44 protein-coding genes and 1 other RNA gene are annotated in these 53,315 nt (G+C 52.4%); 35 read left to right on the forward strand and 10 right to left on the reverse strand.

What is annotated here, in order from left to right; genetic code table 11:
* On the forward strand, nt 1–574 hold a 574-nt coding region (locus LZ24_RS13055), incomplete at its 5' end, for an aminotransferase class I/II-fold pyridoxal phosphate-dependent enzyme (RefSeq protein WP_144685837.1).
* A 69-nt stretch (nt 575–643) separates the two neighbouring features.
* On the opposite strand, the gene LZ24_RS13060 is transcribed toward LZ24_RS13055, so the two are convergent.
* From LZ24_RS13060 to LZ24_RS13070, 3 genes are read right to left on the reverse strand one after another with little or no spacing between them, the layout of a single operon-like run.
* The gene (locus tag LZ24_RS13060) at nt 644–1,894 is read right to left on the reverse strand and encodes an IMP cyclohydrolase (protein WP_144685839.1); all 1,251 of its coding nucleotides are present in this window, start codon (nt 1,892–1,894) and stop codon (nt 644–646) included.
* Between the two features lie 2 nt (nt 1,895–1,896).
* A complete protein-coding gene (locus tag LZ24_RS13065; protein ID WP_144685841.1) occupies nt 1,897–2,580 on the reverse strand; it encodes a hypothetical protein in 684 nt (227 codons plus the stop codon).
* A 32-nt stretch (nt 2,581–2,612) separates the two neighbouring features.
* Entirely contained in the window at nt 2,613–3,359 is a 747-nt protein-coding gene (locus LZ24_RS13070; RefSeq protein ID WP_186443138.1) for an MBL fold metallo-hydrolase, read from the reverse strand.
* A gap of 213 nt (nt 3,360–3,572) precedes the next feature.
* On the opposite strand from LZ24_RS13070, the gene mraZ reads away from it, so the two are divergent.
* The 18 genes from mraZ (at nt 3,573) to LZ24_RS13160 (ending at nt 25,053) form a co-directional block, all read left to right on the forward strand.
* Nucleotides 3,573–4,022: a division/cell wall cluster transcriptional repressor MraZ gene (gene mraZ, locus LZ24_RS13075; protein ID WP_144685845.1), complete on the forward strand. Its 450-nt coding sequence runs from the start codon at nt 3,573–3,575 to the stop codon at nt 4,020–4,022.
* Nucleotides 4,023–4,025: 3 nt separating this feature from the next.
* Nucleotides 4,026–4,964 (forward strand): 16S rRNA (cytosine(1402)-N(4))-methyltransferase RsmH, encoded by a 939-nt coding sequence (gene rsmH, locus LZ24_RS13080; RefSeq protein ID WP_144685847.1) that lies wholly within the window; start codon nt 4,026–4,028, stop codon nt 4,962–4,964.
* Between the two features lie 44 nt (nt 4,965–5,008).
* Nucleotides 5,009–5,266 carry an FtsB/FtsL family cell division protein gene (locus tag LZ24_RS13085; protein WP_186443139.1) on the forward strand — a complete coding sequence of 86 codons (258 nt, stop codon included), beginning with the start codon at nt 5,009–5,011 and terminating at the stop codon, nt 5,264–5,266.
* Nucleotides 5,250–7,022, forward strand: coding sequence for a peptidoglycan D,D-transpeptidase FtsI family protein (locus tag LZ24_RS13090; protein WP_144685851.1), 1,773 nt, complete (start codon nt 5,250–5,252; stop codon nt 7,020–7,022). The genes LZ24_RS13085 and LZ24_RS13090 overlap by 17 nt, the downstream gene beginning before the upstream one ends.
* Nucleotides 7,009–8,514 (forward strand): UDP-N-acetylmuramoyl-L-alanyl-D-glutamate--2,6-diaminopimelate ligase, encoded by a 1,506-nt coding sequence (locus LZ24_RS13095; protein WP_144685853.1) that lies wholly within the window; start codon nt 7,009–7,011, stop codon nt 8,512–8,514. Before LZ24_RS13090 ends, LZ24_RS13095 begins: the two co-directional genes overlap by 14 nt.
* The gene (locus LZ24_RS13100) at nt 8,507–9,928 is read left to right on the forward strand and encodes a UDP-N-acetylmuramoyl-tripeptide--D-alanyl-D-alanine ligase (RefSeq protein WP_186443140.1); all 1,422 of its coding nucleotides are present in this window, start codon (nt 8,507–8,509) and stop codon (nt 9,926–9,928) included. Before LZ24_RS13095 ends, LZ24_RS13100 begins: the two co-directional genes overlap by 8 nt.
* 6 nt (nt 9,929–9,934) lie before the next feature.
* The gene (gene mraY, locus LZ24_RS13105; RefSeq protein ID WP_144685856.1) at nt 9,935–11,014 is read left to right on the forward strand and encodes a phospho-N-acetylmuramoyl-pentapeptide-transferase; all 1,080 of its coding nucleotides are present in this window, start codon (nt 9,935–9,937) and stop codon (nt 11,012–11,014) included.
* A gap of 11 nt (nt 11,015–11,025) precedes the next feature.
* Complete coding sequence (murD, locus tag LZ24_RS13110; RefSeq protein WP_144685858.1) at nt 11,026–12,351, forward strand: UDP-N-acetylmuramoyl-L-alanine--D-glutamate ligase; 1,326 nt, start codon at nt 11,026–11,028, stop codon at nt 12,349–12,351.
* Nucleotides 12,348–13,466 (forward strand): putative lipid II flippase FtsW, encoded by a 1,119-nt coding sequence (gene ftsW, locus LZ24_RS13115; RefSeq protein ID WP_144685860.1) that lies wholly within the window; start codon nt 12,348–12,350, stop codon nt 13,464–13,466. Before murD ends, ftsW begins: the two co-directional genes overlap by 4 nt.
* Entirely contained in the window at nt 13,463–14,560 is a 1,098-nt protein-coding gene (gene murG, locus LZ24_RS13120) for an undecaprenyldiphospho-muramoylpentapeptide beta-N-acetylglucosaminyltransferase (protein ID WP_144685862.1), read from the forward strand. The genes ftsW and murG overlap by 4 nt, the downstream gene beginning before the upstream one ends.
* A 4-nt stretch (nt 14,561–14,564) precedes the next feature.
* Nucleotides 14,565–15,950 (forward strand): UDP-N-acetylmuramate--L-alanine ligase, encoded by a 1,386-nt coding sequence (murC, locus tag LZ24_RS13125; RefSeq protein ID WP_144685864.1) that lies wholly within the window; start codon nt 14,565–14,567, stop codon nt 15,948–15,950.
* Nucleotides 15,934–16,869: a UDP-N-acetylmuramate dehydrogenase gene (gene murB / locus LZ24_RS13130; protein ID WP_186443141.1), complete on the forward strand. Its 936-nt coding sequence runs from the start codon at nt 15,934–15,936 to the stop codon at nt 16,867–16,869. Before murC ends, murB begins: the two co-directional genes overlap by 17 nt.
* Entirely contained in the window at nt 16,850–17,704 is an 855-nt protein-coding gene (locus tag LZ24_RS13135; protein ID WP_246118596.1) for a cell division protein FtsQ/DivIB, read from the forward strand. Before murB ends, LZ24_RS13135 begins: the two co-directional genes overlap by 20 nt.
* 30 nt (nt 17,705–17,734) lie before the next feature.
* A complete protein-coding gene (gene ftsA, locus LZ24_RS13140; protein ID WP_144685870.1) occupies nt 17,735–18,961 on the forward strand; it encodes a cell division protein FtsA in 1,227 nt (408 codons plus the stop codon).
* A 94-nt stretch (nt 18,962–19,055) separates the two neighbouring features.
* A complete protein-coding gene (gene ftsZ, locus LZ24_RS13145) occupies nt 19,056–20,267 on the forward strand; it encodes a cell division protein FtsZ (RefSeq protein ID WP_144685872.1) in 1,212 nt (403 codons plus the stop codon).
* A gap of 126 nt (nt 20,268–20,393) precedes the next feature.
* On the forward strand, nt 20,394–22,121 hold the full coding sequence (locus tag LZ24_RS13150) for a radical SAM protein (protein ID WP_186443143.1): 1,728 nt from the start codon (nt 20,394–20,396) through the stop codon (nt 22,119–22,121).
* 103 nt (nt 22,122–22,224) lie between these two features.
* A complete protein-coding gene (locus LZ24_RS13155) occupies nt 22,225–23,022 on the forward strand; it encodes a substrate-binding periplasmic protein (RefSeq protein WP_186443144.1) in 798 nt (265 codons plus the stop codon).
* Between the two features lie 69 nt (nt 23,023–23,091).
* Nucleotides 23,092–25,053 carry a sensor domain-containing diguanylate cyclase gene (locus LZ24_RS13160; RefSeq protein ID WP_144685879.1) on the forward strand — a complete coding sequence of 654 codons (1,962 nt, stop codon included), beginning with the start codon at nt 23,092–23,094 and terminating at the stop codon, nt 25,051–25,053.
* Here the strand turns inward: LZ24_RS13160 and LZ24_RS13165 are convergent, their stop codons facing one another.
* Nucleotides 25,054–26,439, reverse strand: coding sequence for an NYN domain-containing protein (locus LZ24_RS13165; protein WP_144685881.1), 1,386 nt, complete (start codon nt 26,437–26,439; stop codon nt 25,054–25,056).
* Between the two features lie 206 nt (nt 26,440–26,645).
* On the opposite strand from LZ24_RS13165, the gene LZ24_RS13170 reads away from it, so the two are divergent.
* The 11 genes from LZ24_RS13170 to LZ24_RS13220 all read left to right on the forward strand — a co-directional run bounded on the left by LZ24_RS13170 (nt 26,646) and on the right by LZ24_RS13220 (nt 42,390).
* Nucleotides 26,646–26,843 carry a hypothetical protein gene (locus LZ24_RS13170; protein ID WP_144685882.1) on the forward strand — a complete coding sequence of 66 codons (198 nt, stop codon included), beginning with the start codon at nt 26,646–26,648 and terminating at the stop codon, nt 26,841–26,843.
* A gap of 58 nt (nt 26,844–26,901) precedes the next feature.
* Nucleotides 26,902–28,407: a surface lipoprotein assembly modifier gene (locus LZ24_RS13175; RefSeq protein ID WP_144685884.1), complete on the forward strand. Its 1,506-nt coding sequence runs from the start codon at nt 26,902–26,904 to the stop codon at nt 28,405–28,407.
* Nucleotides 28,408–28,448: 41 nt separating this feature from the next.
* Nucleotides 28,449–31,526, forward strand: a complete 3,078-nt coding sequence (locus tag LZ24_RS13180; RefSeq protein ID WP_144685886.1) for a FecR family protein — start codon at nt 28,449–28,451, stop codon at nt 31,524–31,526.
* Complete coding sequence (locus tag LZ24_RS13185) at nt 31,523–33,586, forward strand: CHASE2 domain-containing protein (protein WP_144685888.1); 2,064 nt, start codon at nt 31,523–31,525, stop codon at nt 33,584–33,586. The genes LZ24_RS13180 and LZ24_RS13185 overlap by 4 nt, the downstream gene beginning before the upstream one ends.
* Nucleotides 33,587–33,730: 144 nt before the next feature.
* Nucleotides 33,731–34,522, forward strand: a complete 792-nt coding sequence (locus LZ24_RS13190; protein WP_144685890.1) for a metal ABC transporter ATP-binding protein — start codon at nt 33,731–33,733, stop codon at nt 34,520–34,522.
* Nucleotides 34,494–35,363, forward strand: coding sequence for a metal ABC transporter permease (locus tag LZ24_RS13195; protein ID WP_144685892.1), 870 nt, complete (start codon nt 34,494–34,496; stop codon nt 35,361–35,363). Before LZ24_RS13190 ends, LZ24_RS13195 begins: the two co-directional genes overlap by 29 nt.
* A 72-nt stretch (nt 35,364–35,435) precedes the next feature.
* Entirely contained in the window at nt 35,436–37,355 is a 1,920-nt protein-coding gene (gene speA, locus LZ24_RS13200) for a biosynthetic arginine decarboxylase (RefSeq protein WP_144685895.1), read from the forward strand.
* 39 nt (nt 37,356–37,394) lie between these two features.
* Nucleotides 37,395–38,573 (forward strand): saccharopine dehydrogenase family protein, encoded by a 1,179-nt coding sequence (locus tag LZ24_RS13205; RefSeq protein WP_144685897.1) that lies wholly within the window; start codon nt 37,395–37,397, stop codon nt 38,571–38,573.
* Entirely contained in the window at nt 38,573–39,742 is a 1,170-nt protein-coding gene (gene nspC, locus LZ24_RS13210) for a carboxynorspermidine decarboxylase (protein WP_144685899.1), read from the forward strand. The genes LZ24_RS13205 and nspC overlap by 1 nt, the downstream gene beginning before the upstream one ends.
* 18 nt (nt 39,743–39,760) lie before the next feature.
* Nucleotides 39,761–40,639, forward strand: coding sequence for an agmatinase (gene speB, locus LZ24_RS13215; protein WP_144685901.1), 879 nt, complete (start codon nt 39,761–39,763; stop codon nt 40,637–40,639).
* Between the two features lie 683 nt (nt 40,640–41,322).
* The gene (locus tag LZ24_RS13220) at nt 41,323–42,390 is read left to right on the forward strand and encodes a sensor domain-containing diguanylate cyclase (RefSeq protein WP_144685903.1); all 1,068 of its coding nucleotides are present in this window, start codon (nt 41,323–41,325) and stop codon (nt 42,388–42,390) included.
* A 43-nt stretch (nt 42,391–42,433) separates the two neighbouring features.
* On the opposite strand, the gene ffs is transcribed toward LZ24_RS13220, so the two are convergent.
* Nucleotides 42,434–42,532, reverse strand: an RNA gene (ffs, locus tag LZ24_RS13225) — signal recognition particle sRNA small type.
* Nucleotides 42,533–42,634: 102 nt separating this feature from the next.
* Here ffs and tilS point away from each other — a divergent pair.
* From tilS to LZ24_RS13245, 4 genes are all read left to right on the forward strand, one after another.
* Entirely contained in the window at nt 42,635–44,047 is a 1,413-nt protein-coding gene (gene tilS, locus LZ24_RS13230) for a tRNA lysidine(34) synthetase TilS (RefSeq protein WP_144685905.1), read from the forward strand.
* A gap of 373 nt (nt 44,048–44,420) precedes the next feature.
* Nucleotides 44,421–46,445 (forward strand): ATP-dependent zinc metalloprotease FtsH, encoded by a 2,025-nt coding sequence (gene ftsH, locus LZ24_RS13235; RefSeq protein ID WP_144685908.1) that lies wholly within the window; start codon nt 44,421–44,423, stop codon nt 46,443–46,445.
* 95 nt (nt 46,446–46,540) lie between these two features.
* Complete coding sequence (gene folP / locus LZ24_RS13240) at nt 46,541–47,422, forward strand: dihydropteroate synthase (protein WP_222427635.1); 882 nt, start codon at nt 46,541–46,543, stop codon at nt 47,420–47,422.
* A 94-nt stretch (nt 47,423–47,516) separates the two neighbouring features.
* Nucleotides 47,517–48,290 (forward strand): type III pantothenate kinase, encoded by a 774-nt coding sequence (locus tag LZ24_RS13245; RefSeq protein ID WP_144685910.1) that lies wholly within the window; start codon nt 47,517–47,519, stop codon nt 48,288–48,290.
* A gap of 70 nt (nt 48,291–48,360) precedes the next feature.
* Here the strand turns inward: LZ24_RS13245 and LZ24_RS13250 are convergent, their stop codons facing one another.
* The 4 genes from LZ24_RS13250 to LZ24_RS13265 all read right to left on the reverse strand — a co-directional run bounded on the left by LZ24_RS13250 (nt 48,361) and on the right by LZ24_RS13265 (nt 51,731).
* Nucleotides 48,361–49,047 carry a zinc-ribbon domain-containing protein gene (locus tag LZ24_RS13250; protein ID WP_144685912.1) on the reverse strand — a complete coding sequence of 229 codons (687 nt, stop codon included), beginning with the start codon at nt 49,045–49,047 and terminating at the stop codon, nt 48,361–48,363.
* Nucleotides 49,047–50,222 (reverse strand): type IV pilus twitching motility protein PilT, encoded by a 1,176-nt coding sequence (locus tag LZ24_RS13255; protein WP_144685915.1) that lies wholly within the window; start codon nt 50,220–50,222, stop codon nt 49,047–49,049. The genes LZ24_RS13250 and LZ24_RS13255 overlap by 1 nt, the downstream gene beginning before the upstream one ends.
* 55 nt (nt 50,223–50,277) lie before the next feature.
* Nucleotides 50,278–51,360 carry a type IV pilus twitching motility protein PilT gene (locus LZ24_RS13260; protein ID WP_144685917.1) on the reverse strand — a complete coding sequence of 361 codons (1,083 nt, stop codon included), beginning with the start codon at nt 51,358–51,360 and terminating at the stop codon, nt 50,278–50,280.
* Nucleotides 51,361–51,428: 68 nt separating this feature from the next.
* On the reverse strand, nt 51,429–51,731 hold the full coding sequence (locus tag LZ24_RS13265; protein ID WP_144685919.1) for a YggT family protein: 303 nt from the start codon (nt 51,729–51,731) through the stop codon (nt 51,429–51,431).
* Between the two features lie 368 nt (nt 51,732–52,099).
* On the opposite strand from LZ24_RS13265, the gene proC reads away from it, so the two are divergent.
* Nucleotides 52,100–52,969 carry a pyrroline-5-carboxylate reductase gene (proC, locus tag LZ24_RS13270; protein ID WP_186443145.1) on the forward strand — a complete coding sequence of 290 codons (870 nt, stop codon included), beginning with the start codon at nt 52,100–52,102 and terminating at the stop codon, nt 52,967–52,969.
* Nucleotides 52,970–53,117: 148 nt separating this feature from the next.
* Here proC and LZ24_RS17645 read toward each other — a convergent pair.
* The coding region (locus LZ24_RS17645) for a hypothetical protein (RefSeq protein ID WP_222427636.1) at nt 53,118–53,315 on the reverse strand (198 nt) is incomplete at its 5' end.

Genomic DNA, 53,315 nt, shown 5'->3' on the forward strand with positions numbered 1-53,315 from the left:
CACCTTAAAAGAATCCCTTTTTGCCCATTTTGCGGATCTGCATGAAAACATTCTGGCCCTGAAACTGGATGGCGCCACCAAGGAAAATTATGTCTGGGGCCTAAGGGTCGGTTTCATGACCTATGGCACAAAGGTTTCAGGAGAAACGGCTCCCTTTTATGAAGCCCTGGAGAGAAAAACCGCAGGATGTATCCGCGGCACCATTTCCAATGCCTCCCATCTCGGCCAGCGTATTGTCCTCAAATCCATGCAGGACGAACGTTACAGCTCAGAGCATGCCCTGAAACATGAGATACTCAAAGCCAGAGCCATGAAGGTTAAGGAAGTCCTGAAGGATCCCGTATATGCAGATGCCTTCACGCCTTACCCTTTCAATGCGGGCTATTTCATGTGCGTTCGTTTAAAGGAGGTTGAAGCTGAAAAGCTGAGGATTCATCTGCTGGATACATACGGCGTGGGTCTCATTGCCTTGGGCAAATACGATATACGGGTAGCCTTCAGCTGCATTGAGGAAAACGAAGTCAAACCCCTCTTTGACACCCTGCTGAAGGGGATTATGGATCTCAAGGCCTAAAATAGGCCACAAGGGAAAAACCACAGGGGCTGCCCCAAAGCCTGCCCCTGTATTTTCCCTCAGTAAAATTTAATGCTTGAAGCTGCGCTGACCCGTAAAGACCATGGCAGCACCGTATTCGTTGCAGGCTTCAATGGACTGATAGTCATTCATGGAGCCACCGGGCTGAATCACCGCAGACACGCCCTCCTTCAGGCCCACATCAATGCCGTCCCTGAAGGGAAAAAAGGCATCACTCACCATGGAGGAACCGATGAGCCCCCCCTTTTCCGCAGTCACACGGGCATCAACCTCCGCCCTTTTGTCTTCATCCTCCAGAAGACTGTAGGCCCTGCCACAGGACTCAAAGCTATAGCGGTCCGCAAGCTTTTTATAGGCCTTGTCCCTTGCAATTTCCGCAACCCCAACCCTGTCCTGCTCACCCGTACCAATGCCCACGGTCACGCCATCCTTCACGTAGATGACAGAATTGGAGGTGACGCCGGACTCCACCAGCCAGCCAAAAAGAAGGTCTGCATATTCGGCCTGGGTAGGCTCCCGCTTCACACCATAGGTCTGCCCCTTGTAATCACAGACCGCAGGCAGGAGGTCCTCTTTTTTCAGGGTGGTCGGAACAAAACTCCACTGGGCCACCAGACCGCCGTCCATCAGACTTTTAAAATCCACCACAGGCTGCCCCACAAACTCCTGCAGCCTTGCCATGTTAGCAATGCGGATCACCCTGAGATTTTTTCTGGCTCCCAGAATATCCATCACCCCCTCCTCAAAATCCGGGGCCACCACCACTTCGGCATACTGGGCAGCAATGGCCTCTGCCGTGGCCTTGTCCACGGAACGGTTCAGGGCAATGCATCCGCCAAAGGCAGCGATTCGATCGGCCATATAGGCTTTGTGGTAGGCCCTTTCCAGACTGGCATCCTTTGCCACACCACAGGGATTGTTGTGCTTGACAATGACCACCGTCGGCGTATCGGTAAAATAACGGAGGATGTTCAGGGCATTGTCCGCATCGGTGAGATTGGTCTTTCCGGGATGTTTGCCGCTCTGGAGCAGCTCGATATCCGAAACAAGGTATTTTCCCGGCTGGAGGGTCCGGGTCTGCCCCAGAATAAGATTGCCGTTCACAAGGCGATAGAGGGCAGCCTCCTGGCCGGGATTCTCCCCGTAACGCAGCCCTTTCCGCACATCATCAATGGTCCATGCCACCTTTTCATAGTAAAGGGTCTGCCTGCTGGCGCCTTCCACAAAGCTGATTTCCATGGCAGAAGAAAAGGCATCATCCATTACGGTTCTATACATTTTTTTCAGATCCTGACTCATACTCACACGCTCCGGTAACAGGGATTGACATCCGTAGAAAATTCAAGATTGCCAAGATAGGCGGCAATGGCTGTATCATAGGCTGCCGTATGGGCAAAGGCCTTTGCCGCCAGACGGTACCTCTGGGCCAGCGTGGTCTGGCCTTCATTTTTACGCATTTCCTCCACCAAAGAAGCGTAATCCTCAGGATCCACAACCGGTGCCACCCGGATAAAGTTTTTGGCAGATGCCCGGATCATGCAGGGGCCGCCGATATCAATGTTGGCTCTGGCATCCTCTGCCGTGATACCCGCCTTTGCAACGGTCTCTTTAAATGGATAGAGATTGACCACCGTCATATCCAGAGGCACCGCCTGCGTACGTTCAAGGTCTAGCCGGTGGCTTTCATTGTAGGTCTCCGTTAAAAGTCCAAGATAGATCTTAAAATCCAAAGTTTTAACAAGCCCTCCCTGGGTTTCCGGCTGTCCCGTATAGTCAGAAACCTGCACGAGTGCGTCTTTGGCCCTGTCCCCCAGAATACCGGCAATGTACTGATACGTGCCGCCCGTGGAGTAAAAAACCACTTCAGGATTCACATCCATCAGCCCTTTTACCAGTATATCCAGATAAGTTTTATCCGACACACTGACCAGCACCCGCTTAACCTTCACCCGTGAATCAATCCGATCCACCCTGTTCACCGTCATATAAAGACTCCTCTAATATAAACATCTTTTTTTCAGTAAAGCTCCATGATGCTGTGCCAGCGTGCCCGTGCCGTATCTGCGGCAAGACCCCGGCGGATGAGGAGCTTCGTCATCACCGGATCATTGTAGCGCAGATAGGGGTTCACCCGCATTTCATCTTCAAGAAGCGAATATACATGCTCCGGATCCATACCCGAAAGAAAAGAATCCAGAAAGGGATTTTCCGGCTCTATGCTCCTTGCAAAGGCCACGGCTTCCCTCACATAGTCATGGCCTGCGTACACCCTTGTGGCCGGAGGAAGGGCCAGAATCTCCCCAACACTGTTAAAAAAAGCATCCAGATCACCGGAAAAACAATTGCCCACGGTCCCGTTAAAAAGGGTGTCCCCGGCAATGAGGCAGCCTTCAGCAAAAAAACAAACGGAATCAAGGGTATGACCCGGCGTGGCAAATACCCGGATAAAGATGCCCCCCAAAGACAGCCCACCCTTTGCCGCCAGCTCCCCGTGGTCAAGGAGAGGCGCTCCTGAGCGCCCTGCAAGGGTCTTGTTGCCCTGCACATGATCCGGATGACCATGGGTGGCCGTCACACCTGCAAGGTGCAGCCCCCCATCGGCTACCTTCTGCAAAATGGCATCCACGGCACCGCCGTCTATGGCCAGTGCTTCCCCGCCTGCCTCCAGAAGATAGGCAAAATTATCTGAGTTGTAACGAAACTGATGAACCCGCATAAAACCTCCCCGTTTCAGACCGCAGCCATGATGTTTTTTCAAGAACATACATTTTTTCATGGACCTTGAAAACAGGCAGAAAAACCAAAAAGCCTAAACCTCCGCAATTAAAAAGTTTTTCCCTTTAAAAAACCCGCATTTCCATCCCCGCAAAGCCCCTCCAACCCCATCCCTGGCAAGATCTGTCCTTGACCTTTTTTGTTTTTATTGTAGTCTAATGGACCAAAGTGGGGGAAAGTGGAATCCGAAAAAGGAGAAACAATGTTCCGGGGCAGTTCCACTCACAAACTGGACCCAAAGGGTCGCATATCCATACCCACCCGTTTCAAGGCGGTGATGGATCAGGAAAACTGCCCCGGCCTGATGCTTTCCCGCATGGATCAGAACATTGTGGCCTACACCTATGGACAGTGGGAAAAAATCGAGCAGCGCATCCTGAGCCTTGCGGAAAAAAGTGATGCCATGCGCCGTTTCAGGAGAGTTTTTGTGGGAGGTGCCCACGACTGCCCCCTGGACAGTCAGGGCCGCATTCTTATCCCCCCATCCCTGCGCAGCTACGCCGGTCTTGAAAAAAACATTGTGCTTGTCGGAGTGCTGGATCATTTTGAAATTCTTTCCGAAGAGCAGTGGAACAGAGAAACCGAACAACTGGAAACAGATATGGAAAACGATGAAACCTTACGGGCTGAAATCGCCAGACTGGGACTCTGATTCATGGACTTTCACCACATCTCCTGCATGCCCGATGAAGTCCTTGCCTTTCTGCAGGGAAAGGAAAAGGGCATTTATGTGGATGCCACACTGGGAGGCTGCGGCCATTCCAGACGAATTCTCACCGAGGTACCCGAAAGCCACCTGATCGGGATTGATCAGGATCCCTATGCCATTGCCCATGCAAAAGAAGCCCTGGCCCCCTACGGCAACCGGGTCACCCTTGTCCATGGAAATTTTTCCGGCATCGGAAGTATCCTGAACGACCTGGGCATCAGCGCTGTAGACGGCATTCTGGCGGATCTGGGGCTGTCCCTGTATCAGCTGGAAGCCAGTGGCAGGGGGTTCAGTTTTAAAGGGGATGAGCCCTTGGACATGCGCATGGATCCGGCATCCCCCCGCAGCGCTGCGGATATAGTAAATCAGGAAAAGGAACAGACATTAAAGACCCTTTTCAGGGATCTTGGGGAAGAACGCTTTGCCGGTCCCATTGCCCGGAGGATTGTGCATGCGCGGGAAGAAAACCCCATTGAAAAGACAGGTCAGCTGGCGGAAATTGTACGCATGTGCATACCTGCAAAACACAGGGCAAAGCAGAAAATTCACCCTGCCACCAGAGTATTCATGGCCTTAAGAATTGCCGTCAATGAGGAACTTGAAAAACTGGATTTCTTTTTGAAGGAGGCCCCTTTGCGACTTTTGCCCGGTGGGAAAATGGTTGTTTTAAGCTTTCATTCCCTTGAAGACCGCAGGGTCAAGCAGGCCTTTCGTAAACTGGCCTTCCCCTGCACCTGCCCACCGGACTTTCCGCTGTGCAACTGCGGTGGCAGGGCGGACTTCCGCCTGCTGACATCAAAGGCCGTTAAGCCCGGAGAAAAGGAAATCCTTGCAAACCCCATGGCCCGGAGCACCCGCCTGCGGGCTTTGCAGCGCTTGCCATGAATCCAAAAACCTATACGCCGGGCCCTGGAGCCTGGATCTGTCTTTTGAGTATTTCTTTTATCATTTTATTTGGTGCCACCTGGATCCGGACCCAGTGTACCAGTCTGAATTTTTCCATCAGCCAGATCCGGGAAGAAAAGGCAAGGCTGGTGACCCAAAACCGCAACCTTGAAATTGAACAGGCCAGACTGCGCTCCCCGGAGCGCATCCGGAACCTTGCTGAAAACCGCTTGGGACTTTCCATTCCCAAACCTGAAAATATCATTGATCTCAGTGGGACTGTCCATGAAAAAGGTCCATAAACCCACATTTGCGAAACAACGCTTCCATCTGGTGGCCCTTATTTTTTCGCTTCTATTTCTGTCCGTTGCAGGCAGGGCTTTTCAGGTCCAGGTCCTGCAGAAAGACAGTCTTGCCCAAAAGGCCGAGCGCCACTTCAGGACGGCTTCGGTGTTTCATGGCAAGAGGGGAAATATTCTGGACACAAACGGTGCCCCCCTGGCCGTCAGCATGGAGGCCGCCAGCATTGCCATCCGACCGGGCTTTTTCCCTGACAGACATGCCGCAGCCGAAGGCATTGCCCGCATACTGGGAAATACCACAGCAGAAATTCTCCCTTTTTTTGCAGAAGACCGCTTTACATGGCTGGCCAGAAGAATCCGTCCAGAAACCGCAGAGGAAATCCTTGCCTTCGGCAAAACCCTGGACATCACCGCAAGTCAGAGACGGATGGCCATTCAGGTCTTTACGGAAAACAGCCGTGCCTATCCCAACCGGGAAATGGCTGCCCAGGTCATCGGGTTCACAGGAACCGACGGCGATGGCCTGGAAGGCCTGGAACACCGGTACAATGATCTGCTCAAAGGCAGTGCACAAAATATGAACATTATCCGGGATGCCAGAGGACGATGGTTCAGCGAAGGATCTTCCCTTCCACAGGTGGAACCCGGTAAGGATATTGTACTGACCCTGGACAAAACCCTCCAGCACATAACGGAGTCGGCCCTCAATGAAGCCGCCGGACGCTCCGATGCCGCAGCTGGCATGGCCGTTGTTCTCTGTCCAAAAACCGGGGATATCAGGGCCATGGCCCATTATCCCTCCTTCAACCCCAATGACTTCAGGCACTACCCCAGAGAGTTCTGGCGCAACCGTGCGGTGAGTGAACCCTTTGAACCCGGCTCCACTACCAAGGTTTTTCTTGTGGCCGGTGCCATGGACAGAAATTATATCCGGCCGGACTCCATTTACCACTGCGGCAACGGTTCCTACCGCATCGGTCCCGTAACCATCCGGGATACAAGGCCCCACGAATGGCTTTCCGTTACCCAGATCCTGCAATTTTCCAGCAATATCGGCTCCGTAAAAATTTCTGAAGTCATGGGTGAAAAAGCCCTCTACGACACGCTGAAAAGCTTTGGATTCGGTGAAAGGACCGGTATTGAATCCCCCGGGGAAACCAGGGGACTGCTGCGGGACTGGCAGCGATGGAGAGCCGTGGACACGGGCAACATTGCCTTTGGTCAGGGTTTTTCTGCCTCTGCCATCCAGCTGGCTGCTGCTGCAGGAGCCATTGCCAATAAGGGGGTCCTCATGCAGCCCCGCCTCGTAAGGGAAATCCGGAACACCTCCACCGGGGAAGTGGAAACGATCCCCCCCAGAGCCGTCCGCAGGGTTATTTCCCCTGAAACCGCAGCCACGGTAAAGGCCATGATGGCCACAGTGACCCAGACGGGCGGTACTGGAGTCGCCGCAGCTCCTGCGGGATATCGCGTGGCAGGAAAGACGGGAACCTCCCAGAAAATTGAACCCGACGGCAGCTATTCCAGAACCCGTTTCATGGCTTCTTTTTTAGGATTTGCCCCGCTGGATGATCCGGCCCTTGTCATTATGGTCATGCTGGACGAACCAAGGCGCAGCTATTATGGTGGCGTCGCTGCAGGTCCTGTTTTCCGGACCATTGTATCCGAAGGTCTTGCCTATCTGAACATTCCACCGGAACCCATGGGCCCCATCACCACAGCCATGGCGCAGGGAGACATCCATGAAGGTTTCTGATCTCTTCTCCCCATGGGACAAATTCGGCAATTCACCCTTCATCCTGAGAGAAAGGTCTCCGGAAAACCCGGACATCCGGGGAATTCATTATAATTCAGAAAAAATCCAGCCCGGAGATCTTTTTGTCGCCGTTCCGGGTTTTGCAGCAGACGGTCACTGCTTTGCAAGGCAGGCGGCTGAAAAGGGGGCTGTTTTTCTGGTTGCAGAACGCCCCGTTCCCGAAGCCGGTCTTCCCACGGCCATTGTCAGTGACAGCCGCAAAGCCCTTGCCGCCCTCTCTGCGGCCTTTTACGGCTTTCCTGCCAAAGATCTTACCCTCATCGGCATTACAGGCACCAATGGCAAAAGCACCACGGCCCATATTCTTGAACAGATACTGATCCATGCAGGCCATGCAACGGGTGTGATGGGTACCATCGACTGGCACTATCCCGGTCACAGGGAGACGGTATCCACCACCACACCGGAATCCAGGGATCTGCAGGCCAGACTGGCAGCCATGGGAGACGCTGGCGTGACCCATGTCATCATGGAGGTTTCCTCCCACGCCATCGACCTTGGCCGCATTGCCCACACCCCCTTTGATGTGGCCGTGTTCACCAATCTCAGTCAGGATCATCTGGACTACCACGGAAACATTGAAAACTACTGGAACTGCAAAAAAGGCTTCCTTGAAGGTACCCTGAACGGCCGTTACGGTAAAAAAGGGGCCTGCCTTGTTCTTAATATTGATGATCCGCGGGGAGAAAAACTGCTCAACGAATGTATTGCCCGCACCGGGGGGCACCGCCTTCTTTCAACGGGCCAGCATCCCGATGCCCTGATACGGCCAGGCGACCCCCGTTTTTCCCTTTCGGGCATCCGCTGCAGCATTGCCACACCTGAGGAAACCATCCCCGTCCACTGCCCCCTTGTGGGAGCCTTCAATCTGGAAAATATCCTTGGAGCAGCAGCAGCAGCCCTTGCCTTGCAAGTGCCTCCCGAAACCATTAAAAAAGCCCTTGAAAGCCCCTTACGTGTACCCGGCCGCCTTGAACCGGTTTCTGACCCCAGGGAACGTTTTATTTTTGTGGATTACGCCCACACCCCCGACGCCCTGAAAAAAGCACTGAGCGCCCTGAAAAAATCTACCCATGGCCGCCTCATTGTGGTATTCGGCTGCGGCGGCGACAGGGACAGAACCAAACGCCCCCTCATGGCAGGCATTGCCGCAGCCAATGCCGACTTCTGCGTCATTACCTCGGACAATCCCCGCAGCGAAAACCCGGAAGCCATCATACAGGACATTCTTCAGGGTATTCCCGAAGGCACCCCGTTTCTTGTGGAAAAGGACCGGGAAAAAGCCATCCTGGCAGCCATTGCCATGGCAGGCCCCGGAGACACCCTGCTCATTGCCGGCAAGGGCCATGAAAACTATCAGATTGTGGGGAATAAAATCCTGTCCTTTGATGACAGGGCCATTGCGCAGAAAGGAGTGCTTTCCCATGCCTGACAGCCTGCCATGGACATGCAAGGACATTCTGGACGCCACAGGCGCTGACCTCCTTTCCGGCAAAGGAGAAAACCTTTTTTCCGCCATTGCCACGGATTCCAGAAAAGACCTGCAAGGGGCTCTCTTTGTGGCATTAAAGGGAGAGAACCACGACGGTCATGATTTTTTAGAAAAGGCTCTGGCTGCAGGCTGTGCAGGCATTCTCATGGAAAAAACCCGCTGGCATGAAGTCCGTTATCTTTTCAGGGATAAAACGGCTTCCGTCTTCGGTGTGGAGAATACACTGAAAGCCCTGGGCCAGCTGGCCCGTCACCGTCTTTCCCTGTGCGGTTCAAAGGTACTGGCTGTCACAGGCTCCAACGGCAAAACCAGCACCAAGGAAATGCTGGGCTGCATTTTCCGCACAGCCGGTCCCTGCCTTGTTACGGAGGGGAATTTCAACAATGAAATCGGACTCCCCCTGACCCTTTTCCGGCTAAAACCCCATGATAAATGGGCCATTCTGGAGCTGGGCATGAACCATCCCGGAGAAATGGAAAGGCTTTCTGCCATCTGCCAGCCAGACATGGCCATCATCACCCGCATTGCACCGGCGCACCTGGAAGGGCTGGGTTCCGTGGAAGGGGTGGCAAGGGCCAAGGGAGAAATCCTCTGCCACATGAAAAAGGGCAGCCGTCTCCTGATTAACGGATCGGACCCCAACTCAGAACGTATCCCCCTGAAAGAAGGCATTGAGACCTTACGTTTTGGCAGGCATGCCGATTGTGATTATTCCATGGAAAACCTTAACTGCCACGCAAAGGGTTCATCCTTTACCCTGCACATAAAAAATGCTTCCCCCCTTGCCATTCACCTGAACGTCCCCGGTGCCATGATGGCAGAAAACGCCATGGCAGCAGCAGCGGCAGCCTTAATCGCTGGCATACCTGAAGACATGGTGCAGGAAGGCCTTGCATCCTTCAGGGGTTTTTCCGGTCGTTTTCAGCCCCTTGCAACGGAAACCGGATTTATCATCATCAATGACACCTACAACGCCAACCCCGACTCCATGGAAGCGGCCCTGACCCAGACAGTGCGCATGGCAGACAGGGGCAGAAGCTTTGCCGTTCTGGGCAGCATGGGGGAGCTGGGAAAAGATGCCGCAGCCCTGCACCGCCATGTGGGAGCGCTGGCTGCCCAAAAAGGCATCCATGCCCTTTATGTCTGCGGTCCCCACGGAAAGGACTTTGCCGAAGGTGCCCGCAGCGCAGGAATGAAAAATATTGTCTGCGAGGATAAAGACAGGCTTGCGGCCATGATTTTTCCGGAACTGAAACCTTCAGACCGGGTTCTTGTAAAAGGTTCGCGCTCCATGACCATGGAAAGCGTTGTGGATCAACTGCTACAGGCTGCACGTACAGCTCAGGGGAAATAACCATCCATGCTCTATCACCTGCTTTATCCTCTGCATACCTGGCTTTCTGCACTGAATGTATTCCGCTACATCAGTTTCAGAACCATCTATGCCACCATGACCGCCCTGCTGATCTGTATTCTGCTGGGACACTGGGCCATAAAAAAACTGAAAGCCATGCAGGTGGGGCAGTATATCCGGGAAGAAGGACCCAAATCCCATCAGAGCAAGGCAGGTACCCCCACCATGGGCGGCCTCCTCATTCTGTTTGCCATTACAGGTGCCACCCTGCTTTGGGTGGATCTTAAGAATCTGTACCTCTGGATAGCCCTGCTCACCACTCTGGGGTTCGGACTCATCGGCTTTGTGGATGACTGGCTCATGCAGGTGAAAAAACACAACACGGGCCTTTCCTCCACCAATAAGTTTCTGCTTCAGGTTCTGCTTGCCCTCATGGCATCCATACTCATTTATCTCATGCCGGATTTTGATACCCGGGTCACCTTTCCCTTCTTTAAAAATTTCAGCCCGGATCTGGGTATCGGCTATATTTTCTTTGCCACTTTTATCATTGTGGGTGCCTCCAATGCGGTCAACCTCACCGACGGCCTTGACGGGCTGGCCATCGGCCCTGTGACCATTGCCGCCGTCACCTTCACCATTTTTGCCTACATTGCCGGGCACTGGGGACTGGCCTCCTACCTGCAGGTGCCCTTTGTCAATGGTGCGGGAGAACTGGCCATCCTCTGTGGTGCCGTGGCCGGTGCCGGTCTGGGCTTTCTCTGGTTCAACAGCCATCCTGCCCAGGTCTTCATGGGGGATGTGGGCTCCCTGCCCCTGGGGGCCTTTTTAGGGGTGGTTGCGGTCATCACCAAACAGGAGCTGCTCCTTGTGATTGTGGGCGGTATTTTTGTCATGGAAGCCATCTCCGTTATCCTGCAGGTGGGATATTTTAAAATGACCGGGGGCAAAAGAATTTTCCGCATGGCCCCCCTGCACCATCATTTTGAACTGAAAGGGTGGAAGGAATCCAAAATCACCGTACGTTTCTGGATTATCGCCATCATTCTGGCCCTTGTGGCCGTGAGCACCCTCAAGATACGTTAGGACCAGATTCCATGCCTTCTTCATCACTTAAACATGCCATTGTCATCGGGCTCGGTATTTCGGGTATGGCCGCAGTACGCCTTCTCAAAAGCCAGGGCTGCCGTGTTACGGGCATGGATGAAAGGGCTGGCAGGTCAGATTATCAGGAAATCCCCGATGCCTTCATCCCCATGATCTGTCCGGAAACGCTCCTTGGGGCGGATCTGATCATCCTCAGCCCCGGAGTGGATCCCAGGCGTCCGGAACTGGAAAAGGCCAGACAGAAAAAAATTCCCGTGATCGGAGAGCTGGCCCTCGGCCTGCGGCAGCTCACGCTTCCCTTTGTGGCCATCACGGGGACCAATGGCAAAAGTACGGTTACCGAACTTGTCGGTGCCATGCTGACAGCCTCGGGCAAAAAGGTGTTTACGGGTGGCAATCTGGGACTTCCCCTCTGTGATTTTGTTCTTCAGGGATGCCCTGCGGACATTGCCGTGCTGGAAGTTTCCAGTTTTCAACTGGATACCCTGGAATCCTTTACACCCGATGTGGCCGTACTCCTGAACATCAGCCCGGATCATCTGGACCGTTACCCGGACATGGCCGCCTATGCCACATCCAAGGCAAGAATTTTTAAGGACATGAAAAAGGGGATAGCCGTTCTCAACCACAAAGACCCCACAGTCCGGGCCATAGGGGAAAAGCTGTCCCTTACCACCCACTGGTATGACAGGGAAAAGGACGGAACAGGCATCCGGGAAAAAGGCCTCATCCTTGAAAACGGCAAGGTTCTTGATTTGAGCCATTTCCCCCTGCCCGGTCGCCATAACCTTGAAAATCTCGCAGCCGCCCTGCTGACGGCAAAGGCGGCCGGTGCCACGGAAGAAGGCATGGAAAAGGCCATTGGAAACTTCTGCGGATTAGAGCACCGCATGACACCCGTGGGCAGTATCCGCGGCATCCCCTGCTACGACGACTCCAAGGCCACCAACATGGACGCCGTGTGCAGGGCCCTTTCTGCCTTCAAGCGTGACGTGGTCCTCATCATGGGTGGCAGGGACAAGGGCGGAGATTACAGGGCCATGGAAGAAAGTGTGCGCAGATATGCCCGAAGTCTTATCCTCATGGGCGAAGCCGCCGATGCCATTGAGCAGGCCCTCGGACATATGGTCCCATGCAGGCGGGCAAAAGATATGGAAGATGCGGTAAAGAAAGCCGTACAGGCAGCGGACAGCCAGACCCCCATCCTGCTTTCACCGGCCTGTTCCAGCTTTGACATGTTCAGGGATTATAAAGACAGGGGAATGCAGTTCCGCAGGGCCGTGGTCCGTTTTGCCGCAGAGGAGGTGCTTCCATGAAAACGACCTTCGACCATAAAGGGAAATTCAGGGAAGACCCCTGGCTATGGGCCCCCCTTCTCATCCTTATGGGCACCGGCCTTGTCATGGTTTACAGTGCCAGTGCCTCAAGGGCTGCACTGAGCTTTGGCTCGGAATACCATTTTATCTTCCGTCAGGCCATTTATATGACTGCCGGTCTTGCCGCCCTCTTTATCTTCCGCATCTTCCCCTACCGCTTTCTTGCCGGGCTGGCCTACCCCATTCTGGGCCTTGCCCTTCTTTTTCTTGCGGCGGTTCTTTTCAGTGATTACGGCCATAAAGCCGGTGGTGCCCAAAGGTGGCTGATCCTTGGGGGCATCAGTTTTCAGCCATCCGAATTTGCCAAGTATGCCCTCATCATTTACATGGCCTACTCCCTGAACAAAAAGCACGAACAGATAAAAAATTTTACCATTGGTTTTCTACCCCACTTTGTTGTACTTTCTTTCTTCGCTATCCTGCTGATACAGCAGCCGGATTTCGGGTCCATTCTGATTCTCATGGCCCTGGCCTGGATTCTCATGTTTCTCGCCGGTGTCCCCTTCCTTCACCTAGCCTGGCCCGTTATCCCCCTGGGGGCTTTTTTTACATGGATAATATACACAGCACCCTACCGCATGCGCAGGATCTTAAGCTTCACCGATCCCTGGGCCCACGCACAGGATGAGGGGTATCAGGTATCCCGGGCCCTGATGGCCTTTGGCAACGGCGGTCCCCTGGGACAGGGATTGGGAAATGGACGCATGAAAATGGAGTATATACCTGAATCCCATACAGATTTTATCTTTGCCGTCATTGGTGAGGAAACCGGTCTCTGGGGAGTCTGCATGGTCCTTAGCCTCTTTGCCATTCTTTTCTGGCGGGGTATGCAGGTATCCATGGCCGCACCGGACCGTTTCGGCCTCTATCTGGGAACGGGCATTGCCGTGGCCCTTGCCATGCAGGTTCTCATCAACACGGGTGTAACACTGGGGATGCTGCCGCCAAAGGGGCTTACCCTGCCCTTTCTCAGCTATGGCGGCACTTCCCTTGTGGTCAATCTCGCTGCCATGGGTATTTTAATGAATATTGCCGCCTCAAGGAGCAAAGCATGAACGCAGAAAGCAATACCCGCCGCCTTCTCATTGCTGGTGGCGGAACCGGAGGGCACCTTTTCCCTGCCCTTGCCATTGCAGAAGAATTCCTTGCCCGGTCTGAAAAAAACAGGGTGCTGTTTGTCAATGCCGGCAGACCTCTGGACCATAAAATCCTCGATGGCCGGGGAATGCCCCACCAGACCATCACCGTTTCCGGCTTAAAGGGTATGGGATTTTTCCATAAGATCAAAGTGATGGGCGGCTTTCCTCTGGCCGTGAAAAAAGCTGCGGATATTCTGCGCTCCTTCCGGCCCCATGTGCTGCTTTCCGTTGGCGGGTACAGTGCAGCACCTGCGGCTCTGGCCGCAAAAATGATGGGGATTCCCGTCATCATCCATGAGCAGAACAGGCTGCCCGGCCTGACCACCCGCCTCCTCAGCCCCATGGCTGCCGAAGTACATGTCTCCTTTCCCGGAACCCCCCTTAAAACAGCGGGTAAAAAAATTCGCCTCACAGGAAATCCTGTGCGCCGGGAGCTTGTGGCATGCCGGAAAAAAAGGAGAAAAACAGGAGACAGCCTGAATCTGCTCATCCTTGGTGGCAGCCAGGGAGCAAGGGGACTGAACCGGGCTGTGTGTAAAGCCCTCCCCATGCTGAAAGGACTGCCCATCCGGGTGGTTCACCAGACAGGCAGCGCCGATTTTGAAGAAGTCAGCCAGCATTATCATGGACTGGGTATGAAGGCTGAAATTATTCCCTTTATCGAAGACATGGTTTCCTGCTATGCAGGGGCGGATCTTGTGCTTTCCAGAGCAGGAGCCACAACCGTTGCAGAGCTTGCTGCCGCAGGACTGGGAGCCATTTTCATCCCCTTCCCCCATGCTGCGGACAACCATCAGTATCATAATGCCAAAGCCATGGCCGAAGCCGGTGCAGCCGTAATTTTTGAAGAGGACAGGCGGACATCTGAACTTTTAGTGGCAACCCTGTCGGCCTGTGCAGAAGACCCGGATACCACAGAGAAAATGGCCGGGGCGGCCCTTGGTCTTTCACGCCCTGATGCGGCAGAAACCCTAACCAGTGCCATTATGGCCCATATGTCAGGGGTATAATTTTATGTATCAGAAAACCTATCATATTCACTTCGTGGGCATTGGCGGCATTGGCATGAGCGGCATCGCCGAACTGCTCCTCAACCTGGGTTACAGGGTGTCGGGCTCGGACCTTGTTTCTTCGGATATCACCCGCAGGCTGGCTTCCCTGGGCGGACATATTTTTCAGGGCCATGGGGCTTCTCAGGTAGAAAACGCCGACGTGGTGGTTATTTCTTCGGCCATAGGCAAAGACAATCCGGAAATACTCCGGGCAAGGGAAAAATCCATCCCCGTCATCCCCAGGGCAGAAATGCTGGCGGAGCTGATGCGCCTGAAGTACGGGGTTGCCATTGCAGGCGCCCACGGAAAGACCACCACCACCAATCTCATGGCTGCGGTACTGGCTGAGGGCGGTCTTGACCCCACCATTATCATCGGTGGCAAACTGAAAAGCTCAGGCACCAACGCCCGCCTTGGCGAAGGGGATTTTCTTGTGGCAGAAGCCGATGAATCCGACGGCTCCTTTCTCCGCATGAGCCCGGCCATTGCCGTTGTGACCAACATTGATCTGGAGCATCTGGATCATTATAAAGACATAGAGGAAATTAAAACGGCCTTTACGGAATTCATCAACAAGGTGCCCTTTTATGGTATGGGAGTTGTCTGTTTAGACAATGAACATGTACAGAATATCATTCCCCGCATAGGAAAACGTTTTATCACCTACGGTCTTTCGAGGCAGGCGGACTACCGGGCAAAGGATATCCGCAATGAAGGCATGAAAAATCGTTTTACGGTCCTGCACCATGGCAGAATTCTGGGAGATATCACCCTGAATCTTCCGGGACGGCACAATGTCACCAACGCACTGGCAGCCATTGCCACAGGCTGTGAGCTTTCCATTGATTTTAATCAGATCCGCAAAGCGCTGGAACAGATTTCAGGCGTTGCCAGACGCATGGAAATCAAAGCGGAAATCAATGGCATCACCATCATGGATGATTACGGCCATCATCCCACGGAAATTCGGACAACCCTTGAGGCCGTTCGGGAAAGTTACCCGGACAGACGGCTGGTTGTCGTTTTTCAACCCCACAGGTATTCAAGAACAGCAGCCCTTTTTGATGATTTTACAAGGGCTTTTTATGAATCCGATGCCCTGTTCATGCTTCCCGTTTACGGAGCAGGGGAATCCCCCATCGCGGGAGTGACAGGCATGCGTCTCTGTGAGGGTGTCAAGGCCCATGGACACCGGCAGGTTGTCTGTGTGGCGGAAAACAGCGACCCGGTGTCCCTGCTTCAGGATTTTGTGCAAAAAGGGGATGTGGTCCTGACCCTTGGTGCCGGCAATGTATACAAAACCGGTGAAAATCTGGCGGAGGTACTTTCCCGTGCAGCAGCCGCCTGACTACCATAAACTCATATCCAGATTTCCCGGTGTTTTCAGGGAAAACGAAACCCTTGCCGCCCACAGCCGTTTCCGGGTGGGAGGACCTGCGGATCTCTTCTGCTGTCCGGAAGATATCCTCACCCTGACAAAAATCATGGCAGCAGCAAAAGAGGGGGATATTCCTGTATTCATCATGGGTGGGGGTACCAACCTCCTCATACGGGATGGCGGCCTGCGGGGGCTTGTGGTGAGGCTTGGCAATGGATTCAAGTATATCCGCACCGAAGGCAGGCAGCTCATTGCAGGATGTGCGGCCAAGCTTCCCAGGGCCTGTCTCCATGCCGCAGGCCAGGGACTGACCGGGCTTGAAAGCCTTGCTGGCATCCCCGGAACCGTGGGAGGCGCCATTGCCATGAATGCAGGCACACCGGAAGGAGCCGCCTGCGAACGTCTGGAGAGCCTTGTCGTTTGTGAAAAAGATGGCCATGTCCATACCCTGAAAGGGGAAGACTTTACCTTCGGGTACCGTCATTTTCACTGGAAGGACGGCACCCCTGTGGAAAACCGTATTCTTCTGGAAGCCCGCTGGCTGCTGGACACCGGCAATGCAGCGTTTCTGAAGCATAAAATCCGCTCCTCCCTGATCCGGCGCAAGGCCAGCCAGCCTGTGGATGCGGCTTCTGCCGGGTGTATTTTTAAAAACCCCCTGCCCGACCTTCCCGCAGGCCGCCTCATTGATGAGGCCGGGCTCAAAGGAATGCAGCGGGGCGGGGCCATGGTTTCCAGAAGGCATGCCAACTTCATTGTCAATCGGGGAAAGGCCCGGGCCGCAGATATCCTTTCCCTGATGACATGGATACAGCAGGAAATCATGGATACCCATGGTATCACCCTGGAAAGGGAGGTCCGCATTGTCGGTGAAAACACGCCGTGCTGAGGGCATTTCCGGGAAAAAAGGGCATAAAAAAACAAAGCCCAACCGCAGAGTCAAAGATCCTGCGGTATCTCCACTGCGTCTGGGGACAAAAAAAATCTTTCCATGGGTATGGCGCAGCGCAGCCCTTTTAGTGCTGAGCCTTGTGATGATTTTTATCCATGATACCCTGACGCAGTCGGCTTTTTTTGAAATTCGGGATATCCGGATAAAGGGCAACGAAGGGATAGAGCAGGCAGCCATACTGGAACAGATCGCAATTCCAGAAAACAGCAACCTGCTCAGTCTGAATCTGAGGCTGGTCAGGCTCAGACTGGAAAGCCACCCCTGGATTCATCGGGCAGCCGTGAACAGGAAACTTCCCGGCTCCCTTGAAATAGAAATCAGGGAAGAGGAGCCCTTTGCCATGCTCAGCCCCACACCGGACCGGCGTACAGCTTTCTGGGCAGACAGCACCGGCCGGATTTTCAAGGAGGTTACAGAAGAAGATCCCAAAAACTATCCGGCCATTATGGGCCTGCCCCTTGCGGACACAAAGGAAAATGCCCTGTGGTTTGGCAGAGCAAAAAGCCTGCTGTCGCTCCTGCAGGGTCCACCCCATCCACTGCTTGAAAAGGATACCACCTTTTTCCTCTGGGTGGATCCTGACATGGGTCTGGGGCTGGCAGATACGGAAATGGCTTCACAGATCTTCTTCGGTTTTTCCGATTATGCGGCAAAAACCCGGAGACTTCGTATCCTGCTCCAGTACCGGAAGGTGCAGGATCAGACAGAGTCCATGGATACCATCGATCTCGTCCGGCCTGACCGGGTGGTCGTTATACCGGCTGCAGCCTGAAGGCCTGCCGGCAGAAAAAAGGAGGGACGCGTGAACACAAACGGCGACATCATTGTAGGCCTGGATATCGGCACCACCAAAATCTGTGCGGTGGTGGGCGAAGTATCCGGCAATGAAATCCACATTATCGGTATTGGCACCCATCCCTCCACCGGATTGAGAAAAGGCGTGGTGGTCAATATTGATGCCACCGTATCTTCCATACGCAAGGCCGTGGAAGAAGCCGAACTCATGGCAGGCTGCGAGATCAGCCGGGTCTATGCAGGCATTGCAGGAGGGCACATCACGGGCTTCAATTCCCATGGCATCATTGCCATCAAAGGCCCGGAAGTGACGGAAGCGGATGTGGAAAGGGTGATTGAGGCCGCCAGGGCCGTTGCCATCCCCACGGACCGGGAAGTTATTCACGTCCTGCCCCAGGAATTCATTGTGGATGACCACTTCGGCATCCAGAACCCCGTGGGCATGGCAGGCGTCCGCCTTGAAACTAAAATTCACATTGTCACCGGTGCGGTGGCCTCTGCCCACAACATTGTCAAGTGCTGTAACAAGGCAGGACTTGAAGTCATTGATATTGTGCTTGAATCCCTTGCATCGGGCGAAACCGTCCTTTCTGCCGAAGAAAGGGAACTGGGCACAGCCCTCATGGATCTTGGCGGAGGAACCACAGACCTTGCCGTCTTCTCTGGCAACAATATCCGCCACACCTTCATCCTGCCCTTGGGCGGTAACAACCTTACCAATGACATTGCCATCGGACTGAGGGCCCCCATTGCCGATGCCGAACGCATCAAAATTAAACACGGAACCTGCCTTTCCGAAGAAATAAGCCCCGACGAGGAAATTGAGGTTCCGGGCATGGCAGGACGGGAGTCCAGGAAGCTGCCCCGCCAGATTTTAGGAGAAATTATTGAGCCCCGCGCAGAGGAAATCTTCAGCCTGATCAAGCGGGAAATCTACCGGGCAGGCATGGAAAGCCATATTTCTTCAGGCATTGTACTCACGGGCGGGGGTGCCATGCTCCACGGCATCACGGAACTCTGCGAGTCTTTTTTCAATCTGCCTGCACGCATCGGCAATCCCAAAGGTGTCGGCGGGCTGAAGGACGTGATTCAGGATCCCAATTTCGCCACCGCCGTAGGGCTTGTTCTTTACGGAGCCAGACAGGATGAAAACTCTCAGGTAAAAGTGAAAGAAAAGGGTGGCTTTGCCGGGATTCTCGCAAAAATGAAAGAATGGTTTAAAAATGCCATCTGAGCCACGGGAAATCGTTATTGCGACAAAACAATCACCAGGTTGATGTGCACTGAATTTTTTGGAATCCAAAAGGGGACCGCAAAAAGGAGGGAATATGAGTTTCACCTACGTGGAAAATGAAAAAACTGCAAAAATCAAAGTAATCGGTGTCGGTGGTGCCGGCGGCAATGCCATCAACAACATGATTGACGCCAATCTTCAGGGCGTCAAATTCATTGCGGCCAACACCGATGCCCAGGCCCTGGACATTTCCAAAGCTCCCGTAAAAATCCAGCTGGGTACCACCCTGACCGAAGGTCTTGGTGCCGGAGCCAACCCCAGCGTGGGCCATGAAGCGGCCACGGAAAGTGAAGCGGAAATCCGGGAGGCGCTGAAGGACAGCCACATGGTCTTCATCACCGCTGGCCTTGGCGGCGGTACAGGCACAGGGGCTGCGCCCGTTGTTGCCCGCATTGCCAAGGAACTGGGGGCCCTCACCGTTGCAGTGGCTTCCAGACCCTTCAGTTTTGAGGGAAAAAAGCGGCTGCGTCAGGCGGAAGAAGGCCTTGAGGAGCTGAAAAATGTGGCAGATACGGTGATCACCATTCCCAATGACAGGCTCCGGGGCATTGCCCACAAAAATGCCCGCATGGTGGATATGTTTAAAAAAGCCGATGAGATTCTCCACCACTCCGTCAAGGGTATCACCGATCTTATCATGGTACCCGGCCTTGTGAACCTGGACTTTGCCGACGTACGCACCACCATGAGCAAGGCAGGGATGGCCCTCATGGGCATTGGGATTGCCGAAGGAGAAAACCGGGCCGTGGAAGCTGCAGAAAGGGCCATCAGTCATCCCCTGCTGGAAGATATCTCCATTGCCGGCGCCAAGGGTCTTCTCATGAACATCACGTCCACCAGCGAACTCACCATGGATGAAATGACCGAAGCCATGGACCGCATCTATGAAGAAGTGGGCGATGATGCGGAAATCATCTGGGGCCATGCCATTGATGAGAATCTCGGGGAAGAACTGCGCATCACCGTCATTGCCACGGGCATCGGCAGCAAAGAGGAAATGCAGGCCAGAGCAGCCAACGTCATCCCCCACCGCAGCAGCAGCCGGTCAGCAGGTCCTGCAACCCGTGGCAAAATCCGGGAGCTTACCCCTGACGATCTTGAAAATCCCGGGCTTCACGATACTGGCATTATCCAGAGGAAAAAAGCCTCAGGGGATGACATGCAGGATATTCCTGAAATCAGAAAAGGCAGCATAGACAGGGATGATCTGGAAATTCCCACTTTTTTGCGCCGCAAAGCAGACTGAGCTTCCGGGGTCTGCTGCAGGGCATTTTAAAAAAAATAACCGGAGTCCCTTCATCGGATGAAGGACAAAAAACTCCCTGAATTCAGGCCTGATGCTGTTTTGACAGGCCCTTCTTTCGGAAACAACATGGCCAGAAAAAGCACCCCATCCTCCCATTCCCCTGTGTCCGAAACCGGAGTAATCCGCAAGGACAGCAGGGGGCGGGTGCGGGTAGGGCTTGTTTTTCCCAACACCTATGCCGTGGCCATGGCCAACCTTGGTTTTCAGGCCGTCTACGCCCTTTTTAACGCCAGGGAGGATGTGGCCTGTGAGCGTTTTCTGCTCCCTGAAACCCCGGGACCAATCAAAAGCCTCGAATCCGGATGGCCTCTGGATCAGTGCGATATTGTGGCTTTTTCCCTTTCCTTTGAGAATGATTATCCAAATATCCCTGCCATTCTCCATCAAGGCGGCATTCCCTTTCTCCGGGAAAACAGAAACAAAAACCACCCCCTCATCCTTGCAGGCGGTGTGGCCACCTTCCTCAATCCCGAACCCCTTGCGGATTTCTTTGACCTCTTTCTCATTGGTGAGGCGGAAGTTCTTACCCGTCCCTTTTTTAATCTTTTTGCCCGTTACCGGAATCTTTCCCGCAAAGAAAGTCTCTGTGCCATGGCAAAGGAGATGGACGGAATTTACGCCCCCGCATTTTATACGCCCCTTCGCAATGAAAAAGGAGACATCTGCGGATACAAAACCGAAGCCGGGCTGCCTGAAAAAATAAAACGGGTTTTTGACCCCCATGCAAAAAATCAGGCCACCTGCAGCGTGATCACCTCTCCGGACAGCGCCTTTGCGGATACCTTTCTCATTGAGGTCAGCCGGGGCTGTCCCCACGGATGCAGGTTCTGCTCCGCAGGCTTTGTATACCGCCCCCCCCGTTTCCGGAATATGGATGTGCTGGAAAGGGCCATGGCGGAAGGAAAAGCCAGAAACATGAAAATCGGCCTGATGGGAACCGCAGTATCGGACTTAAAGGACATCGACCGGATATGTGCGGCAGCAAAAGACGGGAATCTGGTCTTGAGCTTCAGCTCCCTGCGGGCCGATGCCCTTACACCTGCCCTGCTGGATGCTCTCGTGGCAGGGGGCGTGAAAACCGCCACCATTGCCCCTGAGGCCGGCAGCCCCAGAATGAGGCAGGTGATCAATAAAGGGCTGGACACCCCCACCATACTGGAGGCGGCAGAAAAGCTGGTCTCTGCAGGTATTCCCAACATCCGTCTGTATTTTATGATAGGGCTGCCCGAAGAAAAGCCTGAAGACATTACAGCCCTGAAGGATCTTGTTCTGGAAATCAAGGCCCGCTTTCTGGAAGCCAGCCGCTTAAAAGGCTATATGGGCAGCATTACCGTAGGCGTATCCCCCTTTGTGCCCAAACCCTTCACCCCTTTCCAGTGGGCTGCCATGGAGAGTGAAAATCATCTGAAAAAAATTTTGAAAAGCCTGCGTAAAAGCTTTGCGCCCGTTCCCAATGTCCGGTTCCACGATGAAAATCCTAAAAACAGTATCCTGCAGGCCCTTCTGGCCAAAGGAGACCGGGACACATCCCGGCTGATCACTGCCCTGTGGCAGGAAAAGGGACACCTTGCAAGGGCATGCCGCTCCATTGACTTTGACCCCGGTCCCTGCCTTGAAGCCCGCAGCTTCGGGGATTATCTCCCATGGGAAATCATAGATAACGGCATACGCAGAAGCTTTCTTGAAAAGGAATATATGAAAGCGAAAAAGGCTTTACCCACACCGCCCTGCCCCATGAAAAACTGTGAAGACTGTGGCATATGCAGAGAAAAAGTTCCTTTTCCTCCTCCCTGAAATCCCCTATGATCCAAAAATGGCAGAAGAAGAATGCCCGACGCCTGAATTATTTCCTTATGGCTTCACAATTTGGTCTTTTTACCGGGACAGGAGAACCGTCATGATCCGCTTTCTTTTATCCTGCATCCTCTGTTTCTCTCTGCAGGTAAGGGCCCTTGCCGACCCCCTTACCCTGGTCTGTGATATCTGGCCCCCTTACCAGATACAGGAAAACAGCCATGTCTCCGGGTTCCGTACGGAACTGGTAAAAAATATTTTTGAAATGGCAGAAATTCCCATTACCGTCATCCACGCCTACCCCTGGAAACGGGCCCTGCTCATGCTGGAAAAGGGTGAGGTGGACGGACTTTTTTCCGCCAATCACACCCCTGAACGGGAAAGCTATGCCATGTATCCGGAACTTCCCCTGACCGAAAGCCCTTGGGTTCTCTGGACAAGGGAAGACTCGGGTATAAGCTACACATCCTTTGCGGATCTCAGGGGTAAACGCGTTGGTGTGGTCCGGGGCTATTCCTATACGCCGGAATTCTGGGAAATCCTTACACAATACGGACGTCCGGAGGAAGCCAGCAGCGACGAGCTGAATTTCCGCAAACTGGCCGCAGGCCGTCTGGACATGATTGTGGCGGAGTTGAACAACGGCTATTTTATTATGCAAAAGGAAAGAATTCAAGGCATACGTCCTTTTGCAGAATCTCCCGTCAAAACCGATGGCCTCTACCTCATATTCAACCGGAAACGGGTGGATGAAAAAACAGCAGAAAAATTTTCAAACGCTCTGAGGGAGTACCGAAATTCAGAAGCCTATAAACAGCTCCACAACCGGTATTTTAAGGCAGAAACCGAATCGTTCATTCCGGAACCTTCTCTCAGCTCCGGCAGCACAGACGGATTGTAAAATTTCATCTCCTGCCTCAGGAGCATGGAATGCTGAGCCTTTACCCTTTTTCCATCCTAAGGATATACCATGCTTCATTCTCTCTGCCAGCGAAAAAGTCTTTACCTTCTTTTCTTTGTTTTTACGGGTATTTTTTTTATGGGCAGTCAGGCAGACAAAAAAAACGAGCTGGCTGGTCTGGCCCAGTTCCGCGACGCTGCCAATGCCCAGATGGATATCCTCATTGATACGGCCATTCTCAACTATATTAAAGATTTTGAACGATCCCTTGAAATACTAGCCCTTGATGATACTTTTCTCCAATTTGCCAGAGACCCGAAAAACCATGGGGCATTTGTGAGAAAGCAGTGGAAGGATTTTCTGGGAACACACCCCCATGTTTACTATATTTATTTTGCCCGTATGGATGGCACCATTTTCTTTGAACCTGCGGCCCCGCTTCCCGAAGGATACGATGCCAGAAGAAGACCCTGGTTCCGCCACGCCCTGAATCAGCCCGGAGAAATCCTCTGGACCTCACCCTATGTGGAAGTCCCCACAAACAGGCGGGTCATCAGTGTCGTCACCACCATCCATGACCCTGAATCCAATGAAATGACCGGGGTAATGGGCATGGATCTGCTGACCGAAGATCTGGACAGTTTCCTTGCCGCAGCACCCGCAGGAGAAAAGGGGCTCCTTGCCATTTTCGCCTCAGACGGACAGCTTGTGGCCTCCCCCCATCCCGAAAAGGTAAAGATTCTCCAGAAAAATCCCCTGCACCTTGTCACCATCCTCAATCATGAAAAAGATATTATTAAAATGGATGAGCACACCCCTGAAATGCTGTTCACAACCCGCACCCTGGAACAGCCGCCCTGGCGTATTCTGCAGGGGCTTCCCCTTTCACTGCAAAACAGGCAGGGTCTCTCCATGCAGCAGACAGCCCTCATGGTCATGGCTGCCATCCTGATCTTTTATATTCTGATCCAGATACTTTTCCATGGAAAAGCCCGGCGGAAAATCAAAGCCTTTGAAAAAGACATCCACCTGATACAGATACGGGGCCCCGAACTCCTGCCCCTTTCCCACAAAAAATTCACATCTCCCCTGAAAACACTTTGCAGACAGCTGGCCATAGATCTGTGGCGCAGTGAAGAAAAGAAGATCTCTTTAAAAAAACAGATGGAAACCCTCATTGAAAGAGCTCCCATCGGTATTTTTATATCCACACCGGAAGGCCGTTTTATCCATGTCAACAAAGGCATGGCCCATATTCTTGAATATGAATCACCGGAAGACATGATTCTCCATATTCAGGATATTGCCCAGGAGCTCTATCTGGACAGGCAGGACAGAAAAATCCTTAAAAACCGTCTTATGGCAGGGGGTGTAGAAGATTTTCCCACCCGGTTCCGGAGAAAAAACGGCACCGTCGGCCATGCTTCCATCACGGCCTATGCGGAAATGGGCCCGGACGGTCATATGCTGACCATACGGGGATTCTTTACGGATATCAGCAGGCAGCGCCAGCTGGAAAACCAGCTCCGCCATATGGCCCACACAGACCGCCTTACGGGGCTTCCCAACCGCCGGAGTTTCATGGAACTCATCACCCGTGAGGCCGGACGCTTCTGCCGTTACGGGACGCCCTTCGCCCTTCTTGTTCTGAACATGGACCACTTTCGGGACATCAACGCCCGCTATGGCCATGGAACAGGAGATAAAATTCTCTGTTCCCTGGCGGAAGGACTTTTACAGGCTCTGCGAAGCTGCGATACCCTTGCCCGCATTGACGGCGACACCTTTGCCATCCATCTGGCGGAAACGGACCTTGAAGAAGGGCTGAAAGCAGCCTTACGCTTTCAAAAGCAGATACACGGAAAAAAAATGGCAGAGATGCCGGACATCTATACGACCTTAAGCATCGGTGTTGCCGTACCCACGGAAACCCTTCGCTGCCCGGATCTTCTGCTGCAGGCAGCGGAATCCCGGATGTATCAGGCAAAAAAGAAGGGCGGTGCATGCATTCTCCCCGCCCCGTCATCATGATTACTGTCTATGGAACCATCTCCGTAAAAGGGCCATCTCCGTTTCCGTCAGGGAAAGCTGGGCATTCTCGCAGAGGTTCAGGGTATTGGCCAGAAGGCGTTCTGCAAGGGTCCCGGCGGATTCCCGGCCCTCACCAAAACGATGTCCTGTAAAGGCAATCCCCCGCAAAACAAAATTGACATGCTGTCTGGCCACCGGCACTTCCTTTTCCTTGCAGCGGTCCCGGACTGCTTTGGACACCGTGGTCATATTATAGCCTGACTGGTTGATTTCCTGGGCAATGGCGGAAAAAAGGACGCCGTAATGGGTAGGGGAAAGATAGGGTGTATCCGTGAGGTCATGGATTTTTCTGGCAAGGGCTGCCATTTCCGGTTCAGCAGCCTCAAATACCTCATCCCGGATTCCCGTATCTCCTGCAGGGGCCATGTGGCGCAGGGGGTCATATACATACCCCGGAATCACCGGGGAAGTGGCCAGGGTTCCCAGATCCAGCTCCGCAAGAAAGAGCTTGAAACTCCCCTTTCCCTGCCAGTCGAGACTCACTTCGGGAAAAGCCTGCCGGATACGGTAAGCAAGCTGGGCCATGGTAACGGCTTCCGGTGAGGACCGGACAAAGGTCTGCACCAGACGGGAACACTGTTCCTTCTGTTTTTCCATGCCGGTGCCCCCCCCATTCGGACGGGCATGGGGCGTATATGCACTTTTCTCCGGAGAAACAGGGGCAGGAATCTCCACATGTGCTGTACCAGACAGGTCAGAAATAAGGGCTGAGGTGCCATTCGCTGCCTGTGGTTCAGGTCGTCGGATAATGCGTGCAGGCTCCGAATACCCCATATTGCCTCCGCCAAGGGCTTCTTCGATGAATACATCCTGATCAATGACAAGGTCGCTGGCTGCCCTGTAGGCGGGGGAGGTGGAACCCACAGCCAGTACCGCCGTTCTCCGGTCCCACTTCCGTAATTTCAAAAGCACAGGCGTAAAATCCGCATCCGCACTCATGATGATGAATTCATCGTAATTGACCTTATGGTCCAGAAGATCCAGAAGATCCACCACCATGTGCACGTCCGCACTGGTTTTCCCCTGGGTGGTCAGGCTGGGGCAATCCACGGTCTCAAAGGCTCCCCGGATAAAGTAAGGCCTGAAATTCCCGAAACTTTTGGGATTCAGATAGCAGCGGCGCACCAGAATATTGCGCTTTGCCCCGGCATCAATGCCCGCATAGGGCGGCAGGGAATTTTCAAGCCATGAAATCCAGTCCAGGGGACGCGTGGCAAAGGTTCTTGCAATATTTGCATCCAGCTCTGAAAGCCGGATGAAAATATTATCAAAATCCACAAATACAGCACTGCGCATGGACCGTGTGTTACATTCCAGATATTGCATGTTTCCTCCTTTCCCGCCTTAAAATTGCGGGAAAATATCAAGTGCAAAGAATCCCTTGCCGTTTACGGAAGGGATTCCTATTTTTTACGGACAGAAAAAAAATCTGCCCTTCTGCATGGCAAAGTGGATGAAAAAGCCGGGCCTTCATCCACAGCCCATAAGAATACCACTGCTGAATAAAAAAACCCACGGATTATCCTGCCCCCATGGCAGAAACATGGAAAAACCGAAAAAAAAAGGATTTTCTGATAAAAACCTCTGGCGCCTCCATTACCCCCTTTACTTTCCCACATTATTTCAGTTATATTGACCCATACTCTTTTTTGAAAACAGAAAAAACACCGTCCTTCGTATCCGATGCTCCAGAGCGCAGGATTATTTTACCAGAAATCCTCCATCCATGAACAAAAAAAACCCGTATAAACGCCTTTCACATATCTTCCCGGACAGGGAGCCTGCCCCATGAAAAAAAATATTTTTTTTATTCTGCCCTGTTTTTTTCTGACCTTTTCTTCCCTTGCCTTCTGCCTGCCTGCCGTGGCAGCCAACCCCCTTCTCAGGGGAATTGCCGAATACAGGGAGGAACGTTTTGAAGAGGCACTGATTTCATTTAAGCAGGCGGAAAAGGATGACCCCGCATCCTCCATCACGGCCTTTTATCTGGGACTGACTTTCAAGCAGACCGGAGATTATGAAAAAGCTGTCCGCCATTACCGAAAGGCCCTGATACTGAAACCCCGTATCAATGATGCCTATACAGAGATCATCGAAGTCCTGATGCGCATGGACCGTACCTCTGAGGCCAGCGGCTATATCCTTGAGGCGGAAAGCGAGGGCATACGGCCGGATCAGATCGCCTTTCTCAAAGGCCTGAATGCTGCCCGGAGAGGAAAAAGCGAAGAAGCCATCCAGGCCTTTCAGGATGCCATACAGAAAAACCCGGACCTGAGCACAGCCGCAGAACTCCAGATCGCAATGCTCCATGTGCAGGAAGGAAAACTCCGCCGGGCAAAAAACAGCCTGGAAGCCCTTTCCACCATGGCTCCTGATACGGATCAGGCAGACTTTGCAAAGGAATACAGCGAGTCCCTTTCCCTGCTCATGGAAAGGCACAGAAAGTGGCACTTCAGCCTTGGAGCCGAAGGCCGTTATGATGACAATGTCATTGCCAGTCCATCGACCCGGATCAGGGGCATAGATATAACAGATAAAAAGGACACGGCCCTTTCCAGCTCTTTTCAGGTGCGCTTCAGTCCACTTCTGGACAGGCCTTTCTCCTTTAACGGCCGCCTTGCCATGAACAGCACAGTTTACAGGGATACATCCACCCACAACACCCTGATGCCATCCCTTTCCCTTTCCCCTGCCTTCCACTTCAAAGGAGGCAACCTGTCACTGCCCCTGCTTTGGGACCGAACCTGGCTGGGAGGGCACGAATACATGAGCAATGCCAGTATCCGGCCCACCCTTCTGGTGCAGATGCAATCGAATCATACCCTCCGCCTTTCCGCAGCCTATACCAGAAGGGAGATGCTTCAGGCACCAAGGCTGGCCGATGAAAACCGGGACAGCGACATATACACTGCCTCAGCAGCCTATTTTTATTCATTCACGGAAGCCGGAGGGCTTTTTCATATCCGGTATGAGCATATCCGGGATGAGGCCGAAGGAAACAACTGGAAAAACAAAGGGCAGCGCTATGGCGCTGGCATCCTCATCCCCCTTCAGAAAAAAATCCGCCTGTCCTTCTCAGCAGAACATCTGAAACAGGATTACAGCAAAGAACACTCCGTATTCGGCATTCGCCGCAGGGATAAGGACACAGCCTGGACCGCCCTTTTTCTATGGGATCTTTCTCCCAACCTACTCTTCAGCCTGAGTTACACGGGCAGCAGGGATGATTCCAACATCCCAATTTATGAATACCGTCGCAATGTTTTAAGCGCAGGACTGGAATACCGCTTTTAATCCTAAAATAATGCCCGGCAAAAAAGAGCAAAGGAGGCCCCATGTACAGTCAAAACAGTTTCCACAAGATATCCAGCCTGCTCTTTTTTTCCCTTTTATGCCTGCCTTTCATCCACACCCCAGCCCTGCACGCAGAGCAGGCGGTGGGATATTTTGACAGAATTTCCGGCACAGTGGATGTGTTGAAAGGAGGGAACCTCCCTGCTTTACCCGCAGAAATCAATATGCTGCTTTATGTCCATGATGTCATACGCACCCGTAGTGCAGGCAGCGCCTCCATTCTTTTCAAAGACGGCAATCGTCTGGATATTGCGGAGCGCAGCCGCATCGACATTAAAGAATATCTGATGGGCGAAACCACGGGAAGCCATATCTTCTCCCTGCCCAGAGGAAAAACAAGAGCCATTGTAAACCCTGAAAACACAAAACGCCTTGCCCTTCCGGATTCCGGAAACCGCTTTGAGATCCATACCCCCAATGCCGTTGCAGGAGTAAGGGGAACCGACTTCATTGTTCTCCACGATAAAAACACCACAATGGTACTGGTGGATAAAGGACTTGTGGATGTTTTTAATCCCAAAAAACCCGAAATCCGGATAAGGCTGACTCCGGGCTATGCCAGCACCATCCTGCCGGGCCGGATACCCCAGAGCCCAAGATCCATAAAAACGAAAGAAATGCAAAGGCACCAGCAGGATACTTCCCGTGATGAGGCAGCAGATAGCGGAGAGGCTGAGGGCAGCCCCCCGGGTCCTGTCCCGGAAAAAAAGGGATTGGGTATCGCGCCCCTCTCCCTGGAAAGCCCTGATTTCAGCCCTCCCCTCCTTTTAGCGGATACGGAAAGAAGCATACTGGAAGCACCCCATAAAGGTACAGCTGAACCGCCGCCCATTACGGATCCCATAAACCAGCAGCCCCCTTTTCCTGATCCCAAACCTGAACCCGAACCTGAACCTGAACCCGAACCTGAGCCCGAACCTGAACCTGAGCCTGAGCCTGAACCTGAGCCCGAACCTGAACCTGAGCCTGAGCCTGAACCTGAGCCTGAACCTGAGCCTGAACCTGAGCCCGAACCTGAACCTGAGCCTGAGCCTGAACGGGCTTCCCTTTCCATGGCAGAGGGAACAAAATTCACCCCCAGTTCCCATGGACAGTGGGTCATCGTAGCGGATACACCTGTGCTGTTCGAATACCAGCTCAACGACAGTGGCAACTGGGTTGCATTAAACAGCACCCCGGAAGAAAGCATTAATTTTTATATCAATAATTTCGAAGAAGGCCTACATATCATTGATATCAGGGCAAAAAACCAAAACGATGAAATCATTGGCAAGCTTTCGGAAACATTCTTTTACGGTGCTGATACCTGGCATCTGACTGGAAGAATCCACAGTGACACCACAGCCCCTGCGGATACTTACGGCAAGTTTTATATGCACAGCACAATGAAGGAAGGCGTGATCCATATCCCTGTCAGTCTCAGCCAGCCAGAAGGTCCGCCGGATCGTTTTTACGGAGGTGGTTTCGCCTATGGAGAAACCACAACCATGGATCACGGATTCTGGATCACCGAAATTCCTGCCATCGTTCAGAGGGATGGGAAGATGCTCCATGGAGAAGGCTTTCTGAGCTACATGGGCATGCGCTACATGGGAAAAGGCGGAGTCATCTTCAATGCATTTTCCGATACAGACATGGTGGAAGGCCACGTCTCCACCTCGCTGGATCTTTTCACCAAACAGAAGCTGCGCATGACTCCCCTTGCCTTTGCCGCCATGCTGGACATGCCCATAGCCTTCTCTGGTAATCTTATTCCGGAAATTCACCACATGGAAACCATATGGGGAGGAGTCCATGACCAGAGCGGCAGCACTCTCTGGAACCTCCAGGCATCACAGCTCCATCAGCCGGTGAGCCTCATGGGAAGGTATCCCGTTACGGATCTCCATACACCCCGTATCTTTACGGGAAGCATGGCAAGCTATAATTACGTGGACGGCTCCATGTCCACCTATGATGGCGGTGCTTTCAGCGGCTTCATTGGAGGTCGGCAGATTCATGACAATATGGAAACAAGAATACGTTCCCTTTACCGGGATCCCTATAACAGAACGGGTATTTTCAGCGGAATCATGGGAGCTGCAGGGGAAAAAAACATTTTTGAGGGTATTTCCATGATGCACGTACAGGGGGGAATACAAAGCAGCGTTGCGCTGGCCAGCCGCCCGGACAGCGGTCCCCTTACCCCGATAAGCTATTACCTGAGCCTTTACTCCCGCCCAGGATCCTTTGCCAGCGGCGGTGCCATTAACACCGAAAACACCCTGGAACAGAACCTTCACATGATGCATCTTCCCGAATCTCCCTGTTGGGGAATCGCAAAGTTGCAGATGGGGGGCAGCTATACGGGAACGACGGGTCCGGACTGGCACCTGAAGGTACATACGGACGACAACCTTCCAGGCATAAACCTCCATGTTTCCATGACAGGAAACAACTGGGAGGAGGACAGGATAAGCGGAAAAAGCATAGGATACTACAGTCGCTCCGATGCCGCAGGCAACTCGACAGGAATCTATATCGGAGAAACCGTAGGCACCTTTGATGCCGCAGGATGGCAGGCCTTTGATCTGGGCAGCTTTATGAACACGGTCATGCTCCTCAGCAAAACAGACACGGGCAGCCATCCGGACACGGAGGCCCTGATCCAGCTTCGCATACCCGCCTTTGAAGTAGGCCGTGCCACCCTCTTCGGCAATAAGGACAGTGGAAACGGTATCATCAATGTACATATGAATGATGTCATCTTCCTTGCCCCTGTCACGGGTTCCCGTCCCCGCATCTGGGCCACAGAGAATATCTATGGCAACTACGGAAGCACCAGGGACTATCAGGGACTCACCGTCCCCCTTTCAGGAGATGGCCTGAGCACGAATTTCACCTTTCAAAAATTTGACACCGCCTTAAGGCAGTGGAAGGCCCATATCCATGACGGTGCAGGCAACCTTACAGGAGGCAGCTATACCGGAACTGTCAGCTTTGAAGGGGTTGCCGCAGGCCCGATCCATACGGATCTGCATCAGTTTTCCGGAACAGCCGCAGGCATTGTTGATCCATGAACCCTTTTTTCCGGAGAAAATTTTCGGAGTCTTATCCCCTCGAAAATGGAAAAAAAACTCCGAAAATTTTTCTATGCCATGTTTTCAAAACCCCCGAAGGCCTGCGAAAAAGCCTTTCCCTTGTCACGGGCATGGGAATTACCCTTTTCTGCGCAGGCCTTCTGTATGTTCAAGTCCCCTTTTTTGACCATGTGGAAAACAATCTTCTGGATTACCGTTTTAAAATGCGGGGCCCCCTGCCTGTTCCTGAAAATATTGTCATTGCAGCCATTGATGAAAAAAGCCTTGCCCGCCTCGGCCGCTGGCCCTGGGACAGAAATGTCATGGCAGGGCTTGTGGAAAAACTTGGTGAAGCAGATGCCGCCCTCATTGTCTGGGACGTTTTTTTCACAGAACCCGAAAAAAACGATGCCATCCTTGCAGAAGCCCTGTATCAGGCAGGCAATGCCCTGCTTCCCCTGGTCATGGATTTTGAGCACAGCCCAAAGCCCTTATCCAGCCCCATCCCCCCCCTTTCGGCCCTGACATCCATCGAAAACAGCAGTGCCTTTTCCCATTATCCGCCCATCCTTGCCAAGCGCCTTCTCATGCCCATGGACATGCTCATGGAAGATGCAAGGGGTCTTGGACACATCAACATGTTTCCCGACAAGGACGGTTCCCTGAGGTGGGAGGCCCTTATCATTGCCCATGACGGATATCTCTATCCGGCCCTGAGCCTCAGGGCCGCTGCGGAATACCTTCAGGTTCCGCTGGAAAAAATCCGGGTGGAAGCCACCCGCAGCATACAGCTCGGTGAGCGCACCATTCCCACGGACCCCTGGGGACGCACCCTCATCAATTATTACGGACCCGGCCGCAGCTTTCCCCATGTCTCCATTGTGGATATTCTGGAAAACCAGACCGACAAAAAAAAGCTTTCCGGCAGCATTGTTCTTATCGGAGCCACCGCCGCAGGCATCTACGACCTGCGGGTAACCCCCTACAGTGCGGCCATGCCCGGCGTGGAAAAGCATGCGTCCCTCATTGCGTCCTTTCTGGAAGACCAGCCCCTTCAAAAAGCCCCCTTTACCCTGAATCTGGCCCTGCTCCTCGGCTCTGGCCTTCTGCTCACCCTTGCCATCACCCGTTTCAGAGCCATAGAAACCTCTTCCCCTCTGGCTCTGGGTTTTCTTCTGGCACTGGGTGCCACAGGCCATGCAGCCTTTACAGGATACGGACTCTGGCTGAACCTGACCCTGCCCTTCCTCAATACCCTGCTCATTTACAGCGGCGTCACCGCACTCCACTACGGCGTTGAAGAAAAAAACGCCCGCCGCATCCGTGCCATGTTTTCTTCCTATGTCACGGAAAGGGTTGTGAATGAACTGATACAGCATCCTGAAATGGCAAAGCTGGGGGGGATCCGCAGGGAGGTGACCGTTCTTTTTTCCGATGTCCGGGGGTTCACCTCCTTTTCAGAAAAACATTCCCCGGAAGAGGTGGTCAGCATCCTCAATGAGTACCTCGGAGAAATGACAAGGGCCGTGTTCCGCCATGAGGGAACCCTCGACAAGTTCATCGGAGATGCTGTCATGGTTTTCTGGAACGCCCCCATGCTTCAGCCCGACCATGCCGCCCTTGGGGTGTATTGCGCCCTGGACATGGTTGAAAGGCTTGAAAGGCTCCAGCAGAAATGGAAAAAGGAAGGAAAACCCCTTCTGGACTGTGGCATCGGACTCAACACTGGCGAAGTGCTGGTGGGCAACATTGGTGCCGAGGGCCAGAAAATGGATTACACCATCATTGGCGATCAGGTGAACCTGGGGGCCAGACTGGAGTCCCTGACAAAAAAATATCAGGCCCGCATCCTGATCAGTGATGAGACCCTTAAAAGAATCCGGCCTTTCATGGAAGAGGGCCGCTTCCCCGGGCTGGTGGTCAGGGGCCGTGAAAGGGTCATTGTCAAGGGTAAGGAGAAGCCCGTCACCCTGTACGAGGTGAGTCAGGAAAAAAACGCTTCTGCGGCCCAAATTATTCCATGCAGCCGGAACGATGTAGTAAAAATGACAGAAAAATAGTTGAAAAACCGCCTGCAATGTGTCACATGCAGAACTGGTTTCAGGCCCGCCGCCTTTGTCTTCACCATCCCGGCCTGTACCGGGCTTATCTGAAAACACAGCCCGGCACCAGAGACCGGCAATCTCTCCTGGATGCGAGGCCCCATGGACAAACTCCCTGTCTCTTTTCAGCAGGTCAGCTTCTCTTATGAAAACAGCATTCCCGTACTGGATGATGTCAGTTTTGACATCCATGCAAGGGAACTGGTTGCCATGGTCGGCCCCAATGGCGGGGGAAAAACCACCCTTTTAAAACTCATGACCGGCATGCTGACCCCGTCTTCAGGCAGCGTAAGTCTCTTTGGAAAAAAGCCCCTCTACGCCCGTCCCAGAATCGGATACATGCCCCAGTACCTGCACTTTGATCCCGATTTTCCCATTACAGTCCGGGAAGTGGTACTCATGGGCCGTCTGGGTCGCGGCGGCATTCGGGGCTTTCTGGGCTGGCCGGATAAAAAGGACCGCAGCAAGGCCATGGAATGCCTTGCCCATGTGGAAATGGATACTCTGGCGGATCGTCCCTTTTCCGATCTGTCCGGAGGCCAGAAGCAGAGGGTTATGATTGCAAGGGCCCTTGCCTGCGAACCGGAACTTCTGCTTCTGGATGAACCCACGGCCAATGTGGATTCCCAGACGGAAAGCCGTTTCATGGCCCTTCTGGAAGAGCTTTCAGAAAAAATTACCGTAATCATGGTTTCCCATGACATGGGTTTTGTCAGTGCCCTTGTAAAGAGCGTTCTCTGCGTCAACAGAAAAGTGGTGGTGCATCCCACATCGGAACTCACGGGAACGGCCATTCAGGATATTTATAACTGCAGCATGCAGATGGTCCGGCACGACCACCGCTGCACGGAAAAAGGGCATACCCATGTCATCCCTGATCAGCGTTCTCTTTGACCCGGATATCGTTTTTCTGCGTTATGCCTTTGCTGCGGGAATTCTGTCCAGCATCAGCTTCGGCGTGGTGGGCTCCTATGTGGTGGCCAGACGCATCAGCACCATTGCCGGAGCCATTGCCCACTGTGTGCTGGGCGGTATCGGCTTTGCGCTTTTCATGCAGGAAAGGAGCGATTCCATTTTGTGGACGCCCCTTACGGGTGCCCTGATGGCAGCCCTGATGGCGGCCTTTATCATAGGCCTGGTCAGCCTCAGGGCAGGACAGAGGGAGGATACGGTCATCAATGCCCTCTGGGCTGTGGGCATGGCCATTGGTCTTCTTTTCATGGCAAGGACATCGGGATACATTGATCCCATGAGTTTTCTCTTCGGTAACATCCTCATGATAGGACCCGCCGACCTTCAGCTCATGGGCATCATGGCTGCCTTCATCATCCTGATGGTCGTGCTTTTCTACAACAAGCTTGTGGCCGTATGCTTTGACGAGGAATTTCTGGAACTCAGGGGGGTTCCCGCCCATTTTTATTATTTCATGCTCCTTGTTCTCACAGCTTTAAGTATTGTTCTTTTAATCCGGGTGGTGGGTATTGTGCTGGTCATTGCCATGCTGACCCTGCCCGCAGCCATCGCCGGCCAGCTCTCCCGGAGCCTTGCCGGCATGATGGGGCTTGCCGTTCTTTTTTCCATGGGCTTTACCACAGGAGGTATTGCCTTAAGCTTTGAAACGGATCTGCCCACAGGTCCTGTCATTGTGGTGCTGGCTGCGGCCAGCTATCTCTGCCTGCTGATCTACCGTTTCATTGATGGCAGGCTGAACAAAACCACCCTTCACTCAAAATAAAACACGAGGCCCCGGAGTTTTTGTCTCTCCGAGCCTTAAACACACAACATTAAAGAAAAAAAGGATCTGGAATTGCTCGAAAAAAACTCCCTTGACCGCTGGGCCCTGGAAAATGCGCTGGATCTTTACGGCGTACGCAACTGGGGTGCCGGTTATTTCGACATTTCCCAGGATGGCGAGGTTATCATCACCCCCATTCCTGACCGTAAGGATCTGAGCATCAGCATCCCCAAACTCATAGAAGGCATCCGGGCAAGGGGCAAGGAAATGCCCGTGCTGCTGCGCATAGAGAACATTCTGGATTCCCAGATCTCATGCCTGCACAATGCCTTTGCCCTTGCCATTAAAAATGCAGGATACAGGGGGAATTTCAGGGGCGTCTATCCCATCAAGGTCAACCAGCAGAAACAGGTGGTGGAAGAGGTGGCCAGCTTCGGTGCCCGCTACCATCACGGCCTTGAAGCCGGTTCCAAGGCAGAACTCATTGCCGCCCTCTCCTTCCTTAAAGACCCCGAGGCCTGCATCATCTGCAACGGCTACAAGGACGAGGAATTTGTGGATCTGGCCCTCTGGGCCTGCAAGATGGGCTTCCCCTGCTTCCTTGTGGTGGAGATGCCCGGAGAACTGGAACTCATCCTTGAAAGGGCTGCCATCATTGAGGTTCGGCCCCTGATCGGAATCCGCATCAAACTGGCTTCCAAGGCTGGCGGTCACTGGACGGACTCCGGAGGAGACCGCAGCATTTTCGGCCTTGATACCACCCAGGTTGTGGGCCTTGTGGACAGACTCCGGGAAGTTGACATGCTGGACTGCCTCCAGCTCCTTCACTATCATCTAGGTTCCCAGATACCCAACATCCGGGATATCCGTAATGCCGTACTGGAAGCCTGCCGCATTTATGCGGGTCTTATCAGCGAAGGGGCACCCATGGGCTATCTGGACCTTGGCGGCGGGCTTGCGGTGGACTACGACGGCTCCCACACCAACTTCTCCAACTCCCGCAACTACAGCATTGATGAGTACTGCGCGGACATTGTGGAAACCGTCATGGGTGTTATGGATGAGGAAGAACTGGAACATCCTACCATCATTACGGAATCCGGCAGGGCCACGGTAGCCTATTATTCCGTGCTTCTTTTCAACATTCTCGATGTCAGCCGTCTGGAACCCCAGCCCTTTCTCAGTGATATCCCCGAAGATGCACCGGATGTGATTGTCAATCTGGTGGATGTTCTGCATTCCCTGACCCTGCGCAATCTTCAGGAATGCTTCAACGATGCCATCTATTACAGGGATGAACTGCGCCAGCGTTTTCAGCATGGCGCCGTTACCTTACGGGAGCGCTCCCTCGGTGAAACCATTTTCTGGCACATCATCCACACCATTGCCCAGGACGTGAAAAAACTCAAACGCATTCCACCGGAACTCAGTGAGCTGGATGATGCCCTCGCAGACATCTACTATGGCAACCTGAGTGTTTTCCAGAGCCTCCCCGATGCCTGGGCCATTGACCATATCTTTCCTATCATGCCCATTCACAGGCTGCTGGAAAAACCCACACGCAACGCCGTCATTGCAGACATCACCTGCGACTGCGACGGCAAACTGGACAGCTTCATTGACATCCATGGTGTCAGAAGATCCCTGCCCCTGCACGAACTCCGGCCCGATGAGGAGTATTATCTCGGTGCCTTTCTGGTGGGTGCCTATCAGGAAACCCTTGGGGATCTGCACAACCTTTTCGGGGATACCAATGTGGTCAGTGTCCGTATCCGGGAAGACGGTACCCTTGATTATGTCAAGGAAATGGAAGGGGATTCCGTGGCCGATGTTCTGAGTTATGTGGAATACAGCCCCAAAGCCATGGCTGAACGTTTCCGGCATACGGCAGAAATGGCCATCAAGGCCGGATTCATCAGCGTTGAAGACCGCTACAAGGTCATGAAAGCCTATGAAACGGGCTTACTGGGATACACCTACTATGAACGCTGAGACCTTAAAAACGAGCAAAAAAAACAAGGGAGGTAACCAATGTCCAGGGTTTTAATTATCGGTGCCGGCGGTGTCGGTCAGGTGGTGGCCCACAAATGCGCCCAGCTTCCCGACATTTTTTCCGAAATCATGCTTGCAAGCCGCACAAAGGAAAAATGCGACCGCATTGCCGCCCAGTTAAAACGCCCCATACAGACGGCTGCTCTGGATGCGGACAGGGTGGTGGATACCGTGGCCCTGATCCGTCAGTTTCAGCCGGAAATGGTCATCAACGTGGCCCTGCCCTATCAGGATCTTGCCATCATGGACGCCTGCCTTGAAACCGGCGTACACTATCTGGATACGGCCAACTACGAGCCCCCGGATGTGGCAAAATTTGAGTATAAATGGCAGTGGGCCTATCAGGACCGATTCAAGGAAAAAGGCCTCATGGCCCTTCTCGGCAGCGGCTTTGACCCCGGTGTCACCAATGTTTTCTGTGCCTATGCCCAAAAGCATCACTTTGATGAAATCCATACCCTGGACATCATCGACTGCAACGCAGGGGACCATGGCCAGCCCTTTGCCACCAATTTCAACCCGGAAATCAATATCCGGGAAATCACCCAGAGGGGCCGGTACTGGGAAAGGGGCGAATGGGTGGAGACCGATCCCCTTTCCTGGTCCATGACCTATGATTTTCCCGAAGGAATCGGCCCTAAAAAATGCTTCCTCCTCTACCACGAGGAACTGGAATCTTTGGTAAGGCATCTGAAAGGCCTGAAAAGGGCACGCTTCTGGATGACCTTTTCCGATGCCTACCTTACTCACCTGAAAGTCCTTGAAAATGTGGGCATGACACGCATTGATCCGGTGGAAATCAAGGGCCAGCAGATTGCCCCCATTGAATTTTTAAAAGCCGTTCTCCCCGATCCGGGAAGTCTTGGCCCCCTTACCAAGGGGCGTACCTGCATCGGCTGCCTCATGAAGGGTATAAAAGACGGCAAAGAAAAAACCGTCTATATCTATAATATCTGCAGCCATGAAGAGGCCTATGCTGAAGTGGGTTCCCAGGCCATCTCCTACACCACGGGGGTTCCGGCCATGATCGGTGCCAAAATGATGCTCTCCGGTAAATGGACGGGCAAGGGTGTTTTCAACATGGAAGAGCTGGACCCCGATCCTTTCATGGAAGCCCTGAACCTTCACGGACTGCCCTGGAAGGAAGTGATTCTCTAATGCTGACGGACTTCCTTGGAAAAGCCCTGGGCTTTGACCCCCACGACATCTCCACACCCGCCTTTGTGGTGGATGAAAGGCGCATAGAAAAAAACCTTGCCCGCCTGCGGGAGGTAAAGGAGCGGACAGGATGTCACATCCTTCTGGCTTTGAAGGGTTTTTCCATGTTCTCCACCTTTCCCCTGATCCGAAAAAGCCTTGATGGGACCTGCGCCAGCTCCGTGCATGAGGCCATGCTTGGAAAGGAAGCCTTTGGCGGCGAGGTGCACGCCTTTGCCGCGGCCTTCAGCAAAGAGGACATGGAAAGCTTTCTTTCCATCACAGATCATCTGGTCTTCAACTCCTTTTCCCTGTGGGAGCGTTTTAAACCCATGGTGATGTCAGCCCCCAGGAAAATCAGCTGCGGAATCAGGGTGAACCCGGAGCGCTCCGTTGGCAGGGTTGCCATCTACGATCCCTGTGCACCCGGCTCCCGGCTGGGAGTCAGGCCAAAGGATTTCAGGCCGGATATGCTTGAGGGCATAGATGGACTACATTTTCATGCCCTCTGCGAGCAGAACAGCCACGAACTTGAAATCGTTCTGGAAGGCTTTGTTCAGCACTTCGGAGAATTCATCCCCTCCATGAAATGGGTGAACTTCGGTGGCGGTCACCATATTTCAAGACAGGACTATGATCTGGAAAAGCTCTGCCGCCTGATCACGGATTTCAGAAAACGCTTCAACAATATCCCCGTGTATCTGGAACCGGGAGAAGCCATTGCCCTGGACACGGGCTTTCTTGTGGCCGAGGTGCTGGACATCGCAGGCTCAGGCCCGGATACCCACGCCATCCTGGACAGCTCCGCCACCTGTCACATGCCCGATGTGCTGGAAATGCCCTACAGGCCGCAGATCATCGGAGCCGGAGAAGAGGGAGAAAAAGCCCATACATACCAGTTAGGCGGTCTTTCCTGCCTTGCCGGGGACAACATCGGCCGCTACAGCTTTGACGCCCCCCTTGCCGTGGGAGACCGGCTGGTCTTCACGGACATGGCCCACTACTCCATGGTTAAAACCAATACCTTCAACGGCATTCCCCTGCCTTCCATCTACCGCATGGACATGGAAGGAAAAATGCATCTGGAACGAAAATTCGGGTATCAGGACTTTAAAACCAGACTGGGATGAAGATAAGGAAGTTTTTTAATGGAAAATAACAACGCCTATCCTTTTTTTATGGCTAGTGAAAATCCGGGAAACAACCCGGACAAATGCCTCTTTCATGTCATTCCCGTACCATGGGAAGCCAGTGTATCCTATGGCGGAGGCACGGCCATGGGACCTTCGGCCATATTAAAAGCTTCGGACCAGCTGGAACGTTTTGACGGTGTGGATGAGCCTGCAAATCTTGGCATATGGACCCATCCGCCCGTGGCCTGCGAATCTTCCCCCGCCAAGGTGCTTTCCCGTATTGCCAAAGCCTGTGACAGTGTTTTTTCCAGATATGGCATTCCCGTACTTTTAGGGGGGGAACACACCGTGACACTGGGCGGACTCATGGCTGCAAAGGAAGTTTTTGGAGAAATCGGCATCGTACAGATTGATGCCCATGCGGATCTAAGGGATGCCTATGAGGGGAACCCCTACAGCCATGCATCCGTAATGCGCAGGGCACTGGATCTTGGTCATAGTGTATTTCAGGTGGGAGTCCGTGCCCTGTCCTCCGAAGAAGCGGACTTCAGGGAGGCCTTTCCTGTGGCACATCTGGATGCATCGGCCATTGCCCTTTCAGGTATTCCGAATAACCTTCTGCCCCATGATTTCCCTGAACGTATCTGGCTTACCATTGATGTGGATGGCATCGATCCTACGGTGATGCCGGCCACTGGCACGCCTGTACCCGGAGGCCTGTCCTGGTATCAGACCCTTGATGTTATAGCGAAATCCGTATCCGGACGCAGAATTATCGGTTTTGACTGCGTGGAACTGGCCCCCATTGATGGCCTGCATCATTCGGATTTTACAGCGGCTCACCTGATTTATCAGACCATGGGAATGATTCAGAGACAATCCAGACTTCCCTGAACCACCAAGTCCGGAAATGGTTTTTTATCTGGGCAACACAGCGTTCGGCAATAGTGAACATCGGCTCTTTTGTATCCGCCACTTCGCCTGCTGCATCTTTTTTATCCAATCTTTTTTTCCTTTTCCGAAAAAAAGAACCTTATTCAGTACCAGAAAAAACATCAAATCATAGACCAGGCCTTGCTTCAAAAAAATAAAAGCAATGTTTTCAAATACAAACACTATAAAAACACAAAACACCTAAAACATGGCACGCAAGATGCAATACAATACTACGAATCCAAGTGATTCAATGACCTGCCCCGGTCGGGTTATCCTTAACAAGGTAACCTAGCCCACTTAAAACCGGAAATCATTCCGGTCCCATCCATATAACTCGCCAAATACCTGCCAGGCTGGGTGTCCCTTCGACCAGGACACCCGGCGATAACCCTCCCCCCATACTTTCAGAACATCTTCTTAAAAACCTACAGCACCCATAAAATTTCATATCCATAAATTCAGTGATTTACCCTCGACATAAAACACCCGGATATAATAATGCACCTTTCAACCAGCTTGAAAATCTTTCCCTTTGCCTGTAATTTGAAATCTGATACTGATTTCTTGGTTTGCACGCAAAAAATCATCAAATTCCCAATAAAAAATCATAACTGGTAAAACAGAAAAGAAACGGAAAACACATGGGGCCTCTGGCAGAAGAAATGAATCAGCCACTTGAATCCAAGGCACTGCTGGCCTGCCTTGAGGTAGGAAAAACCCTGACATCCACCCTGGATCTCAACGAAATCCTACAGCTGATCATGGAAAAAATCAGCAGTTTTGTTGCAGCTGAGCACTGGTCTCTGCTGCTTCGAAACGAAGAGAGCGGTGAGTTGAGCTTTAAAATTATTGTTGGTATTGATAAAGAATTCCTTTCGGATGTCACCATTGAAAAGGGCAGAGGGATTGCCGGGTATGTGGCTGAAAGCGGAGAGTCCCTCTTTGTACCATCCGTAAAGAATGACCCCCGTTTTTTCCCGGGCATTGATGCCGTCACCGGCTTTGAAACCCGGTCCGCCTTCTGTCTTCCCCTGTGCATCCATGGTAAAGTTCTTGGCGTCATTGAAATTCTTAACCTTGAAGACGTAAAAATTTTTAAAGAACTGCATCTCCCCATTTTGACGCTGCTTGCGGATTACGCAGCCATTGCCATAAGAAATGCCCAGTTCCTGGACCACATTCGTCTTCTCAGCATTACAGATGAATATACAGGCCTGTACAATGCCAGATACATGCATGAACTTTTAGAAAAAATGCTCCATGCGCTACACACTGAAAATAAAAAAGCGGCTGTGGTTTTTATGGATATGGATCACTTCAAAACAGTTGTCGATACAAGAGGACACCTGATGGGCTCAGAGGTTCTCCGTGAAGTAGGACAAACCGTAAAAGCAGCTCTGAGTAAAAAAGATATTGTAATAAAATACGGGGGAGATGAGTATGTGATGATCTTTCCTGACTGCAACAGAATAGATGCCCATGAAAAATGTACGAAAATACTAAACGCCATCCGCAGAACACCCTTCCTGCAATCAGATCCGCAGCCCCCTGTACATGTAACTGCCAGTCTGGGCTTTGCTATTTATCCTGATGATGCCGTCACCAGAAAACAATTGCTTCTCCTTGCGGACCAGGCCATGTACAAGGCAAAAAAAAGGGGGAAAAACAGTGTTGTTTCCTGGGCAGAGGAAGGAAATGAAAACGCTTAAGGTAAATTTACAAAGGCTAAATAAAACAAACCTCCAAGGGTATCCTGACCGGGATCGATCCACGACACATACCGTTTCACTTATCGCTGCTTCCTTCCGGATCTGACGAGGTTCATGATGGTATGTTACGCAGCGGCCGGTCAGGATACCCCTGGAGGCTCATTCACTCGGGGAATATACAGCCCCATAAGCTTCTTGACAAGACATTCTTCACTTAGTTTTTAAAAGAAAGCATAAACCACTCTTGAATACGCAGTCTTTTTTCCTAAAAAAAATTATCACGACCCTTACCATCCACAAAATGTGGCATAAGGAAGACAGTATCCTGATCGCCGTGTCCGGTGGCGCCGACTCCATGGCCCTGCTCCATGGCCTTTCAGATCTCAAAGACCTGCATGGTGCTTTTATGGGAGTTGCCCATCTGAACCATGGTCTCAGGCCCGAAGCGGATGAAGAAGAATCCTTTGTGGCCGATCAGGCAGCACGGCTTGGCATGCCCTTCCACAGCCGCAAAGCCTGCCTTGAAAGGGAGCATCCCGGCCTCGGTTGCGAAGAGGCTGGTCGCGCAGCCCGGTATGACTTCTTTCATTTTTTAATGAAAACGAAAAATTATACCCGGATTGCCACAGCCCACCATGCAGACGACAGGAGAGAGCAGATCCTCATGAATCTGGTCCGGGGCTGCGGTCCTGACGGCCTTGAGGGAATTCCTGCGGTGCGGGATGGATTCATTGTAAGACCCCTGATTACCACGGAGCGTGAGCCTATCATCACCTACCTTCAGACCAAAGGACTTTCCTGGAAGGAAGATCCTTCCAACAGGGATACCCGCTTTCTGCGCAACCGCATCCGGCACCAGCTCATTCCCCTTCTGGAAGAGAATTTCAATCCCGCCATCCGCAAAGCGCTTCTGCGGACAGGAGACATAGCCGCTGAAGAGAACAGATGGATGAACACCATGGCGGAAAAAACATACGGCAGGCTGTTGCTAAAGGAAAACGGGAATTCCGTCAGCATGGACAAAAACGAGCTGTCAAAGCTTCTTCCCGGACATCAGGCCCGTGTTCTGCGCCATGCCATCTTCCGCATACAGGGGCACCTGCAGGCCATGGGCCAGCCCCATATAGAAGCCATGCATAAGGCCCTTCAATCCACAGAGTCCAGCGAGCTTCATCTTCCAGGGAAAATTCTTGTCAGGCTTTCCCAAAACATCCTTGAAATCAAAAAAACAGGACATCCCCTGAGAAAAAAAGAAAGCCCTCTGCCTTTTTTTTCAAAGGAACTGCATCTGCCTGAAAAGCTGCCCGCAAGCATTCTCCTTCCCCATGATTTCGGAAGACTTGAGATTTTAGATCAGCAGCCATCCAATACTCCTGCGGATATGTACACATCGCTTTCAGACCGGCTGTTTCCGCTGACCATCCGTGCCCCCCTGCCGGGCGATCGCATGCATCCATGGGGCCGGGGAGGAAGCAGAAAACTGATGCGTCTGTTTTCAGAAAAAAAAGTCCCAAAAGAGCTTCGCCGAAAAAGGCCTGTTATTGCAGTAAAAGAAGGTATCATATGGGTACCGGGGCTGCCACCGGATGAAAAAAACAAGGCTGAAAACTCCAATGACAGGCCTGTATGGCTTTTATGGTATGATGAAAAACTTTAAAAAAAACATGAAGAACCTTCACGAAATTCCACCGGGTGTGTTATAGGAATAGGGATATTCGTTGTATTCAGTTTATCCTGAAGACAATGAAGGCCAGATTGCCCTGCACAAGGGAGCCAGCGGGCTATATACACCCGGGCTGACTTGCCTGATGCAGGATTGTGATTATTATATGCAGGACGTTTTGTCATAAGGCAATTCCATATATGGTAAAAAATCCGCTGTTTCATCCGTATCAGGTAAAAGGTTTTTTTTGCGGCTTGTCAAGGATAGTATTAAAAAGATTACAATTCATTCCTGATTACATGGCCCGGAAATTTTTTCCATCCAACCTTTATTTTGCGGACAAACATCCACGCTCCGGGAGGGCGCTTTGAACCCATTTTACAAAAATCTTTCTCTGTGGCTCGTCATCATTCTCATGATGATCATGCTTTACAACATCTTTAACCAGCCCCAGTATGCCGAGGAAAGTATTGGATATTCCGAATTTCTAGCCATGGTGGACAGAGACCAGGTCTCCAATGTCACCATACAGGGCAATGATCTTCTGGTGGTCACACCGACCAACCAGCGTTTCAAGGTTTATGCCCCAGACGATACGGAACTCATTCCCATGCTCCGTACCAAAGGTGTTGCCATTAAAGCCAGACCTCCTGCGGAATCTCCATGGTTTCTTACAGTACTGGTTTCCTGGCTTCCCATGCTTCTGCTGATAGGTGTCTGGATCTTTTTCATGCGCCAGATGCAGGGCGGAGGCGGCAAGGCCATGAGTTTTGGTAAGAGCAAGGCACGGCTCATGGATGAAAATACCACAAGGGTCACATTTGTGGATGTGGCAGGTGTGGAAGAAGCCAAGGAAGAGCTTGAAGAAATTGTAGACTTTCTTAAGGATCCCAAAAAGTTTACCCGCCTCGGCGGACGTATTCCAAAGGGTGTTCTGCTTACAGGATCTCCCGGAACAGGCAAAACCCTACTGGCCCGGGCCGTTGCCGGAGAGGCAGGAGTTCCTTTTTTCAGTATTTCCGGTTCCGATTTTGTGGAAATGTTTGTGGGTGTCGGTGCTTCCCGTGTCCGGGATCTTTTCAATCAGGGCAAGAAAAATGCCCCCTGCATAATCTTCATCGATGAAATTGACGCAGTAGGCCGCCAGAGGGGTGCCGGCCTTGGTGGTGGACACGATGAAAGGGAGCAGACCCTTAATCAGATGCTGGTGGAAATGGATGGCTTTGAATCCAATGAGGGAGTCATACTCATCGCCGCCACCAACAGACCCGATGTTCTCGATCCTGCCCTTCTGCGGCCCGGCCGTTTTGACCGGCAGGTTGTGGTTCCCCTGCCTGATATTGCAGGCAGAGAGGCCATTCTGCGCGTTCACATGAAAAAATCCCCCATAGGAAAAGATGTGAATATTAAGGTGCTGGCCAAAGGCACCCCCGGCTTTTCCGGTGCAGATCTCGAAAACATGGTCAATGAAGCCGCCCTGATAGCTGCCAAGCGGGACAAGGATTTCCTGGACATGAAGGACTTTGAAGATGCCAAGGATAAAGTTTACATGGGCCTTGAGCGTAAATCCAATGTCATGAGTGAAGAGGAAAAAAAGGTAACGGCCTACCATGAAGCTGGCCACGCCCTTGTTGCAAGGCTTCTGCCATTTACGGATCCTGTGAACAAGATCACCATTATCCCAAGGGGACGGGCTGCCGGTATCACATGGTTTCTTCCCGATGAAAGTGTATTCCGCTACAAGGACCAGCTGATCAGCGGACTGTCCGTCGCCTTTGGCGGACGGGCTGCCGAAGAAATCATCTTCAAGCGCATCAGCACAGGTGCATCCAATGACATCAAGCAGGCAACTGATGTGGCTCAGCGCATGGTTCGCTCCTGGGGCATGAGCGATGACCTTGGCCCCATTTCCTATGCCAAGGGAGATGAACAGATTTTTCTTGGCCGGGACATTGGTCAGAACCGGGATTATTCCGATGAGACAGCGAGAAAAATTGATTATGAAATTTCCAGCCTTATCCATAATGCCTACCAGAACGCCCTGGAAGTACTTAAGGATAACCTTGAAATACTGCACAAACTTTCAGCCATGCTTCTCGACAAGGAAACTGTTTCCGGAAAAGAACTGGATGATCTGATTTTAACCATACGCCCGGATATTATCTTTCCCTCCCATCTGCCGGAAATGGACGAGGACGACAATCTCTACGACGCACCGGAACGCAAAGGGCCGGAAAACTATACCGGACAGGGAAAAGACGGAATCAGTCCGGATTCAGGAGATGAAAATCAGGATGACAAACAGGACGGAAATGACAGTCCTGAGCCTGAAGAACCCGGACAGCAGGAAGAAGACAGAGATAAAAAACAGGATGACGACACCCGGTCCTGATCTTTGAAAATCGGTTATCAAGCATATTCATACGGGCCTTTTTCCAGCCTTCTCAGGCAGAAAAAGGCCCGTATATTTTCATTACAGGAGATTCCATGCCGGAACTCATGCTTCAGACAGCAAGAACAACCCTTTCCATAAAAGGGCGCTGTGCACTCATGGGCATTATCAACTGCACCCCGGACTCCTTTTCCGACGGAGGCCGTTTTATGGCTCTGGAAAAGGCACTGACCCATGCCAGAGATATAATTGATCATGGTGCCGATATTCTGGATGTGGGAGGAGAATCAACCCGCCCCTTTTCCACGCCAGTGTCTGCAGAAGAAGAATGCCGGCGGGTCATCCCTCTGATCCGGGAACTGAGGCGGGAAACGAACCTGCCCATCTCCATCGATACCCGCAAAGCCAGCGTGGCTAAAGCAGCCATTGAAGCAGGCGCAGATATTATCAACGACATATCAGCACTGGAAGACCCGGACATGCTGCCCCTTTGTACAGACACAGGTGCAGCCATTGTTCTCATGCACATGCAGGGCACTCCGGCAACCATGCAGCTTCAACCCCGTTACAGCGATGTGGTCAGGGAAGTGTCAGACTATCTGCGTACAAAAAGCGAACAGGCCCTGAAAAGTGGGATAGCTGCCAATCGCATTGTTCTGGACCCCGGAATCGGTTTCGGAAAAAACCTGCAGGACAATCTTAAGCTGCTGGCCAACCTCAGCACACTTAATACCCTTGGCTTCCCACTTTTGCTGGGTACTTCCCGTAAAAAATTCATCCGGACCCTTTCTGCCAGCCATAAACAGGAGCCGGATGTACTTTCAATGGAGGTTCTGGCCGGAACGCTGGCCACCAGTATTGCAGGTTTTCAAAGCGGTGCATCCATACTGAGAATCCATGATGTGGCAGCCACCCGTTCTGCGCTGCAAGTTTATACAGCCATATGCAATGCTGCACCTTCCGGAACATTCCCGTAAAAAACATTCTGAGTCAGGCAGATGCCGCTTGACAAAAAGTTCTGTTTGCTGGAATCTTGCCACGCAATTTTCCAAAACACCATGAGGAGGTTCCATGCTGCTGGTCATCGATGTTGGAAACACCAATACTGTCATTGGGGTTTTCGAGGAAACAATACTTCATAAAGACTGGCGCATCCCATCCAAACGGGATACCACGGCGGATGAATTTTATGTTCTGGTGAAAAACCTCTTTGAAGATGCCGCCATCCCCCTTAAAGAAATCCGGAAAACCATAATTTCATGCGTTGTCCCGCCTATGGTTCCGGTACTGGATGCCTTCTGTCGCCGCCATATACAGGCCCCCCCACCCCACTGGGTTGATGCGGATTCCGTCAAAGGATGGATGCCCATCCTCTACACCAATCCCTCAGAAGTAGGTGCCGACCGCATTGTCAACAGCGTTGCCGCTTACCATCGATATCCCCAGGCACTTATAGTCATTGATTTTGGCACGGCAACGACCTTTGATGTCATTTCAGAAGCAGGAGAATATCTCGGAGGAGCCATCTCTCCAGGAATTGCAATTGCTGCGGATGCCCTTTTCCAGCGGGCCTCCAAACTGCCCAGAGTTGCCCTGTTCAACCCTCCTTCAAAGGTGATAGGCAAAGATACGGAAAGCAGCCTGAAATCCGGCATAATACATGGATACGCCGCTCTGGTGGACGGTATGGTGGAAAAAATCCGTGAAGAACTACCAGCTCCGCTAAAAGTCATCGCCACCGGTGGCCTTGCTCCCCTTATGCAGGCAGTATCCCGCACCATTGAAGTAGTGGACAGCAACCTCACACTGGAGGGCCTTCGTCTCCTGAGTGAAAGAATGGAATAAACAACAAAAACCCCGCCCTGTCAGAGGCGGGGCCAAAGGAAGCTTGTCCGGAAGAATCAGCCTGTTCCGCTCAGACCCGTCCGCTTTCCCTTAAGGCATCAAGAAAAACCTCATAAAAGCGCTGATGATCTGCCAGCCCCTGACGGAGAAAGCCCTCAAGATCGGGCAGATGGCGTACATTCATCACCATATTGACACTCCGGATAAAAGCCATGAGGGAATCCAGGGTGCTGTGACGTTCAGAAAGCATCACCGCAAACATTTCCCTGCGCATGGACATGGGCAGACGTTCCAGATAAAGCAGCACTGGATTGCGTTCACTGCCTCCCCCGCCGAAGGCCTCATGCACCATGACCAGCTTACAGGTATGCATACGAAGATTTTTAAGGGCTTCGTGGGGTTCCTTAACCGCTATCACCTGATATTCCATCAGTTCAAGGGCTTTCTGAATCTGTCCTTGCAATTGGGGATCTTCCACACAGATCAGGGCCAGCTCCCCCTCCTCTTCGGCAAAAACCAGAGAGGAAAAGGACTTGCGTTCATCCTCCTTGGCGGAAGCGCTTTCCACCACATCCCCGGATGAATCTTCAGTTTCAGTCCACCCGTTTCCGGCAGAAGGTGCCGTAAAGGAGCTGCGGTGCCAGCATTTCGGGCAGGTCATCCCCACGGTTTTACCCGGAGGCACCTTACCCTCGGGGATACGGAAGGAGGCATCGCACCCCTCACACACCAAGACCATCCCATCTTCCCCTGCCATCAGAACCCTCCCTTGCGACCATACGTCCGGTCAATTTCAAGGTTGTCTATATCCGTTGTTTTCTCTCCCCTGGCCGATTTTACACGGTCAATGCCACGGGCAACGGATTCCCTCTTGGAAGCATAGGCCAGCGCCGTGGCCTCGGTGACAAGCCCCTTTTCATAAAGCTCGGTAATGGAATCATCAAAGGTGCACAAGCCCCGGTGCCGACCCGCCTGAATCATTTCATAAAAGGTCTTGCCATCGGATTCGCCGTGCATGATCACGTCCTTGACCCTGAGACTGGTGCCAAGAATTTCAAAGGCTGCGACCCGCCCCCCCCCCACCTTGGGCAAAAGACGCTGACACACAATCCATTTGACGGAATCGGACAGGCGGATACGCATCTGCCTTTCCTCTTCCGTCTCAAACATACCGATGATACGGTTAATGGTTTTTCCCGCATCCACCGTATGCAGAGTGGTCAGTACCAGATGCCCGGTTTCTGCGGCCCTGAGACCAATTTCCACGGACTCCCTGTCACGCATCTCACCTACCAGAATCACCTTGGGAGCCTGACGGAGTGCCGCACGCAGACCTGTGACATAGTCTGGAAAATCCACACCGTATTCCCTCTGATTAAAGGTGGATTTTTTCTGGGGATGCTGATATTCCACCGGATCCTCAAGGGTGACCACATGCACTTCCTGGGTATTGTTGATGGCATCCAGCATGGCCGCAAGGCTTGTGGATTTACCGGAACCCGTGGCACCCGTCACAAAAATCAGCCCGTTTTTTTCTGCGGCAATTTTATGGAACACGTCAGGAAGATTCAGGGTATCAATGGTGGGAATACGGGCCTCCAGTTTTCGAAGAACCGTGGAATAATTTCCTCCGGACTGGGAAAACACATTCACACGGAATCTGGCTTTACCGGGCAGACCATAGGAAAGGTCACAGGAACCCTCCTGAACCAGCTGGCGGGCCATACGGCGATTCCTTCCCACAAGGGTCAGGGCCAGTATTTCCGTCTGATAAGGGGTCAGAGAAGGCAGTGGTGGTGTCATGGGAACCCCCAGCAGCCTGCCATCGCTCTCCACCTGTGGCGGGCGGCCTGCGGTAAAGTTGAGATCCGACACATTCTGCCTGTAATCCAGCATCTGCGTAAGAATATGATCAATTTCCTGCTTTTTCATAACATTCCCCTTTCCATTTTAAAGCCATCAGGATTTAAAACCATCAGGAATGATCTCAGACTTCCGTGAAATCCAGTGGCGGATTCTTAAGGAAATTGACAAAACGGGATTTTTCATTGGATTTGGAATAGGCATCATCGGCAGAGATAACACCCTTGGTGTAAAGATTCATAATGGCATCATCCAAAAGCTGCATGCCGTATTTTTTACCCGTCTGAATCATGGAGGCTATCTGGAAGGTTTTTCCCTCCCGGATCAGGTTTCTCACCGCAGGATTGGCAATGAGAATCTCCATGGCAGCAACACGGCCCTTCTGGTCCACCCTTTTAAAAAGGGTCTGGGAAATCACAGCCCGGATGCTGTCTGCAAGGGTGGAGCGAACCTGAGCCTGCTGGTTGGCCGGAAAAACTTCTATGATGCGGTCAATGGTTTTGGCCGCACTGTTGGTATGGAGGGTGGCCAGTACAAGATGGCCGGTACTGGCCGCCTCAATGGCCAGGGAGATGGTTTCCAGATCCCGCATCTCGCCCACAAGAATCACATCCGGGTCTTCACGCAAAGCCCCGCGCAGGGCCGCAGAAAAGCTTTTGGTATGGCTGCCCACCTCCCGGTGATTGATGAGGGCACTCTGGCTGGTGTGCACAAATTCGATGGGATCTTCCACGGTGATAATATGATCTTTGCGATGGCGGTTGGCCACATCCAGAATGGCTGCAAGGGTGGTGGACTTACCGGAACCCGTAGGACCTGTGACCAGTACCAGTCCACGGGGCAGCAGGGCCAGCTTGGAAATCACCGTGGGCAGTCCCAGCTGTTCCGCCGTCAGGATATTGGTGGGGATTTCCCTGAAAACGGCCCCGACCCCGTTACGCTGGAGAAAAAAGTTGGCCCTGTACCGGGCAAGCCCTTGGATTTCATAACCAAAATCCACATCCCCCGTTTCTTCAAAGGATTTGATCTTATCCTCGGGACAAATCTCATACAGCATGGACCGCAGCTCATCATTGCCCAGCACCTTGTATTTGACCCTCTCCATATCCCCGTTGATCCGCAGGGCAGGCGGCTGCCCTGCCACAAGATGCAGATCCGAAGCACCCTGATCATGCATGAGTTTGAAAAAAGCGTCTATCCTTGCCATTTGTCATGTCTCCATAGAGTACAGCCATGCATGCCCCGGTAAGAGGTGCATGCCCCGGAAATCCATCCTCAGCCACCCATCATCATTCCCATCCTGTAAAGGGTCGAAACCAGCATCTGCTGAATAAAAACAATACCCAGAATGATGATTATGGGTGAAAAATCAATGCCACCAAACTGCAGGGGAATCCACCTGCGCACCCTGTCCATGACAGGATCTGTTACCTGATGCAAAAAGCGTACAATGGGGTTGTAAGGATCGGGATTCACCCAGGACAATAAAGCCCGTGCAATGAGAATCCATACATAAATGGTCAGCACCATTTCCGTTATTTTCGCCAGTGCAATAAAAAAATTACCCAATAAAAACATACAGACAAGACCCTTTACGTTAATGGTTTAGAAATCCTTTCCCTGCTGATCTTCCTTAAAGAAGCAGGAGGAACTCTTTTCCTTTTACCTTAAAACAGTTTTGACAGAATCTGTCAGCAATGCTTTTTTTGCAAAAATCCTTAAACATATGCCGCAGCATACGGCATGCCCCTGAAACCGTCAAGAATCAGGACAGATCCCGCATCCCGGACTGGATTAAGCCCCACTAAACTGATATGAAAATATCTACCTCCATTATCAAGGGAGAGCGATGTCCAGAAAAAAGCTGGCATTTTTTGTCAAAAACAACCTTTTTTTTAACAAGATTAGATATTGTCCCTTTTCCCATACCCCGAAAGGACCCCCCCATGTCTTCTGTGCTTACCGGAAAAACCACGGGTTTTATTGGTGCAGGCAATATGGCAGAGGCCATGATCCATGCCCTGCGTCACACCCTCGGACTTTCTCCGGAAAAAATCCTTGCATCGGATGCCAGCGAAATCCGCAGGCAACAGATCAGCAGACAGTATGGCATTGCAACCTTTGATGACAATATGGAAATTTTTCTCAGATCCGACATGGTCATCCTTGCCGTCAAGCCCCAGCAACTGCCGTCGGTAATCTCTTCCATGACCACAGATAAGCGCTATGGTCAGACAGCTTCCAGAAAACTAATAATCTCCATCGCTGCAGGCGTTGCCCTTGCAACACTGGAAAACCTGCTCACAGAGAGCCTGAGTCCGGAGCAGAAAGAAAAAATCATTCCCATACGCATCATGCCCAACACACCAGCCCTTGTGGGATGCGGCATGTCCGGCATCAGCCGGAGTGCACGGTCCAGCGATACGGACATGGAGCTGGCCATGGCCCTTGCCGCTTCCATGGGCAAGGTCTGCCTGCTGCCGGAATCCCTGATGGATGCCCTCACCGCCCTGTCCGGCTCCGGCCCTGCCTATGTTTTTCTTATGGCTGAAGCCATGATCCGGGCAGGAAGGGAAATGGGACTTTCCGAAGAAGACAGTCTGACACTCACGGTACAGACCCTGAAAGGTGCCGTAGCGCTGCTGGAAAAAGGAGATGCCGATGCCGCCACCCTGAGGCAGCGGGTGACCTCACCGGGAGGTACAACGGCAGCGGCCATTTCCGTATTCCAGAATACCGGATTTGAAGACCTTGTGGTAAAGGCCATTGCTGCGGCAAGGGACCGCTCGAGGGAGCTTTCAACACCCTCTCCCTGATAAACAATGCTTTCTCTCTGTAACCTTCATGCATAAAATGAATCTTTAGCCCAAAGGACAGTTCAGATACAGGATACCGTCACGAACTGTTTTTTCAATCAGCAGACAGTATGATTTGACAATCTCTTTTATCGCTGAGTCAGGAGTATCATCGGATTCTGCATTTTTTAATTTTTTGTAACTTCTGAGTAACTTCAAAAGTTACTTTATGACAAAACGCCGTAACACGGCGCGGGTTGCTGTTCAGCACCTTTTTCCAAAGACCATACCTGCAAGACAGATGCACAGGCCCCAGGCTATTTGCCCGTGACGCAATCTTATTCGGGAGCTTCTTGCCCTGTGCGGA

Origin of the sequence: Desulfobotulus alkaliphilus, assembly GCF_007830435.1 — a bacterium.
Classification (GTDB): Bacteria; Desulfobacterota; Desulfobacteria; order Desulfobacterales; family ASO4-4; genus Desulfobotulus; species Desulfobotulus alkaliphilus.

What these genes read in the sequence shown, in the direction of transcription:
- LZ24_RS13060 (WP_144685839.1), bottom strand. Translation starts at nt 1,894, where the DNA reads ATGAGTCAGGATCTGAAAAAAATGTATAGAACCGTAATGGATGATGCC.
- LZ24_RS13065 (WP_144685841.1), bottom strand. Translation starts at nt 2,580, where the DNA reads ATGACGGTGAACAGGGTGGATCGGATTGATTCACGGGTGAAGGTTAAG.
- LZ24_RS13070 (WP_186443138.1), bottom strand. Translation starts at nt 3,359, where the DNA reads ATGTTCTTGAAAAAACATCATGGCTGCGGTCTGAAACGGGGAGGTTTT.
- mraZ (WP_144685845.1), top strand. Translation starts at nt 3,573, where the DNA reads ATGTTCCGGGGCAGTTCCACTCACAAACTGGACCCAAAGGGTCGCATA.
- rsmH (WP_144685847.1), top strand. Translation starts at nt 4,026, where the DNA reads ATGGACTTTCACCACATCTCCTGCATGCCCGATGAAGTCCTTGCCTTT.
- LZ24_RS13090 (WP_144685851.1), top strand. Translation starts at nt 5,250, where the DNA reads ATGAAAAAGGTCCATAAACCCACATTTGCGAAACAACGCTTCCATCTG.
- LZ24_RS13095 (WP_144685853.1), top strand. Translation starts at nt 7,009, where the DNA reads ATGAAGGTTTCTGATCTCTTCTCCCCATGGGACAAATTCGGCAATTCA.
- LZ24_RS13100 (WP_186443140.1), top strand. Translation starts at nt 8,507, where the DNA reads ATGCCTGACAGCCTGCCATGGACATGCAAGGACATTCTGGACGCCACA.
- mraY (WP_144685856.1), top strand. Translation starts at nt 9,935, where the DNA reads ATGCTCTATCACCTGCTTTATCCTCTGCATACCTGGCTTTCTGCACTG.
- murD (WP_144685858.1), top strand. Translation starts at nt 11,026, where the DNA reads ATGCCTTCTTCATCACTTAAACATGCCATTGTCATCGGGCTCGGTATT.
- ftsW (WP_144685860.1), top strand. Translation starts at nt 12,348, where the DNA reads ATGAAAACGACCTTCGACCATAAAGGGAAATTCAGGGAAGACCCCTGG.
- murG (WP_144685862.1), top strand. Translation starts at nt 13,463, where the DNA reads ATGAACGCAGAAAGCAATACCCGCCGCCTTCTCATTGCTGGTGGCGGA.
- murC (WP_144685864.1), top strand. Translation starts at nt 14,565, where the DNA reads ATGTATCAGAAAACCTATCATATTCACTTCGTGGGCATTGGCGGCATT.
- ftsZ (WP_144685872.1), top strand. Translation starts at nt 19,056, where the DNA reads ATGAGTTTCACCTACGTGGAAAATGAAAAAACTGCAAAAATCAAAGTA.
- LZ24_RS13150 (WP_186443143.1), top strand. Translation starts at nt 20,394, where the DNA reads ATGGCCAGAAAAAGCACCCCATCCTCCCATTCCCCTGTGTCCGAAACC.
- LZ24_RS13155 (WP_186443144.1), top strand. Translation starts at nt 22,225, where the DNA reads ATGATCCGCTTTCTTTTATCCTGCATCCTCTGTTTCTCTCTGCAGGTA.
- LZ24_RS13160 (WP_144685879.1), top strand. Translation starts at nt 23,092, where the DNA reads ATGCTTCATTCTCTCTGCCAGCGAAAAAGTCTTTACCTTCTTTTCTTT.
- LZ24_RS13165 (WP_144685881.1), bottom strand. Translation starts at nt 26,439, where the DNA reads ATGCAATATCTGGAATGTAACACACGGTCCATGCGCAGTGCTGTATTT.
- LZ24_RS13170 (WP_144685882.1), top strand. Translation starts at nt 26,646, where the DNA reads ATGGCAGAAACATGGAAAAACCGAAAAAAAAAGGATTTTCTGATAAAA.
- LZ24_RS13175 (WP_144685884.1), top strand. Translation starts at nt 26,902, where the DNA reads ATGAAAAAAAATATTTTTTTTATTCTGCCCTGTTTTTTTCTGACCTTT.
- LZ24_RS13180 (WP_144685886.1), top strand. Translation starts at nt 28,449, where the DNA reads ATGTACAGTCAAAACAGTTTCCACAAGATATCCAGCCTGCTCTTTTTT.
- LZ24_RS13185 (WP_144685888.1), top strand. Translation starts at nt 31,523, where the DNA reads ATGAACCCTTTTTTCCGGAGAAAATTTTCGGAGTCTTATCCCCTCGAA.
- LZ24_RS13190 (WP_144685890.1), top strand. Translation starts at nt 33,731, where the DNA reads ATGGACAAACTCCCTGTCTCTTTTCAGCAGGTCAGCTTCTCTTATGAA.
- LZ24_RS13195 (WP_144685892.1), top strand. Translation starts at nt 34,494, where the DNA reads ATGTCATCCCTGATCAGCGTTCTCTTTGACCCGGATATCGTTTTTCTG.
- LZ24_RS13205 (WP_144685897.1), top strand. Translation starts at nt 37,395, where the DNA reads ATGTCCAGGGTTTTAATTATCGGTGCCGGCGGTGTCGGTCAGGTGGTG.
- nspC (WP_144685899.1), top strand. Translation starts at nt 38,573, where the DNA reads ATGCTGACGGACTTCCTTGGAAAAGCCCTGGGCTTTGACCCCCACGAC.
- speB (WP_144685901.1), top strand. Translation starts at nt 39,761, where the DNA reads ATGGAAAATAACAACGCCTATCCTTTTTTTATGGCTAGTGAAAATCCG.
- LZ24_RS13220 (WP_144685903.1), top strand. Translation starts at nt 41,323, where the DNA reads ATGGGGCCTCTGGCAGAAGAAATGAATCAGCCACTTGAATCCAAGGCA.
- folP (WP_222427635.1), top strand. Translation starts at nt 46,541, where the DNA reads ATGCCGGAACTCATGCTTCAGACAGCAAGAACAACCCTTTCCATAAAA.
- LZ24_RS13245 (WP_144685910.1), top strand. Translation starts at nt 47,517, where the DNA reads ATGCTGCTGGTCATCGATGTTGGAAACACCAATACTGTCATTGGGGTT.
- LZ24_RS13250 (WP_144685912.1), bottom strand. Translation starts at nt 49,047, where the DNA reads ATGGCAGGGGAAGATGGGATGGTCTTGGTGTGTGAGGGGTGCGATGCC.
- LZ24_RS13255 (WP_144685915.1), bottom strand. Translation starts at nt 50,222, where the DNA reads ATGAAAAAGCAGGAAATTGATCATATTCTTACGCAGATGCTGGATTAC.
- LZ24_RS13260 (WP_144685917.1), bottom strand. Translation starts at nt 51,360, where the DNA reads ATGGCAAGGATAGACGCTTTTTTCAAACTCATGCATGATCAGGGTGCT.
- LZ24_RS13265 (WP_144685919.1), bottom strand. Translation starts at nt 51,731, where the DNA reads ATGTTTTTATTGGGTAATTTTTTTATTGCACTGGCGAAAATAACGGAA.
- proC (WP_186443145.1), top strand. Translation starts at nt 52,100, where the DNA reads ATGTCTTCTGTGCTTACCGGAAAAACCACGGGTTTTATTGGTGCAGGC.